Annotated in this window: 51 protein-coding genes and 8 pseudogenes (2 of these 59 running past the window's edge); 40 read left to right on the top strand and 19 right to left on the bottom strand. The window is 60.5% G+C overall.

Annotated features, from left to right (window positions below):
* A protein-coding gene (gene tpiA, locus ACVWYI_RS22250) for a triose-phosphate isomerase (protein ID WP_456663214.1) crosses the window boundary here: on the bottom strand, positions 1–362 show its beginning. It extends 397 nt beyond the left edge of the window; only the first 362 of its 759 coding nucleotides appear in the window; it begins with the start codon at positions 360–362; the stop codon falls past the left edge of the window.
* A gap of 223 nt (positions 363–585) precedes the next feature.
* Here tpiA and ACVWYI_RS22255 point away from each other — a divergent pair, with 223 nt between their 5' ends.
* Genes ACVWYI_RS22255 through moaC form a run of 4 tightly spaced genes read left to right on the top strand, consistent with a single transcriptional unit; the run spans position 586 to position 4,854 of the window.
* Complete coding sequence (locus tag ACVWYI_RS22255) at positions 586–2,484, top strand: SurA N-terminal domain-containing protein (RefSeq protein WP_456649896.1); 1,899 nt, start codon at positions 586–588, stop codon at positions 2,482–2,484.
* A gap of 18 nt (positions 2,485–2,502) precedes the next feature.
* The gene (trpD, locus tag ACVWYI_RS22260) at positions 2,503–3,516 is read left to right on the top strand and encodes an anthranilate phosphoribosyltransferase (RefSeq protein WP_456663215.1); all 1,014 of its coding nucleotides are present in this window, start codon (positions 2,503–2,505) and stop codon (positions 3,514–3,516) included.
* Between the two features lie 7 nt (positions 3,517–3,523).
* Positions 3,524–4,342 carry an indole-3-glycerol phosphate synthase TrpC gene (trpC, locus tag ACVWYI_RS22265; RefSeq protein WP_456663216.1) on the top strand — a complete coding sequence of 273 codons (819 nt, stop codon included), beginning with the start codon at positions 3,524–3,526 and terminating at the stop codon, positions 4,340–4,342.
* Positions 4,342–4,854: a cyclic pyranopterin monophosphate synthase MoaC gene (gene moaC / locus ACVWYI_RS22270; RefSeq protein ID WP_456663217.1), complete on the top strand. Its 513-nt coding sequence runs from the start codon at positions 4,342–4,344 to the stop codon at positions 4,852–4,854. The genes trpC and moaC overlap by 1 nt, the downstream gene beginning before the upstream one ends.
* 11 nt (positions 4,855–4,865) lie before the next feature.
* Here moaC and ACVWYI_RS22275 read toward each other — a convergent pair whose 3' ends face one another.
* Positions 4,866–5,453 (bottom strand): CGNR zinc finger domain-containing protein, encoded by a 588-nt coding sequence (locus tag ACVWYI_RS22275; RefSeq protein WP_456663218.1) that lies wholly within the window; start codon positions 5,451–5,453, stop codon positions 4,866–4,868.
* 138 nt (positions 5,454–5,591) lie between these two features.
* Here ACVWYI_RS22275 and ACVWYI_RS22280 point away from each other — a divergent pair, with 138 nt between their 5' ends.
* The 5 genes and pseudogenes from ACVWYI_RS22280 (at position 5,592) to ACVWYI_RS22300 (ending at position 12,770) form a co-directional block, all read left to right on the top strand.
* Entirely contained in the window at positions 5,592–7,007 is a 1,416-nt protein-coding gene (locus tag ACVWYI_RS22280; protein WP_456663219.1) for an amidase, read from the top strand.
* Positions 7,004–8,260, top strand: coding sequence for an MFS transporter (locus tag ACVWYI_RS22285; RefSeq protein WP_456663220.1), 1,257 nt, complete (start codon positions 7,004–7,006; stop codon positions 8,258–8,260). The genes ACVWYI_RS22280 and ACVWYI_RS22285 overlap by 4 nt, the downstream gene beginning before the upstream one ends.
* A 179-nt stretch (positions 8,261–8,439) precedes the next feature.
* Positions 8,440–11,160, top strand: coding sequence for a bifunctional diguanylate cyclase/phosphodiesterase (locus tag ACVWYI_RS22290; RefSeq protein ID WP_456663221.1), 2,721 nt, complete (start codon positions 8,440–8,442; stop codon positions 11,158–11,160).
* A gap of 150 nt (positions 11,161–11,310) precedes the next feature.
* Positions 11,311–11,847, top strand: a complete 537-nt coding sequence (locus ACVWYI_RS22295; RefSeq protein WP_456649890.1) for a TetR/AcrR family transcriptional regulator — start codon at positions 11,311–11,313, stop codon at positions 11,845–11,847.
* 70 nt (positions 11,848–11,917) lie between these two features.
* Positions 11,918–12,770 (top strand): annotated as a pseudogene (locus tag ACVWYI_RS22300) (DMT family transporter).
* A gap of 100 nt (positions 12,771–12,870) precedes the next feature.
* Here ACVWYI_RS22300 and ACVWYI_RS22305 read toward each other — a convergent pair.
* Entirely contained in the window at positions 12,871–14,208 is a 1,338-nt protein-coding gene (locus tag ACVWYI_RS22305; protein WP_247349224.1) for a S41 family peptidase, read from the bottom strand.
* Positions 14,209–14,504: 296 nt separating this feature from the next.
* On the opposite strand from ACVWYI_RS22305, the gene ACVWYI_RS22310 reads away from it, so the two are divergent.
* The 6 genes from ACVWYI_RS22310 (at position 14,505) to ACVWYI_RS22335 (ending at position 19,780) form a co-directional block, all read left to right on the top strand.
* Positions 14,505–15,638 (top strand): alpha-hydroxy acid oxidase, encoded by a 1,134-nt coding sequence (locus tag ACVWYI_RS22310; RefSeq protein WP_354106529.1) that lies wholly within the window; start codon positions 14,505–14,507, stop codon positions 15,636–15,638.
* Positions 15,639–15,651: 13 nt separating this feature from the next.
* Positions 15,652–16,278: an HAD family hydrolase gene (locus ACVWYI_RS22315; protein WP_354106530.1), complete on the top strand. Its 627-nt coding sequence runs from the start codon at positions 15,652–15,654 to the stop codon at positions 16,276–16,278.
* Between the two features lie 171 nt (positions 16,279–16,449).
* Positions 16,450–16,641 carry a hypothetical protein gene (locus ACVWYI_RS22320; protein WP_247349227.1) on the top strand — a complete coding sequence of 64 codons (192 nt, stop codon included), beginning with the start codon at positions 16,450–16,452 and terminating at the stop codon, positions 16,639–16,641.
* A gap of 225 nt (positions 16,642–16,866) precedes the next feature.
* A complete protein-coding gene (locus tag ACVWYI_RS22325) occupies positions 16,867–18,078 on the top strand; it encodes a molybdopterin molybdotransferase MoeA (RefSeq protein WP_247349228.1) in 1,212 nt (403 codons plus the stop codon).
* Between the two features lie 176 nt (positions 18,079–18,254).
* Positions 18,255–18,956 (top strand): transcriptional repressor LexA, encoded by a 702-nt coding sequence (lexA, locus tag ACVWYI_RS22330; RefSeq protein WP_247349229.1) that lies wholly within the window; start codon positions 18,255–18,257, stop codon positions 18,954–18,956.
* A 389-nt stretch (positions 18,957–19,345) separates the two neighbouring features.
* Positions 19,346–19,780: a hypothetical protein gene (locus ACVWYI_RS22335; RefSeq protein ID WP_354106531.1), complete on the top strand. Its 435-nt coding sequence runs from the start codon at positions 19,346–19,348 to the stop codon at positions 19,778–19,780.
* A 138-nt stretch (positions 19,781–19,918) separates the two neighbouring features.
* On the opposite strand, the pseudogene ACVWYI_RS22340 reads toward ACVWYI_RS22335, so the two are convergent.
* The 4 genes and pseudogenes from ACVWYI_RS22340 to ACVWYI_RS22355 form a co-directional block, all read right to left on the bottom strand.
* A pseudogene (locus ACVWYI_RS22340) lies at positions 19,919–20,992 on the bottom strand (ComEC/Rec2 family competence protein); the annotation flags it as partial.
* 103 nt (positions 20,993–21,095) lie between these two features.
* Complete coding sequence (locus ACVWYI_RS22345) at positions 21,096–21,287, bottom strand: hypothetical protein (protein ID WP_456663222.1); 192 nt, start codon at positions 21,285–21,287, stop codon at positions 21,096–21,098.
* 573 nt (positions 21,288–21,860) lie between these two features.
* Positions 21,861–22,994 carry a tyrosine-type recombinase/integrase gene (locus ACVWYI_RS22350; RefSeq protein WP_354048023.1) on the bottom strand — a complete coding sequence of 378 codons (1,134 nt, stop codon included), beginning with the start codon at positions 22,992–22,994 and terminating at the stop codon, positions 21,861–21,863.
* Positions 22,995–23,080: 86 nt separating this feature from the next.
* Positions 23,081–23,140 (bottom strand): annotated as a pseudogene (locus ACVWYI_RS22355) (hypothetical protein); the annotation flags it as partial.
* Between ACVWYI_RS22355 and ACVWYI_RS22360 the strand changes: the two are divergent.
* Positions 23,126–23,329 carry a hypothetical protein gene (locus ACVWYI_RS22360; RefSeq protein WP_456664632.1) on the top strand — a complete coding sequence of 68 codons (204 nt, stop codon included), beginning with the start codon at positions 23,126–23,128 and terminating at the stop codon, positions 23,327–23,329. The pseudogene ACVWYI_RS22355 and the gene ACVWYI_RS22360 sit on opposite strands and share 15 nt — an antisense overlap.
* 107 nt (positions 23,330–23,436) lie before the next feature.
* Here the strand turns inward: ACVWYI_RS22360 and ACVWYI_RS22365 are convergent, their stop codons facing one another.
* Positions 23,437–23,751 (bottom strand): hypothetical protein, encoded by a 315-nt coding sequence (locus tag ACVWYI_RS22365; protein WP_354048025.1) that lies wholly within the window; start codon positions 23,749–23,751, stop codon positions 23,437–23,439.
* Between the two features lie 88 nt (positions 23,752–23,839).
* On the opposite strand from ACVWYI_RS22365, the gene ACVWYI_RS22370 reads away from it, so the two are divergent.
* The 4 genes from ACVWYI_RS22370 to ACVWYI_RS22385 all read left to right on the top strand — a co-directional run bounded on the left by ACVWYI_RS22370 (position 23,840) and on the right by ACVWYI_RS22385 (position 26,195).
* Positions 23,840–24,232: a hypothetical protein gene (locus ACVWYI_RS22370; RefSeq protein ID WP_354106230.1), complete on the top strand. Its 393-nt coding sequence runs from the start codon at positions 23,840–23,842 to the stop codon at positions 24,230–24,232.
* Positions 24,229–24,519, top strand: a complete 291-nt coding sequence (locus tag ACVWYI_RS22375) for a hypothetical protein (RefSeq protein ID WP_247353480.1) — start codon at positions 24,229–24,231, stop codon at positions 24,517–24,519. Before ACVWYI_RS22370 ends, ACVWYI_RS22375 begins: the two co-directional genes overlap by 4 nt.
* A gap of 9 nt (positions 24,520–24,528) precedes the next feature.
* Positions 24,529–24,777 (top strand): hypothetical protein, encoded by a 249-nt coding sequence (locus ACVWYI_RS22380; protein ID WP_456663223.1) that lies wholly within the window; start codon positions 24,529–24,531, stop codon positions 24,775–24,777.
* A gap of 332 nt (positions 24,778–25,109) precedes the next feature.
* On the top strand, positions 25,110–26,195 hold the full coding sequence (locus tag ACVWYI_RS22385) for an IS5 family transposase (protein WP_456661595.1): 1,086 nt from the start codon (positions 25,110–25,112) through the stop codon (positions 26,193–26,195).
* A gap of 225 nt (positions 26,196–26,420) precedes the next feature.
* Here the strand turns inward: ACVWYI_RS22385 and istB are convergent, their stop codons facing one another.
* Both istB and istA read right to left on the bottom strand, forming a co-directional pair.
* Entirely contained in the window at positions 26,421–27,290 is an 870-nt protein-coding gene (gene istB / locus ACVWYI_RS22390; RefSeq protein ID WP_456663224.1) for an IS21-like element helper ATPase IstB, read from the bottom strand.
* An 8-nt stretch (positions 27,291–27,298) separates the two neighbouring features.
* A pseudogene (istA, locus tag ACVWYI_RS22395) lies at positions 27,299–28,789 on the bottom strand (IS21 family transposase); the annotation flags it as partial.
* A 475-nt stretch (positions 28,790–29,264) separates the two neighbouring features.
* Here istA and ACVWYI_RS22400 point away from each other — a divergent pair.
* On the top strand, positions 29,265–29,477 hold the full coding sequence (locus ACVWYI_RS22400) for a hypothetical protein (protein ID WP_456663225.1): 213 nt from the start codon (positions 29,265–29,267) through the stop codon (positions 29,475–29,477).
* Between the two features lie 1,148 nt (positions 29,478–30,625).
* Here ACVWYI_RS22400 and ACVWYI_RS22405 read toward each other — a convergent pair.
* The 3 genes and pseudogenes from ACVWYI_RS22405 to ACVWYI_RS22415 all read right to left on the bottom strand — a co-directional run.
* Positions 30,626–31,102, bottom strand: coding sequence for a RipA family octameric membrane protein (locus ACVWYI_RS22405; protein WP_456663226.1), 477 nt, complete (start codon positions 31,100–31,102; stop codon positions 30,626–30,628).
* A complete protein-coding gene (locus ACVWYI_RS22410) occupies positions 31,099–32,166 on the bottom strand; it encodes an IS3 family transposase (RefSeq protein ID WP_456661132.1) in 1,068 nt (355 codons plus the stop codon). The genes ACVWYI_RS22405 and ACVWYI_RS22410 overlap by 4 nt, the downstream gene beginning before the upstream one ends.
* Positions 32,133–32,285, bottom strand: a pseudogene (locus tag ACVWYI_RS22415) (transposase); the annotation flags it as partial. The gene ACVWYI_RS22410 and the pseudogene ACVWYI_RS22415, both read right to left, overlap by 34 nt.
* A gap of 245 nt (positions 32,286–32,530) precedes the next feature.
* On the opposite strand from ACVWYI_RS22415, the gene ACVWYI_RS22420 reads away from it, so the two are divergent.
* The 5 genes from ACVWYI_RS22420 (at position 32,531) to ACVWYI_RS22440 (ending at position 36,352) form a co-directional block, all read left to right on the top strand.
* The gene (locus ACVWYI_RS22420; RefSeq protein WP_456663227.1) at positions 32,531–32,995 is read left to right on the top strand and encodes a hypothetical protein; all 465 of its coding nucleotides are present in this window, start codon (positions 32,531–32,533) and stop codon (positions 32,993–32,995) included.
* Complete coding sequence (locus ACVWYI_RS22425) at positions 32,992–33,750, top strand: HNH endonuclease (protein ID WP_456663228.1); 759 nt, start codon at positions 32,992–32,994, stop codon at positions 33,748–33,750. Before ACVWYI_RS22420 ends, ACVWYI_RS22425 begins: the two co-directional genes overlap by 4 nt.
* Positions 33,751–34,890: 1,140 nt before the next feature.
* The gene (locus ACVWYI_RS22430) at positions 34,891–35,436 is read left to right on the top strand and encodes a VanZ family protein (protein ID WP_354053356.1); all 546 of its coding nucleotides are present in this window, start codon (positions 34,891–34,893) and stop codon (positions 35,434–35,436) included.
* An 80-nt stretch (positions 35,437–35,516) separates the two neighbouring features.
* The gene (locus ACVWYI_RS22435) at positions 35,517–35,822 is read left to right on the top strand and encodes a hypothetical protein (protein ID WP_354053359.1); all 306 of its coding nucleotides are present in this window, start codon (positions 35,517–35,519) and stop codon (positions 35,820–35,822) included.
* A gap of 329 nt (positions 35,823–36,151) precedes the next feature.
* Positions 36,152–36,352 (top strand): hypothetical protein, encoded by a 201-nt coding sequence (locus ACVWYI_RS22440; RefSeq protein ID WP_354053355.1) that lies wholly within the window; start codon positions 36,152–36,154, stop codon positions 36,350–36,352.
* Positions 36,353–36,387: 35 nt separating this feature from the next.
* Here ACVWYI_RS22440 and ACVWYI_RS22445 read toward each other — a convergent pair whose 3' ends face one another.
* Both ACVWYI_RS22445 and ACVWYI_RS22450 read right to left on the bottom strand, forming a co-directional pair.
* Positions 36,388–36,606: a cold-shock protein gene (locus ACVWYI_RS22445; RefSeq protein ID WP_354053354.1), complete on the bottom strand. Its 219-nt coding sequence runs from the start codon at positions 36,604–36,606 to the stop codon at positions 36,388–36,390.
* A gap of 558 nt (positions 36,607–37,164) precedes the next feature.
* Positions 37,165–37,410: a PilZ domain-containing protein gene (locus tag ACVWYI_RS22450; RefSeq protein ID WP_354053353.1), complete on the bottom strand. Its 246-nt coding sequence runs from the start codon at positions 37,408–37,410 to the stop codon at positions 37,165–37,167.
* A gap of 538 nt (positions 37,411–37,948) precedes the next feature.
* Between ACVWYI_RS22450 and ACVWYI_RS22455 the strand changes: the two genes are divergently transcribed.
* The 4 genes from ACVWYI_RS22455 to ACVWYI_RS22470 all read left to right on the top strand — a co-directional run bounded on the left by ACVWYI_RS22455 (position 37,949) and on the right by ACVWYI_RS22470 (position 40,284).
* On the top strand, positions 37,949–38,161 hold the full coding sequence (locus tag ACVWYI_RS22455; protein WP_354053352.1) for a helix-turn-helix domain-containing protein: 213 nt from the start codon (positions 37,949–37,951) through the stop codon (positions 38,159–38,161).
* 204 nt (positions 38,162–38,365) lie between these two features.
* Positions 38,366–38,515: a hypothetical protein gene (locus tag ACVWYI_RS22460; RefSeq protein ID WP_456663229.1), complete on the top strand. Its 150-nt coding sequence runs from the start codon at positions 38,366–38,368 to the stop codon at positions 38,513–38,515.
* 66 nt (positions 38,516–38,581) lie between these two features.
* Entirely contained in the window at positions 38,582–38,866 is a 285-nt protein-coding gene (locus tag ACVWYI_RS22465) for a hypothetical protein (RefSeq protein WP_354053351.1), read from the top strand.
* 806 nt (positions 38,867–39,672) lie between these two features.
* Complete coding sequence (locus ACVWYI_RS22470; protein WP_456663230.1) at positions 39,673–40,284, top strand: LabA-like NYN domain-containing protein; 612 nt, start codon at positions 39,673–39,675, stop codon at positions 40,282–40,284.
* A 940-nt stretch (positions 40,285–41,224) separates the two neighbouring features.
* On the opposite strand, the gene ACVWYI_RS22475 is transcribed toward ACVWYI_RS22470, so the two are convergent.
* Positions 41,225–43,261: an acyltransferase family protein gene (locus ACVWYI_RS22475; protein ID WP_456663231.1), complete on the bottom strand. Its 2,037-nt coding sequence runs from the start codon at positions 43,259–43,261 to the stop codon at positions 41,225–41,227.
* Between ACVWYI_RS22475 and ACVWYI_RS22480 the strand changes: the two are divergent.
* From ACVWYI_RS22480 to ACVWYI_RS22490, 3 genes and pseudogenes are all read left to right on the top strand, one after another.
* A pseudogene (locus tag ACVWYI_RS22480) lies at positions 43,261–43,562 on the top strand (hypothetical protein); the annotation flags it as partial. The gene ACVWYI_RS22475 and the pseudogene ACVWYI_RS22480 overlap by 1 nt on opposite strands.
* A gap of 10 nt (positions 43,563–43,572) precedes the next feature.
* Positions 43,573–43,842 carry a hypothetical protein gene (locus tag ACVWYI_RS22485; protein ID WP_354053349.1) on the top strand — a complete coding sequence of 90 codons (270 nt, stop codon included), beginning with the start codon at positions 43,573–43,575 and terminating at the stop codon, positions 43,840–43,842.
* Positions 43,843–44,853: 1,011 nt separating this feature from the next.
* Positions 44,854–45,033, top strand: a complete 180-nt coding sequence (locus ACVWYI_RS22490) for a hypothetical protein (protein ID WP_456663232.1) — start codon at positions 44,854–44,856, stop codon at positions 45,031–45,033.
* Positions 45,034–46,362: 1,329 nt separating this feature from the next.
* On the opposite strand, the gene ACVWYI_RS22495 is transcribed toward ACVWYI_RS22490, so the two are convergent.
* Positions 46,363–46,989, bottom strand: coding sequence for a hypothetical protein (locus tag ACVWYI_RS22495; protein ID WP_456663233.1), 627 nt, complete (start codon positions 46,987–46,989; stop codon positions 46,363–46,365).
* A gap of 484 nt (positions 46,990–47,473) precedes the next feature.
* On the opposite strand from ACVWYI_RS22495, the gene ACVWYI_RS22500 reads away from it, so the two are divergent.
* On the top strand, positions 47,474–47,779 hold the full coding sequence (locus ACVWYI_RS22500; protein WP_354053167.1) for a PilZ domain-containing protein: 306 nt from the start codon (positions 47,474–47,476) through the stop codon (positions 47,777–47,779).
* Between the two features lie 920 nt (positions 47,780–48,699).
* Positions 48,700–49,485 (top strand): annotated as a pseudogene (locus tag ACVWYI_RS22505) (outer membrane protein).
* A gap of 1,040 nt (positions 49,486–50,525) precedes the next feature.
* On the opposite strand, the pseudogene ACVWYI_RS22510 reads toward ACVWYI_RS22505, so the two are convergent.
* Positions 50,526–51,294: pseudogene (locus ACVWYI_RS22510) on the bottom strand (substrate-binding periplasmic protein).
* A gap of 64 nt (positions 51,295–51,358) precedes the next feature.
* Here ACVWYI_RS22510 and ACVWYI_RS22515 point away from each other — a divergent pair.
* Positions 51,359–52,195, top strand: a complete 837-nt coding sequence (locus ACVWYI_RS22515) for a sugar phosphate isomerase/epimerase family protein (protein ID WP_354053168.1) — start codon at positions 51,359–51,361, stop codon at positions 52,193–52,195.
* 762 nt (positions 52,196–52,957) lie between these two features.
* On the opposite strand, the gene ACVWYI_RS22520 is transcribed toward ACVWYI_RS22515, so the two are convergent.
* Positions 52,958–53,956, bottom strand: coding sequence for an AraC family transcriptional regulator (locus ACVWYI_RS22520; RefSeq protein WP_354053169.1), 999 nt, complete (start codon positions 53,954–53,956; stop codon positions 52,958–52,960).
* A gap of 105 nt (positions 53,957–54,061) precedes the next feature.
* Between ACVWYI_RS22520 and ACVWYI_RS22525 the strand changes: the two genes are divergently transcribed.
* From ACVWYI_RS22525 to ACVWYI_RS22540, 4 genes are all read left to right on the top strand, one after another.
* On the top strand, positions 54,062–54,997 hold the full coding sequence (locus ACVWYI_RS22525) for a hypothetical protein (RefSeq protein WP_354053170.1): 936 nt from the start codon (positions 54,062–54,064) through the stop codon (positions 54,995–54,997).
* Between the two features lie 43 nt (positions 54,998–55,040).
* Positions 55,041–55,613: an OsmC family protein gene (locus ACVWYI_RS22530; protein WP_354053171.1), complete on the top strand. Its 573-nt coding sequence runs from the start codon at positions 55,041–55,043 to the stop codon at positions 55,611–55,613.
* Positions 55,614–55,755: 142 nt separating this feature from the next.
* A complete protein-coding gene (mddA, locus tag ACVWYI_RS22535; protein ID WP_456663234.1) occupies positions 55,756–56,487 on the top strand; it encodes a methanethiol S-methyltransferase in 732 nt (243 codons plus the stop codon).
* 22 nt (positions 56,488–56,509) lie between these two features.
* A protein-coding gene (locus tag ACVWYI_RS22540) for a hypothetical protein (protein ID WP_354053173.1) crosses the window boundary here: on the top strand, positions 56,510–56,552 show its beginning. The gene runs 173 nt beyond the window's last position; 43 of the gene's 216 nt are visible here — the first part of the coding sequence; its start codon is at positions 56,510–56,512; its stop codon lies beyond the right edge, outside the window.

The raw sequence follows: 56,552 nt of genomic DNA on the forward strand, positions 1-56,552 counted from the left end.
CGCCAGGCAGCCTCGGCCTTCTGCCGGATCAGGGCATCGCCCTCACCGTGGTCGGCGCGGCGCTCGGAATGGCCGACAATGATGGCGGTCGCGCCCGCATCCACCAGCATTTCGGCGGCGATATCGCCGGTATGGGCGCCGGAGGCCTTGGGATGGCAATCCTGAGCCCCGACCGTGACCTTGCTGCCGCGCGCCTTCTCGGCAAAGGCTGCGATCAGGGTCGCCGGCGGGCAAACCAGCAGATCAGCCTTACCCGCCACCTCTGCCGCACCATTAAGCATGGCGTCGAATTCGGCAGTCGAGCCCTTCAGCCCGTTCATTTTCCAGTTGCCGGCGATCAGCGGTCGAATGGCGTCGGTCATGTCAATTTCCAGCAAAATGAGGTTTGCGCATGCGCTAGCAGAGGTCCCGTGGCAGTTCCAGAGACCAGGGGCTTTTAACCGCAGGGATCGAAAGCATGCTGGACCTGAGGTTGCGGGGGGAAAGCCGCCACTTTATGATGATCTATCAATTTGGTGACGCGCTTTTGCGGAATCTGCATTAAGACGCGCTCCCGTTCCCCTCCTGCCAAACAAGTTGGACCAAATGCTTCGAGGAATGCGCAAGGCCTCATCAAACTGGCTCGGCAAGACCATTATGGCCATCGTGATGGGCGTGTTGATCATCAGTTTCGGCGTTTGGGGCATCGCCGACATCTTCAAGGGCTTCGGGCAATCCACCGTGGCCAAGGTCGGCGGCACCGAGATTTCGCTGAACGAGTTCCGCCAGACCTATACCGACCGCCTGCAACAGATCAGCCGCCAGTTCGGCCGTCCGCTGTCGCCTGAGCAGGCGCGCGCCTTCGGCCTCGACCGTCAGGTGCTCCAGCAGACGATCGCGGAAGCCGCCCTCGACGAAGAGGCGCGTCGGCTCGGGCTCGGCCAGTCCGACGACCAGATCCGCCAGGTCATCATGAACGACCCGAACTTCAAGGGCGTCGGCGGCAGCTTCGATCCGAATCGCTTCCAGGCCGTGATCCGCAATGTCGGCTATACCGAGCAGCGCTACGTCTCCGAGCAGCGCAAGGTCTCGCTGCGCCGGCAGATCACCGGTACGATCGGTGCCGGCCTCGAGCCGCCAAAGACGATGCTCGACGTGCTGACGCGCTTCCAGAACGAGCAGCGCGCCATTGAATTCGTCAGGCTCGACGCAGCCCAGGCAGGCACCATCGACGCGCCCTCGCCCGAGGCGCTCGCCGCCTATTTCGAGGATCACAAGGTCCAGTTCCGCGCGCCCGAATATCGCAAGATCGCGTTCGTCGTGGTCTCGCCGGAGGAGATCGGCAAGTGGAGCGAGGTGTCGGACGAGGACGCCAAGAAAGTGTTCGACCAGCGCAAGGACCGGCTCGGCACGCCTGAGAAGCGCCAGATCCAACAGATCGTATTCCCCAATGCCGCCGAGGCGCAGGCCGCACGCGAGCGGCTCACCAGCGGGACGTCGTTCGAGGACCTCGGCAAGGAGCGCGGACTGAGCGCGTCCGATGTCAATCTCGGGCTCGTGACCAAATCCTCGCTCGATCCCGCGGTTGGAGACGCCGTCTTCGCGCTTCCCGCCGGTGAAATCAGCCAGCCGATCCAGGGCCGTCTCGGCACGTCGATCGTCAAGGTCGACAAGATCGAGCCGGGCAATGAGGCGAACTATGCGAGCGTCGCCGCCGACATCAAGCGCGAGATCGCCACCGAACGTGCGCGCGTCAAGGTCGCCGATCTCCGCGACAAGATGGAAGACGAGCGCGGCGGAGGTGCCAGCGTGATCGACGCGGCGCAGAAGCTCGGCCTCACCGCCGTGACCATCGACGCCGTCGACCGTTCCGGCCGCACCCCGAACGGCCAGCCGGTCTCCAACATCCCGCAGGGCCTCGACGTGGTGTCGCAGGCCTTCAACACCGATGTCGGTGTCGACAATGACTCGATCTCGTTCAAGGGCGGCTATGTCTGGTACGACGTGGTTGCCATCACGCCCTCGCGCGACCGCAATCTCGACGAGGTTCGCGACCAGGTCGAGGCGCGCTGGCGGCAGGACCAGATCGCGACCAAGCTGAAGGCCAAGGCGACCGAGATGGTGCAGAAGCTCGAATCCGGCGGCAAGCTCGCCGACGAAGCAGCCGCGATCGGCGCCAAGGTCGAGACCGCCACCGGCTTCAAGCGCGATGACTCGCCCGCCAGCGTGCCCGCAGCCGTCGTGGCGGCCGCCTTCCGCGCCGCCAAGGACGGCGTCGGGCAGACGCCGGTGACCGGCGGCACCGAAGTGATCGTGTTCCGCGTCACCGACATCATCGATCCCACGGTCGACGCCGCCTCCGACGCGGTCAAGAAGCTGAAGGACAGCCTCGACCGCGCGCAGACCGAGGAGCAGATCGCTTCCTACGTCAACAGGCTCGAAACCGAAATCGGCACCACCATTAATCAGGCCGCCTTCGCGCAGGTGACGGGCGCGAACCAATAGAGCAGTTGAAAGCACGCGATGGACGACCTGAAATCGATCATTGGAAAAGTGGCGACCGGCGCCAGCCTGTCGCGTGACGAAGCGGCTTCCGCCTTCGACGCCATGATGTCCGGCGAGGCTACGCCCTCGCAAATGGGCGGCCTCCTGATGGCGCTGCGGGTGCGCGGCGAGACCGTGGACGAGATCACCGGCGCGGTCTCGGCGATGCGTTCCAAGATGCTCACGGTCGACGCGCCCGCGGACGCCGTCGACATCGTCGGCACCGGCGGCGACGGCTCCGGCTCGGTCAATGTCTCGACCTGCGCCTCCTTCGTCGTTTCGGGCACAGGTCTGCCGGTGGCCAAGCACGGCAACCGCGCGCTGTCGTCGCGCTCGGGCGCCGCCGACGTGCTGGCATCGCTCGGGGTGAAGATCGATCTGAGGCCGGATCAGGTCAGCCGCTGCGTGCGCGAATGCGGCATCGGCTTCATGTTCGCCCCCGCCCATCATCCTGCCATGAAGAACGTCGGCCCGACCCGGGTGGAGCTTGCGACACGCACGATCTTCAATCTGCTCGGCCCCCTGTCCAATCCGGCCGGCGTGAAGCGGCAGATGGTCGGCGTGTTCTCCAGGCAATGGGTGCAGCCGCTGGCGCAAGTGCTCAAGAACCTCGGCTCCGAATCCGCCTGGGTCGTGCACGGCTCCGATGGCCTCGACGAAATCACCCTCACCGGCCCGACCTTCGTCTCCGCGCTCCACAATGGCGAGATCCGGAATTTCGAGGTGACGCCGGAGGACGCCGGCCTGCCGCGCTGCGAGGCCGGCGCACTCAAAGGCGGCGACGCCGACGCCAATGCGATCGCGCTCCAAAGCGTGCTCGACGGCAAGCCGAGCCCCTACCGTGACGTCGCGCTGATCAACGCCGCTGCCGCATTGGTCGTGGCCGGGCGTGCCAGCGACCTCAAGGAAGGCGTCGCGATCGGCGCAAAATCGCTCGACAGCGGCGCAGCGAGCGCGCGGCTGAAACATTTGATCGCGGTCTCGAACGGCTGAGCCTGACATGTCGGACATCCTGACCAAGATCGAAGCCTACAAGCGCGAGGAAATCGCAGCCGCCAAGTGCGCGCAGCCGCTGTCGGCCGTGGAGGCGCAAGCCAAGGCGCAAGCAGCACCGCGCGGCTTCGTGCGAGCAATCAAAGCCAAGCACGCCAGCGGCGACTACGCGCTGATCGCGGAGGTCAAGAAGGCCTCGCCGTCAAAGGGCCTGATCCGCGCCGATTTCGATCCGCCGCTGCTCGCCAGGGCCTATGAGGCCGGCGGCGCCGCCTGCCTGTCGGTGCTGACGGACACGCCCTCGTTCCAGGGCCATCTCGACTTCATGGTGGCCGCGCGCGCGGCAACTTCACTGCCGGTGCTGCGCAAGGATTTCATGTTCGACACCTATCAGGTGGCGGAGGCCCGCGCGCACGGCGCCGACTGTATTCTGATCATCATGGCGGCGCTCGATGATGCCGCGGCAAAGGACATCGAGGACGCCACCCTCGCCTACGGCATGGACGTGCTGATCGAGATTCACGACCGCGCCGAGTTGGACCGCGCGCTAAAACTGCGTTCGCCGATGATCGGCGTCAACAACCGCAATCTGCGTACCTTCGAGACCACGTTAGCGACCAGCGAGACGCTGGCGCCGTTGATCCCCGGGGACCGGCTGATGGTCGGCGAGAGCGGCATCTTCACGCCCGCCGATCTCGCCCGGCTCGAGCGCGTCGGCATGTCGACCTTCCTGGTCGGCGAGAGCCTGATGCGCCAAGCCGACGTCACCGCTGCGACGCGCACGCTGCTCGCACGCGAGACCGCGCGCGCCACAGGCACGCGCTGATGGCGCGTAAGCCCGCAAAGGCCAAACCGACGAGGACCGGCCCCGCCCTCACCCATATCGGCGCCTCCGGCGAGGCGCGGATGGTTGACGTGTCCGACAAGCCCGCGAGCGAGCGGCTCGCGGTCGCGGAAGGACGCGTCGTCATGACCAAGGCGACGCTCGACCTGATCGTGTCCGGCAACGCCAAGAAGGGCGACGTGCTCGGCACCGCCCGCATCGCCGGCATCATGGCTGCCAAGCGCACTTCGGAGCTGATCCCGCTCTGCCATCCGCTCGCGCTGTCAAAGGTGACGGTCGACATCGAGCCCGACGCAAAGCTGCCGGGCTGCCTCGTCCGCGCCAGCGTGAAGGTCACGGGCCCGACCGGCGTCGAGATGGAGGCGCTCACCGCCGTGTCGGTCGCCTGCCTCACCATCTACGACATGATCAAGGCGGTCGAGCGCGGCGTGCGCATCGAGGGCATCCACCTGGTCGAGAAGCTCGGCGGCAAGTCCGGCCACTACCGCGCCTGATTGCCGCTGATCTATTTCGCCTCGCGCTGCCGCTCGCGATAGGCGCGCGTCTTCATCCGATTGCCGCACAGCGTCGACATGCACCACCGCCGCGTCGATGGTTTCGACCGGTCGAAGAACACCCGGCGGCATTCCTCCGAGGCGCACATCTTCAGCCGGTCCAGCGTTCCCACAAGCGTTGCGTTGTGCAGCTCGATAGCGATGGTCGACAGGCCGGCGAGCGCATCCGCGCGCATCGCCGATAATACTGCGCCGCAGCCAACCCGCGCCTCCACCCGCAACGGAAACGCCGCGAGCGCGTCACCGAGCGCGCCGAGAACCTCCTTGTTCCGTCGCCGCTCGGCTGGGTCGCATTGCAGATAGGCGCGTAGCGCTTCGCGCAGCCGCAGCGCGGTAGCGAACATCGCGGGCGTGATGCGCCCGCCGCCGAGGCCGCGCTCCTGCATCCAGTCCGCGATCTGCTTCATCCCGGCAATTTCGTCGCTCTGCGGGTGCTCCACACCGAAATGCGTGAAGTGGCGAACATCGAGCGTGTTGGCGAAATCGTAGACGTTCGCCAGCGCGTCGGGAACCTGGAATTTGCGTGACTCTTTCGACATCAGAATACCGGAGGAATTGGAACACCAGTAAAACATGTTTACCTGTTGACAGCAATAGACACCTGTATTCTATTTATACTGGTGTCGATTACTCGTTGAGACCGAGCGTCATTGCGATGACAAAAAATGGAGAACGCCGTGGCCGAAGCCCTGCACTATCTCGAACTCACCGAGCTTGCTGCACGCATCAAGGCGCGCGAAATCTCCGCGCTGGATGTGACGCGCGCGCAACTCGACCGTATCGACGCCCTGGACCGTGAACTCGGCAGCTACGTTCACGTGATGGCGGAAACGGCTATCGACGAGGCGAAAGCCGCGGATGCCGAAATCGCAAATGGCCAGTATCGGGGCCCGCTGCATGGCGTACCGATTGCGCTGAAGGATCTGTTTTGGACCAAGGGCATTCCGACGGCGACCGGCACTACGCTTCATCGCGATTTTCGTCCCGGTGAAGATGCGACCGTCGCGCGCAGGCTCAGGGATGCAGGCGCCGTGGTGCTCGGCAAGTTGCAGCTCACCGAGGGCGCCTATTCCGATCACCATCCGTTGGTGACGCCACCGCGAAATCCATGGAATCCGGATTACTGGCCGGGTATTTCATCCAGCGGCTCGGCGGTTGCGACGGCCGCCGGACTTTGCTTCGGCTCGCTCGGCTCCGACACCGGCGGCTCGATCCGCTGGCCCTCCGCCGCCAACGGCCTGACCGGGCTGAAACCGAGCTGGGGCCGCGTCAGCCGCCACGGCACGTTCGAGCTGGCCGCGACGCTCGACCATATCGGACCAATCGGCCGCAGCGCTGTCGATGCCGGCGTGCTGCTTGGGGTCATCGCCGGACACGACCCGAACGACCCGATGTCGCTGCTCAATCCGGTGCCGGACTATCTTGCCGCGGCCGCACAGGACGTGCGGGGCTTGCGGATCGGCGTCGACGCTGCCTGGAACAGCGAGGACGTGGACGTTGCGACACAACACGTGTTGGCGGATGCCATTGATGCTTTCCGCGCGCTTGGCGCCCACACCGTCAACGTCAGATTTCCCGACGTAAGACAGGCGATCACCGACTGGACCCCTAATTGCGCGGTGGAAGCTGCGGTCGCGCACGAGGCGACCTATCCTGCCCGCAAGAACGAGTATGGTCCGATCCTCGCCTCGCTGCTCGAGGCTGGTCGCGCGCTCTCCGGTCTCGATTATCAGAAGATCCTGCTGCGGCGGCTGGCACTGCGCGGCCAGGTGACTGCGCTGTTCGAGACCATCGACCTGCTGCTGATCCCGGTACACCCTTTCGCGCCGTTGACGCTGACCATGATCCGGACGCTCGGCGAGCAGCCGGATCTGATTGCGAAGCTGCAGCGCTACACCTGCGCGTTCGACATGACCGGTCATCCCACGATCACGCTACCAGGTGGTGCATCGACGGACGGACTGCCGATCGCGTTCCAGCTTGTTGCCGCCCATCTCGACGAGGCCACGCTGGTTCGCGCTGGCGCAACGTTCCAGCGTGTCACGTCCTGGCATCGTCGCCATCCTTCCCCCACCTCGCGGAGGCAGCATTGACCACTCCATTCATGCCCGCTGGGCGAAGCATCTTCCACGGCTGGTTCGTCGTCGCGGGGGCATTTGCCGTCATGTTCGTCGGCTTTGGTTCTGTCTACACATTCAGCGCATTTCTAGAGCCGCTCCAGCGCGATTTCGGCGCCTCCCGCGGTTCAATCTCGCTGGTGTTCTCGATTGCGGGCTTTCTGTACTTCGCCCTCGGACTCGTCAGCGGCCCTCTCGCCGACCGGCTCGGTTCGCGTCCACTGGCCGTCGCGGGCATGATCCTGATGGCGGTTGGACTAGCGGCCGCGAGCGCTGCACGTTCCCTCGTGGAGGTCTATCTCGCCTACGGGCTCGGCGTCGGCCTCGGCGTCGGCTGCGCCTATGTTCCAGCAATCGGCGCGGTCCAACGCTGGTTCGTCAAGCGCCGCGGCTTTGCCTCTGGGCTCGCGGTGAGCGGCATCGGGCTCGGTACGCTGGCGATGCCGCCGCTCGCCTCATTGCTGATCGCATCGACGGGCTGGCGCGGCGCTTATCTGGTGCTGGGCGCGATCGCGCTGGTGCTAGGCGGCGGGATGTCGCTGCTCATCGAGAACGATCCGAAGGACCGCGGCCTCCGACCCGACGGCGATCCGCCCTGCGATGCGGCGGACGCAAACAACGCCGGCGGCGCCTCGGTGCGCGAGGCCGTCCGGTCGACGCGGTTCATCGCCCTTTATGTATCGTGTCTGGTCTGCTCGTTCGGCGCCTTCGTTCCATTCGTTCATCTCGTGCCTTACGCGCGCGACCACGGGGTCGCGGCGTCCTCTGCCGTGCTGCTGCTCGGCGTGATCGGGGCCGGCAGCACCGCGGGCCGCTTCGTTCTCGGCGCGGTCGCCGACCGGATGGGCCGCGACCGCTCGCTGATCATGGTCCTGACCGGAATGGCGTTCGCGATGGCGATCTGGGCCATTGCCGCTGACGTCTGGGCCCTCGCCGCCTTCGCCTTCATCTACGGCGTGTTCTACGGCGGCTGGGTCGCGGTGCTACCAGCGGTCGTGATGGACTATTTCGGCGGACGCAACGTCAGCGGCATCATCGGCATCCTCTACACCAGCGTGGCGTTCGGCACGCTGGTTGGTCCGAGTGCGGCCGGCTTCGCCTACGACGTCAATCACAGCTATACTTTGCCGATCCTGATCAGCGCCGCCGCGAACATCGTCGCGGCGCTGATCGTTGTGGCGATCCTGGGGCGCCGCAGCACGCGGACGATCAACGCAATGAAGAGCTGATCGATCCGAACTTGATGTTCTGCACGCCTCCCGGCTTCGCGCATCGATCGTATTTGTGCGTGTCCATTCACGGCGCATTAACCCAGCTTCCTAACTTCGCCTCCACCCCGTTCCCGTAAACCAACGGATGTTTCCGGGGCCGCGAATTGACCCTGGCGTGTGCATGACAACGATCGATCATGATGACGAGATTCGGCAGCCGCCTTTTTGACCATGCCTTCGTCCGCAGCGGACCGATCCGCTGGCTGGTGGTGGGCGGCATGTTGCTGATCGCGGCGATCGCTGTCGGCGCCACGCTGATGGCGCAGAATTTCCGCGAACGTGCGCTTCGCAATTCCGGCCGCGAGCTGGAAAACACCGTGCTGATGCTCGCCCATCATTTCGACCAGCAATTGCAGGATTTCGCCGTCATCCAGCAGGATTTCGTCGACCACGTTCGCGCCACCGGCATCACCAGTGCAGCAGACTATCGCAAACGCCTCTCCGGCCAGGACATCCACCGGATGCTGCGCTCGAAGATCGAGGCACTGCCCTACATGGGCGGCGTCAACATCATCGATGCCGAAGGCAATTTGATCAATTCGTCGACGGCATGGCCAGTCCCGAAATTGAACGTCGCCGATCGCGCCTATTTCCGGACCTTTCGATATGATCCCAATGCTCCCGACGTCCTGATCGAGCCACTGCACAGTCGCATCTCCGGCGCATGGACCATCCTCATCGCGCGCAAGATCGTCGGACCGGACGGCGAATTCATGGGCGTGATCGGGCGCGGCATCGAGCCGGCAGGCTTCGAAAAATTCTTCGAGACCGTCGTGCTCGGCGAAGGCGCGACGATCTCGATGCTACATCGGGACGGCACGCTGCTGGCCCGATATCCCCATTCCGGCGAATTGATGGGACGAAATTTCAAGAACGGTCCGTTCGAGCACCAGAGGGTCTTCGGGCTCGATCATTTCGCCGGCCGCTTCATGAGCCCCGTCGATGGCGAGGACCGGCTGATCTCCTCGCATGCCCTGCCCCACTTCCCGATCCTGATGATGGCTACCACGACGCGCGCGTCGGCACTGATGGACTGGCGCGAGCAGATCGGCATCCTGATCTCGGTCGCCGCCTCTTCCGCGCTCGCCATCGCGGGCGTGCTGATCGCGATCGTGCGCAAGCTCCTGGAGCAGCACCGCCTTTCGCGGGAACGGCTGACGCTGGAAAAGCAGCGTCTCGACCGCGCCGTCAACAACATGACCCAGGACCTGCTGCTGTTCGACGCCTCGCAGCAGCTCGTGATCTGCAATCAGCGCTACATCGAGATGTACGGGCTGTCTGCCGAAATCGTGAGACCCGGCTGTAGCTTCCGCGACATCATTGCACACCGCAGCGCCACCGGCTCTTTCACCGGCGATGTGGACCCGTATGTCGCACGGGTCCTGCGCGACATCCATATGCGCAATTCGATGGTGGTCGACACCTCCGACGGTCGCTCGATCCAGATCGTCAACGAACCGCTCACGGACGGCGGCTGGGTGGCGACACACGAGGACATCACGGAGCGCCGACGCATCGAGGAGCGCATCACCCATCTCGCTCATTACGACGCGCTGACCGACCTGCCCAACCGCACCCTGTTCCACGAGCATCTGCGCGAGGAACTGGCTCTCGTCGCCGCGGGCGAACAACTCGCGGTGCACTATATCGACATCGACGAATTCAAGGGCGTCAATGACGCGCTCGGGCATCTCGTCGGCGACGAACTCCTGAAGTCGGTCGCGCAGAGCCTCCGCCGGTGCGCAGGCCCGGCGGATTTCGTGGCGCGGCTTGGCGGCGACGAATTCGCCATCGTACAGAGCGCGGTGACATCGCTGGATCAGGTCAACGAACTCGTCGCGCGGCTGTTCGAGGCCATCCGCGCGCCGTTTGACTGCATGGGCCATCATCTTGCCACCGACGCCAGCATCGGCATCGCACTGGCACCCGACCACGGAACGGCGCTCGACCAGATCCTGAAGAACGCGGACATGGCGATGTACGCCGCCAAAGCCGCCGGACGCCGCACCTATCGCTTTTTCGAGCCGGAGATGGACGCCAAGGTCCACGAGCGGCGGCAGCTCGAGATCGATCTGCGCCACGCCATCGCCCATGGCGGCCTCGATGTCTATTACCAGCCCTGCCTCAGCCTGAAGGACGACCGCATCACTGGCTGCGAGGCGCTGGTGCGCTGGTGTCATCCCGAGCGCGGCATGGTCTCGCCGGCCGAGTTCATCCCGATCGCCGAGGACACCGGCCTGATCAACGAGATCGGGGAATGGGTGCTGGCGACCGCCTGCCGGGACGCCGCCAACTGGCCCGACGACATCCGCCTCGCCGTCAACGTCTCACCGGTGCAGTTCAAGAGCGGCACGCTGGCGCTGAAGATCATGGCGGCGCTCGCTGCCTCCAATTTGCCGGCGAGCCGGCTCGAGCTCGAAATCACCGAGGCGGTGCTGATCCGCGACGACGACACCGCGCTCGCGATCCTGCATCAACTCCGCGCCATCGGTGTGCGCATCGCGCTCGACGATTTCGGCACCGGCTACTCCTCCCTGAGCTATCTGCACCGCTTCCCGTTCGACAAGATCAAGATCGACCGCTGCTTCGTCAACGACATCGCCGGCCCCGACGGCTCCGCCAGCATCGTGCAGGCCGTCGTCAATCTCGCGGCCGCTCGCCGCATGACCACCACGGCCGAGGGCGTCGAGACCGAGGAGCAGCAGCGGCTGCTCCGCGCCCTCGGCTGCTCCGAGATGCAAGGCTATCTGTTCAGCGCCGCGAAGCCTGCCGACAAGGTGCTGGAGCTGTTCGCGCTCCATCGCAGCCGGCTCGCCCAGCGCGGCGGCAACGAGAGCCGACGCCGCGAAGCGGGCTAGAAACATCGACGGACAGCCAATCGGCGCGAGCGACCGCTTTGAATTCAAGACCATTTGGTCTATATATCGGAGATGCGCCGCCAAAGCCCAGTGCAGTTGCCCCGTGGCCGTCCCCGAAGTTTCGACACGGAAGCCGCTGTCGAACAGGCGATGGGCGTGTTCTGGTCGCGCGGCTATCATGCCACGGCGCTACCGGACCTGCTTCGAGCGACGAAGCTATCGCGTGGCAGCCTCTACGCCGCTTTCGGGGACAAGCACTCGCTGTTCTTGCGTGCACTTGATCGCTACGTCGCCGATGCCGTGACGCGGATGGACGTCGAACTCGACCCCCGCAGAGAGCCGGTCGACGGCCTGCGGGCCTACCTTGCCGGCTACGTTGAGCGAACGAGCGGTGCCAATGGTCGGCGCGGATGCCTGCTGGTGGCCACGGCCATGGAACTGGCCGGCCGTGACGCTGAAGTTGATCGCCGCATCGGGAGCTTTTTCAAGGCCATGGAGGCCAAGCTGGCTGATGCCCTGTCCCGTGCGAAGGCGGCGGGCAAATTGGCCGATGGCGTCGAGCCTTCCAGTGCCGCCCGAATTCTCGTCTGTTTCCTTTGGGGGCTACGCGTGGTCGCCAAAACGGCACCGACACGGATCACGTCGCAAGCCGCCGTTGACGCTCTTCTCGACCGCTTCATTAGGTAAACAACCCATGGACGCCTCCGCTATTGGCGCGTCGATATCTAGACTGATCGGTCTTGAAAGGAAGAATGCCATGTCTGCCATCCAGATCGTCTGTGCGGTGGCCGTCCCCTTGCTCTGGGGTTATCAGTTCGTCGCCATCAAGGTAGGCGTTACGGAGTTTCCGCCTCTCTTCTTCCTCGCACTGCGCTTCCTGGCCATCGCGCTGTTGCTCGTTCCGTTCGTCAAACGGCCCACGCGTGCACAGTTCGGCCCCATCGTAGCTATTTCGATTTTCCTCGGTGGGCTGAACTTCGGGCTCTTCTATGTTGGCCTTGGGCTCGGCTCGGGAAGCATGTCGGCCGTCGCATATCAACTCGCGCCGCCCTTCACCGTCCTGTTGGCGTGGCCGCTGCTCGCGGAGAGGCCGTCTCTCACCACGTCCGCCGGAGTGGTGCTTGCATTTGTCGGCGTGGTCGTATTGGCGGCGGAGCCCGGCCTGTCGGCAAACGCGCTTCCCCTGCTGCTCGTGGTCGGGGCAGCCTTCGCATTCGCCGTGTCCAACGTCTTGACGAAGCGCTACGGCCCTATTGATCCCCTGATGTTGATGGGGTGGTCCTCGCTGCTCACGGTGCCGCCAGGTCATGTTGATGTCGTTGCTCCTTGAACAAGGACAACTCGCGAGCCTTGTCACCGCGGATGGACGTGGTTGGCTGGCACTCGCCTACACGATTTTCATCGGAGGAATTGTCGGGTTTGGACTCTGGTTCTGGCTGATCGGGCGTTGCTCGATGAGTCGCGTCGCCCCTTTCGGTCTGCTACTTCCGGTGTTCGCCCTGATGTCGAGCGTGTTGTTTCTTGGCGAACACATGACCTCAAAGTTGATCATCGGCGGGCTGCTCGCGATGTCCGGCGTTGCCATGACGCAGTTGAGACCGAGCGCTTGACCGATGTGAACCTGGAAGTCGCGTCGTTGCAGCGTCCCAAACGAATTCGCCCGGGAGCGGTCATCCACTCCCGGGCGATCGATGTCTGGAATCGCGAGACTTAGTTCGGCACCGCAGCCTTCGGCGCAGGCTTGGCCGCGACAGCATTCGCGGTTTGGCCGTGCAGGAAGTCATAGGCCGTATGCAGCGCCTTGTCGTCCTTCTCTTCCGGCGGAACATAGGACTGTGATCCGGTCTGCTCCGTGCCATCGGCCGCCTGAAGATGGCCGCGCATCTGGGACTCCGCCATGGTGTCCATCCGGCCCTTCAGCTCGGGCGGCACGTCCTGGAGGATCTCGATGTCGGGCGCGATGCCCTGGGCCTGGATCGAGCGGCCCGACGGCGTGTAGTAGCGCGCCGTGGTCAGCGCCAGCGCACCGTTGCGGGCACCGAGCGGAATGATGGTCTGCACCGAGCCTTTGCCGAACGAGCGCGTGCCGATGATGGTCGCGCGCTTGTGGTCATGCAGCGCGCCGGCCACGATCTCGGAGGCCGAAGCCGAGCCGCCGTTGACCAGAACCACGAGCGGCTTGCCCTTGGTGAGGTCACCGCCGTGCGCGGTAAAGCGCTGGGTCTCTTCCGCATTGCGGCCGCGGGTCGAGACGACCTCGCCGCGCTGCAGAAACGCGCTCGACACCGACACGGCCTGGTCGAGCAATCCGCCCGGATTGTTGCGCAGGTCCATCACGTAGCCCACGAGCTTCTCCTGCGGGATGTCCTTGGAGATCGACGCGATTGCCTTCTTCAGGCCGTCGGTGGTCTGCTCGTTGAATGAGGAGACGCGGATATAGCCGATATCGCCGTTCTCGACGTGGAAGCGGACGGGGCGCACATGGATGATCTCGCGCTTGATCGCGACGTCGAGCGGGGCGTCGGCCCCCTTGCGCACGATCGTGAGCTTGGTCTGGGTGTCGACGGGGCCCTTCATCTTGTTGACGGCCTGCTCGAGTGTCATGCCCTGCACGGCGTCGCCGTCGATCTTGCTGATGAGGTCGCCCGACATGATGCCGGCCTTGGACGCCGGAGTGTCGTCGATCGGCGAGACGACCTTGACGAGGCCATCCTCCATCGTGACCTCGATGCCGAGCCCGCCGAACTCGCCGGAGGTGGTCTCCTGCATCTCGGTCCAGGCCTTGTCGTTCATGTAGCGCGAGTGCGGATCGAGCGCGGTCACCATGCCGGTGATCGCACCTTCGATGAGCTTGGCATTGTCGGGTTTCTCGACATAGCTCGCCTTCACCCGCTCGAATACTTCGCCGAACAAATTGAGCTGGGAATAGGCGTCATCCGCGCTCGCTGCCGCCCGTGCTGCCCATACGCCGCCGTGCGGACTGGCTACCAAAAGGGTCAGACACGCGCCGGTGAGCGCGCCCAAGGGGAACAGCAGGGTTTTCCGCATGGATAGACAGGCCTTTTTGCTTTGGGCTTCGGCTGCGCCATGCAAATGGCGATCCAGCCCGCTGTTCACAATACCATTCTGGTTTCTTCAAGGCCGAGATACCACGCCGGCGGCTAGACCGTAAAAAATCCCTTCGCCCGAGCCTAAACTTTTGGCAACGTTCCGAAACCGTTTCGCGCAAGACGGGAATCGGTCCGCCGGCCCACGCCTCGCAGCTATGCGATTTTAGGATGGTTTTGGAGGGCCGGACACGATAGGCGATGACAATAAGAGTTCAAATTCTCGGGAGGACAACAATGAATGACGCGCCCCGCACCCGGCCGGAGAGGAACGTCGAACTCGGCGCCAGCGCCGAGCCGTTCCAGAACCTGCACGAATTCATCCGCAAGGCGCGTGCCAACCTGAACCAGAACGCCTGGGACTACATCGTCGGCGCCGCCGAGACCGAGACCACGATGCGTCGCAACCGCATGGCGCTGGACGAAATCGCCTTCCGCCCGCGCGTGCTGCGCGATGTCAGCAAGGTCGTCGGCTCGGTCGAGCAATTCGGCCGCAAGATGCGCCTGCCGGTGGTGCTCGCCCCCGTCGGCGCGCTCGAAATCTTCGATCCGGATGGCGCGGCGAGCGTGGCACGCGCCTGCGGCACTTTCGGTGCGGCGCACATGCTGAGTTCGGTGTCCGAGCCCGGCCTCGAGAAGACCGCCGAGGCGGCACCTGGCGCGCTGCGCCTCTACCAGCTCTATGTGCGCGGCGACGATGCCTTCGTCGCCGACGTTGTCAGCCGGGCCGAGAAGAACGCCTATGCCGCCTTCTGCCTGACCGTCGATACCGCCCATTACAGCCGTCGCGAGCGTGACATCGCCAAGCGGTACGTTCGCGAGAGCCGCCTGCGCGCCACCGGCGGCGATTTCCAGAAGGGCCTGGAGTGGCGGACGGTGAAGATGATCAAGGACAAGTTCAAGATCCCGCTGATCCTCAAGGGCATCGCGACGCCAGAGGACGCGCTGATCGCGATCGATCACGGCGTCGAGTGGATCTACGTTTCCAACCATGGCGGCCGTCAGCTCGATCACGGTCGCGGCGCCATGCACGTGCTGCCCGAGATCGTCGATGCAGTGAAGGGCCGCGCCAAAATCATGGTCGATGGCGGTGTCTGTCGCGGCACCGACATCGTCAAGGCGATCGCGGCGGGCGCCGACCTCGTCGGCATCGGCCGGCTGCAATGCTGGGCACTGGCGGCGGCCGGCGAAGCCGGCGTGGCGCGCATGCTGGAGCTGCTCGAGGACGAAGTGCTGCGTTGCCTCGGCTTGCTGGGTGCGACTTCGTTCGCCGAGGTCGACAAATCCTGCCTCCATGCAGCGACCGCAACCAACGCGCCGAGCGTGTTCAGCGCGTTTCCGCTGTTCGACCACGAGCCATATCGATACTGAGTGAAAGGACGCTATGACATCGCTCTCTCCCGGCAGCGCGGATGCGCTTCTGTTCGATCTCGGCCGCGTGGTGCTCGATATCGATTTCTCCAAGGCGATCGCCTGCTGGGCGGGACATGCTGGCTGCGAGCCCGATGCCATCGTCGCGCGCTACGTGCGGGACAGCGAAGCCTATCGGCTGCACGAGGTGGGCAAGCTCAGTGACGAGGACTATTTCGCCTCGTTGCGAGATTCGCTCGGAATCGGCATTTCGGACGCGCAGTTCCTGGAAGGCTGGAACGCGATCTTCACCGGCGAAATGCCTGATATCGCCGAGCTGTTGCCGCGGGCAGCGAAGCAGATGCCGCTCTACGTCTTCTCCAATACCAACCGGCCGCACGTGGACTATTTCTCGAAGGAATATGCCGACGTCCTCCGCCATTTCCGCGAGCTGTATTTGTCGTCCAGCATCGGCCTGCGCAAACCGAATGCGGAGGCCTTCGACCACGTCATTGCTGCGATCGGCGTGCCCGCCGAGCGTATCGTGTTCTTCGACGATCTTGCCGAGAACATCAAAGGCGCGCGGGCGCGCGGCATGACGGCGGTGCATGTGATCTCGCCGCGTGACGTCGGGATCGCCCTCAAGGCGCTGGGGATTTGACCGCCCGCCCCAGCACATTGCCAGGCAAGCCGACCTGCCGATCCGGAACAATTTCACCCCGGGGACGAGGAACCAAAACACTTTGTGCATTTTTAGACAGAGTTCCGGGAACGGAATGCCACCCTCCGGACTCTTGAGTCCGTTGGGACTTCTACGGACGGATGCATCATCGTGTTGGGCAAGACCTACCTCACCAAGCAGGCCTCTCTTCTTCTTGAATTCGCCAGGACAACCTCAGACTCGGCCCTTTCCGCCAAGCTCGTGAGCAAGGCCGCCGACCTGAAATCCCAGGCCGATCCGCTTCCCGACAAGGATCAGGGGCCGAAGGCGCCCGACGTAAGTCCCGAGCAGACAGCGACCTGATCGGTGCTGGCCGGGGCGGTCGTCATCTCGTCCCTGCCATGGTCACTCTCCTGCCGATCTGTCTCGTTCCTCGGATCATGCCGCGACGGGCTTGATCTTGCCTTCCAGAACAATGTGAAGCAGCGGGATGACTGTCCCCGCTCAGCTGTTTTTGCCTCTGCGCCCGCGCTCGGCTAGAAGACTTGCGGAACATTCGCCCGAACGTGCCGAGCAGGAGTTTTCGCCGTGGCCTTGATGCCGGTTTCTGACGCGCTTGCCGCGGTGCTGGCGGGTGCAGAGCCGCTGCCCGAAGAGATGGTTGCCATCGACGAAGCCTACCATCGCGTGCTCGCGCGCGACGCCGCGGCCCGGCGCACGCAGCCGCCACAGGCGATGTCGGCGATGGATGGCTACGCGGTGCGTGCGGCCGATGCCGCGACGATCGATTCGAAGCTCACCGTCATCGGCGAGGTCGCGGCAGGTCGGCCGTTCGCGGGAACAGTCGGCGCCGGCGAGGCCGTGCGGATCTTCACCGGCGGCGTCGTTCCCTACGGCGCCGACGCCGTCGTGATCCAGGAGGACACGGTCGCCGACGGCAAGCGCATCACGATCAAGGAAGCCGCGATCGCCGGACGGCACATCCGGCCCGCCGGTGTCGATTTCCGTGACGGCGACGTGCTCCTGCGCAAGGGAAGCCGTCTCACCGAGCGCGACCTCGCGCTTGCGGCCGGGATGAATCACCCGCACCTCTCCGTTTGCCGACGTCCGAAGGTCGCGATCCTCGCCACCGGCGACGAGCTGGTGATGCCGGGCACCACGCCCGGTCACGGCCAGATCGTCTATTCCAACGGCTACGCCCTGCACGCTCTCGCTCGCAGCGAGGGCGCCGAGACCATCGACCTCGGTATTGCCACCGACACGCTGGAGGCCACCACCGTCGGCATTCGACGCGCCCGCGAGAGCGGAGCCGACATCCTGATCACGACCGGCGGCGCATCGGTCGGCGACCACGATCTGGTCCAGCAGGCGCTGAGGGACGAAGGCATAACGATGGCGTTCTGGAAGATCGCGATGCGGCCGGGCAAGCCGATGATGCACGGGCGGCTCGGCGCGATGGAGGTGATCGGCCTGCCGGGCAATCCCGTGTCGTCCTACGTCTGCGCTTTCCTGTTCTTGGTGCCGCTGATTCGCGCTCTCTCGGGCCGTTCAGTGATTCACCATCGCCGCGAGCGCGCCGTGCTCGGCCGCGACGTCGGCGCCAACGACCAGCGGGAAGACTATCTGCGCGCGCATCTGGAGGAGCGCGACGACGGCACGCGCGTTGCCCTTCCCGTCAACCATCAGGACTCTTCGCTGCTTGCGAATCTCGCTGCGGCACAGGTACTTCTCGTGCGCGCACCGTTCGCGCCGAAAGCCGAAGCAGGCACACCTTGCGAGGTGTTGCGGCTCCCCGTGTGAGCGCCCCGACAACGCATGTTCCGCGAACTTCGCTCTGTTCACGGTAAATTAAGCAGTTGCGGAACACATATCGAACATATAGTGTCCGTTCATGATTTGTTTCGAGCGTGTAGCGGCTTATTGCTGAATTCAGCGTCTCGGAATCGAACGACATCAACCGGGAGACTTTGGTCGAGATGTTAACGCGCAAACAATACGAGCTTCTGCGGTTCATCAATGAACGTCTGAAGGAAAGCGGCGTGCCGCCCTCCTTCGACGAGATGAAGGATGCGCTCGACCTGCGCTCGAAGTCGGGCATCCATCGCCTGATCACGGCGCTCGAGGAGCGCGGCTTCATCCGACGCCTGCCCAACCGCGCCCGTGCGATCGAGGTCATCAAATTGCCCGAGCTCCAGGCCGCCGCCGGCAGCCGCCGCGGCTTCACGCCGAGCGTCATTGAGGGCAATCTCGGCAAGGTACGTGCGAGCTCCAGCCTGCCCGCGGACGATGGTGAACGTCCGGTCGCGGTGCCGGTGATGGGCCGGATTGCGGCCGGCACACCGATCGAGGCGTTGCAGACCCGCAGCCACACTATCAGCGTACCGCCTGACATGCTTGGCTCGGGCGAGCACTACGCGCTCGAAGTGCGCGGCGATTCCATGGTCGAGGCCGGCATCCTCGACGGCGACATGGCGCTGATCCAGCGCAACGAGAGCGCCGATACCGGCGACATCGTGGTGGCGCTGATCGACGACGAGGAAGCAACCCTCAAGCGCTTCCGCCGCCGCGGCGCATCGATCGCGCTCGAGCCCGCCAACGGCGCCTATGAGGTGCGCATCCTGCCGCCGAACCGGGTAAAAATTCAGGGCAAGCTGATCGGGCTGTACCGAAAGTACTGAGCCCGTACGGCAGTCACGCAATACCAATTGGAGTGGACGGATTGCCCGCTCCGGCTGGATAGTCATCCTGGTTCTGCACAGATTATCCGGCCGCTTCTCCGGCGGCCCATCCTCGACACGCCGCACCAAGCATCCCAGAGGCTTCGCGGCGTTCCGGTTTGAGGAGACGTCATGCGCAAGGGCATCTCCGGCCGCTGACGTGCGCGACCGAAATGCCCAGGAGCAGGCTTTGTTCCTCGCCGATTCGGGAAAGATAATGTGATCGCGGCGTGCGGAAACCAGCCGCAGATTTGCCCATAACCAAGCAGAGGCTTGTGTGTTTCCACTCTGATAGGGGCCTGCGCCTCGATAAGAGACGCCGGTTGCTATCCCAGCATGAGGAGCACCCGATGTGTGACTACAGCCTGCATGCCATCGCGTCGCGCCCCGCCGAAGTCGGCGAGACGGTCGTCACGACAACCTTCCGCGGCACCTCGACGCGTGGTTTTGCGTCCGCAGCCGATCCGACTGTGGCCGTCTGCCTGCTGCCGGGAACGGAGCTCGCCTTCGCCGACAACATCCGCTACGATAATCGCTGGATCTGGACACGCACGATCAATTCCCGTGTCGGCAAGTTCGGCAAGATCGATCCGCACATTCCCGACCGCCATCATGACGCGATCGAATTCCCCGACGGCAAATACGTGCTGGTGACCCAGCTTGTCGAAGGACAGCGCGCGACCGTGCTGCAACTGCCGGTGACGCTGCCGGCCGGCGAGCGCGAGCACAAGCCGCAGATCATGGCCGACAGGCAGCCGACCATCACGCGCCTGCCGATCGGCTGACACGGTCGCCCTCCGGCCACGGGATCGGAGGCCAGGATTGATTTGCAATCGCCGGCCGTGGCCGGCGAGGTGGTGTGGTTTGCGTCCAGCGAATCCGATCGGATGCACCAGCCCACTGCATCTCTCCGCACGATCCGATTAATCGTCGGCTTGCAAATCGATTTCCGCCGGCGTTGCGTCCTTGCTGCGTGGCGGGATCTTTTTCGGCGCAAGACTGCCGTCGAAATCACCTTCGCCTGCGCCGGCCGGCAACCAGGGACGGCTCGTGCCTCTTTCCCTCACCGCCTGAACTGCAAAGCCGTCACCACGCTGCGTCAGCGCCAGCGCGCTCTGGCTCGCGAGCCGCCGTCGATCGACCACCATCGCGGCGCAATCGGGCGGCGCGGGACGTGCCGTCACCACCAGCGCGGCGCGGTTGCAATCGTCCGCCAGCGCGTCGATGCGCAGTGCCAGCGCGACCAGCCGCCCATCGGCGAGCGGCGTCACGCAGCCGGATTCATCGCAAGACACGCCGGCCGCCAGCGAGGTGCTGGCGGCATCGCGCGGATCGGCGTCGGCAGCCAACCACTCCTTGAGCAAAAAGCTATCCTTGCTCGTCTTGATCAGGTGAAGATGTCCGTCCTTGCCCCGCACCGCGACGCTCTGGCCATCCCCGGCAATCAGGATGTCGGGCTGCCGCACCGACAGCCCCCAGAGAATCGCGACCAGCAGCACCAGTACGCCGGACCAGCGCAGCGGCGTGCGCAACAGGCCCAGCACGATGATCCCCAGGCTCGCCGCGATCAGCGGCGCGATGCCGAAAGCCGGGATGCGGCCGATCGCGCCCGGCAATGCCGCGACCCAGCGCGAGACCACGACCATCCAGTCGATGCCGATCCCCATCAGCCACCAGAACACGCTATCGAGCCCGAAGGGAGCCGCAAGCAGCCCGAGCAGCCCCGCCGGCATCACCAGCGCCGAGACCACCGGCATCGCACCGAGATTGGCGAGCACGCCGAACGGGGTGACGCGGTGGAAGTGGAAAGCGGCATAGGGCGTGGTCGCAAGTCCCGCGATCAGCGAAGCCATGAACAGCATCGCGATCTCGCGCCCGCCCCACATCGCAACGCGCGCTGTCGCCGAATGATCGGGCGATGCGAACAGGTTCGGCATGCCGATCTGCACCAGCGCCACCAGCCCGAGCGTCGCGGCGAACGACATCTGAAATGTGGGACGCGGATTCCTAATTCATTCGTAAAGTCAAACGTTTAACTTACTCTCTTGATCTTACTCCGGGATTTTTTCCGGGACTCCGCGAGCCGCTCAACGGCGCTGGCTAAGCTTTCGCCGCCCGTTTAACCAGCTCGGCGAAAAATGGCATAAAAACAAACCAAGCAACGACTTGTGACAATGCTCCACCAATCAACACTGCCAAAAGTGCTCTGATCCTACCGAACGAGTGGATAGCACTCACAAGCGGGACAATCTTTGCGACGATCCACACATACACGAAAAGCTGCATCACCATGGCGAAAGCTCCGAACACTGACGGAACCATCGCAGGGGAGCCCGAGAGAACTAGATTTCGAATCTCCGGATCAAGGTTCGGAACATAATCCGCGACCTGCAATCAACCCGGCGAAGTGGTAGCGCAATTGGCCCTTCCCTCTGAAGAGTGCTGCGCACCAAAACACCAATAAGGTGAAAACTAGGACACCGCAGATATCCGGGACGATGACCGAAAAAGCCGTGGCGGCGTCAAACATTGAGAGATTCCAGAACACCAAGCTGAGTGGAATTTCGACGATCCACCAGACCAATCATACGAATGCGAAGAACTTCGCAGCGGCTGGTATGGGGTCGCTCTGCGTCTCAACCTGATCCCGGTAATATTGGGCAGGACTATTGAGTACCCGAACAAACGTCTGTGCTTGTTCGCCCGCCCAACCAAACAGCTTTTGAAGAGTGGAGAAGTCAGGAATTGGGAGCTCTGCCATTTCAGCCTCCCTTACAATCCTAATGGCGTTTAAACATACCATATCGGTTGCATATGTGAAACAATTCGACGGAAGGTACGTGCCTGTTGCGGCCGATCAACGAATTAGATCACATTCCTGCCCTTTCTCTCCGGCCCCTTTCGGGACTCGGCGAGCCGCTCGACCGCTGCGGCGACATCCTCATCCAGCACATGCGCGTATCGCAGCGTGCTCTTGATGTCTCGGTGGTTGAGCGCCTTCTGCACCAGCTTGAGGTTGCCGCTGTCACGCAGCAACTTAGTTCCGAAGTCGTGGCGGAAGTCATGAAAACGAAAATCGGCAATGCCTGAGTTCGCGCGGAGGCGCTGCCAGGCGGTCTTGGCTCCCGTGTAGGTCAGACGGTAGCGCTGTCCCCTAATCCGGCCCAGCCGCCTGTTGCCGTAGACCGCAACGTAGGTGAAGCAGAACTCGGGGTGCTGCCCTTGCAACGGGAATAGGATATCCCGCACCCCTGGCGTGATCGGAAACACCACGCGCCGGCCGCCCTTGCCAAGCCGCACGATTTGTCTGGTGCCAAAATCGACCTCAGACCACCGCAACGTTACGCACTCCTTTAAGCGCATGCCGCTGGCCCGGACGAAGTCGAAGAACGGGGCATAGTCGTCGCGCATAGATGAATCGAGTGCGTCAGCCTCCTCGCTCTTCAGTTCTCGTACGCGCTCCTCGGGCTCACGCAGACTCAGTTCGGCCCACTTCGGCTCACTGTCGAATACCGCGCCCTCGGACCTGGCGAACGTGAATAGCCGCTGCAGCACTTTGGTCGCCGATCGGTTGACGGTGGCGTTCGAGACCAGCGGCAGGGCCAACTCTTCTTCTCTGGTCCGTTTGCCGCGGCGCGAGACGCGATGCCCTCGCCGCCATGCCACGAGGTCCTTGGCCGCCTTGTGGTCAATCTCTGTGAGCGGCTTCTCCTTACCGAAATATTCGATCAGCCGCGCCAGGTTGGTCTCAGTAGCTTTCGGCTCCGAGTCATATTGCGCGCTGTCATTCCAGAGCCGGTCCGCGACATCATCAATCGCCAGCGAAGCCTTGGTGCGCCGCGTCGCCTTCACCAGAGCCTTGGCTTTTTCGCGCTCTAAGGCCTCGAACGCATTTGCCTCGCGTCGAGTCGTGCACTTCGTGCTGCCATGAAACCGATTACCGGCGTGCTGGAAATCGAAAGAGTAGTAGGGCGACCGTGGGTCTTTGTAGAGTGACATGGTGTTTCCCTTCCGCGCCGTAGATCGATGAAGTTGGCTAGATCGGCCTCGGTGAAGCGCCGCCGTGGCCGCTTCTTGCCAAGCCCTACATTGATGTATTCGATTGCGCCGTCGCTAACGAGGTCGCGGAGATGATCTTCGGTGATGTTAAGCCGAGCGGCCGCCTGCTCTGGCGTGAGCAAGCGGTTGTTGTCGTTGGCGGGATTGGGCAAGAGCGCGCCCCTGAAAAAAGTACTCCGCAAACCTCGCCGGCTGAGGCCGACGCACTTATGATTCTTATACACGGTCGCTTTAGAACAAATGCGGCACAAACCGACGCTGCAACCGATTTGTAAATCTTTGTTACTTGAGCTTGAGAAAGCGGATGGCCCGCCCCTTTCAGGAGCGGGCTTGGCGTGGGCTTGATGGGGTGGCGCTGAGCTGCTGGGCCGCCGATTGGTATCTATTCCGCCGCCTCGGCCAACTCGCTCTCCGCCCATGCCGAGCGCACCGGCAGCGCCAGCAAGTCAGCAGCGAAGCTGTCCCGCACGCGCTCCAGCCAGCCGGACGTCGGATCGTGCGGCAGCCCGCCGACTAAGCAGGCCACCTTGTCCGAGAATTCGAGCCAAGTCGTCGCCTCGGCTTCGGCAAGCTGGCCGAGCACGTCATTGGCGGTGTCGTCCAGCATCTCAACGACGCGCTGTGGCAGTGCGCCGTGCATGAGTGTAACGATGCGGCGGTGTTGGCGGGTCAGTTTGGATATAGTGGTGTCAGCCATGGCGCAGAAGATCCTTTCGCGCTGGGGTCAGGGCCGAAAGCGAGGCAGCCACCTTGCTCCGGCCTGTCTTTTCTGATATCAGGTAAGAATGGCAAAGTCAACAGTTTCTAATATCAGAAAAAAACGCCCCCTAGGAAGGCCGCGCGTCGACGCTGTACCTGTGATGGTGCGGATGCCGCCAAACGAGATGCAGGGGGTCGACCGCTGGATTGAAGGGCGGCCTGCACCAAAGCCATCACGTCCCGAGGCAATCCGCCGGCTGGTTGAGATCGGCCTAGGTAAGTCCCTATCAAACCCTGCGATGGCGTCGACCGGAAAAGTCTCCGCCGAGCGCGCCAAAGAGCTTGCTGGAAAGACGATTGACCGAATCGGCGATCCTGCCGCTTCGGCCGAGGAAAACGCCACTCGGAAGCGGCGGTTGATCAAGGGGCCTTCGGAGTTCCGGGAGCAACGTGTCGACCGCGGCAAGGGAAAGGCATGATCGAGGACAAGATTTCATTGTCCGTATTTACAATCGAGGTCGATCGAAAGCCGGTCATTGCTTTCTCAGCTCGAAAATATTCGGATGCTGAGACGATCTGTGCCGACCGAAGAATCCGCGACAAGCTCAGTTCGACTTGGTCGGCCGGCAAACCTCTTTGTGACGAACTCGCAACCTTGGGCGTGCGACTGTCCAATGCCGACGAAAAGAAGCTTTACCGAGAGCAGACCGCGGCGAGATCGGCAGATGCTGGCCTACCGGTATATTTGGTCGAGATAGATGGATAGCCAAAACTGATGTCTGACCAAGAAACCCGCGCAGCTACGATGCCAAAGCCCGAAGCAACCCTCAAACAGCTGTTGCGTCGCGCAGCCAAGCGCACCCGACCAAGCCAGGTCTTTTCTGTAGTTCCTCATACCCGCGAGACAGATGCGAACCGGGAGTTTGCGCCAGATCGCGACGGAGACGCCATCGTATGGTTCCTGATCGCCCTCCCGATATTCGTTATCGTCTACGCAATCTCCGTGAAGATCGGCGCAATCTAGGTAGCTATCGAGGGGGCGAAACGCGCATCTGTGGCGACTAGCGAAGCAGGAAAGTCCCGATCGCCAGCGCCAAACAACCGATCATGGCCGGGCCTCGCTAGCCGGGAAGTCGCCGAAGCCGACCCGGAAGCAAGTAGAACAACCTATAGGCGACAATCCTAGCCGCGCTGCGGAAGCGCAAGGGCGTGACGGTCGATGCGGAAGGCGTGCCGCAGCGTTGCAACTAAGAGGCCGTCAACTGAGGCGGTCTGTCTAGCAGTCTGCTGAAAAACCCCTCGCCAGGAAGGGGACTTGATGATTCACTTTATCATCTCGAATCGGCGGAGACGATCATGCGCGGCAGGTTTACGGATCAGGGCGGCCTGTTTTCGTACATCGCGCCGGATAAACGTGTGCCAGCGAACCATCCGCTGCGGAAGGTCCGGGAACTTGTCCGGGATGTTTTGAATGATTTGAACCGCAGCCTTGGAAAGCTATACGCCAGCGAGGGACGTCCTTCGATCCCTCCGGAGCAATTGCTGAGCGCCTTGCTGCTGCAGGTGTTCTACGGCATCCGCTCGGAACGCCAGCTGATGGAGCAGCTGGACTACAATCTTTTGTATCGCTGGTTCGTGGGACTGTCGCCGGACGATCCGGTCTGGGACCCGACCACCTTTACCAAGAACCGGGAGCGGCTGCAGAACGGCGATGTGTTCACGAAGTTCATGACCAGGCTTCTGAACCATTCTCAGGTCAAGCCGCTATTGTCGGACGAGCATTTTTCGGTGGACGGAACGCTGATCGAAGCCTGGGCTTCGCAGAAGAGTTTTCGCCCCAAGGACGGCAGCGGCGACGATGATGACGGCGCCAACTTCCATGGCCAGAAACGCAAGAACGACACCCATGCGAGCACCAGTGACCCGGACAGCAGGCTTTATCGCAAGGCGGCCGGACGGGAGGCCAAGCTTTGCTATATGGGCCACGCCACCATGGAGAACCGGCATGGGCTGGCGGTGGCCGGCAGGGTCACGCATGCCAATGGCACCGCCGAACGCCGGGCTGCGGAGGTCATGCTGAAGGCGAGACGCAAAGCCGCAGGTCGCCGCATCACGGCTGGTGAGGACAAGGCATACGATACGGCCGATCATGTCGCCAACCTTCGCGCCATCGGCGTGACGCCGCATGTGACACAGAACCAGGCCATCACCAAAACCGGCAAGAACCGTAACAGCGCGATCGACGAACGAACCACGCGGCATCCGGGATACGGCATGTCGCAATCGCGCCGGGCGATGGTCGAGTGCATTTTCGGATGGGGCAAGCAGCATGGCACCATGCGCAAGACCAAACATCGGGGCATCGCTCGCGTCGCCGCCGACTTCCTGCTTAATCTGATCGCCTATAACCTGATCCGAATTCCCAAACTGCTCGCCGCATAGCCACCCCGCGCCGGGGCACACTCAATAACAAGCTCGAAATTACATCCAACTCTACCGCGCCGCTCCAAAAACGACCGGCGGAAAAATGAAAATTCTCCATTTCAAGGTTTTTCAGCAGACTGCTAGGGCGCTTTGGGGTCATTCGGGGCTGGCTATCCGCCGCCTGCGCTTCATTTAAGCGGGCGGCGTTTTTGCTTCTGAAGCCCAAACGCAAAGACCCCAGTGTCAATCGGCTTGCAACTTTGACCCCTCATCGGCGTCCAATTTTGACCCCTTTGCGCGGCGATGTTTGCTGGTAGCGCTCGTCTCGTCGGAGCTGGCCGGGATAGCGGAGGCGAGACGAGCGCGGGTGGCGTGATCGTCGTCTCGGCTTTTGAACCGCCAGCTGTCGTTGCCGGTCTCGACGATGTCACAGTGATGGGTCAACCGGTCGAGCAGCGCGGTGGTCATCTTGGCGTCGCCGAACACGCTCGGCCATTCGCCGAAGGCGAGATTTGTCGTCACGATGACGGAGGCGCGCTCATAGAGCCGGCTGACGAGGTGGAACAGAAGCTGGCCACCCGACTGGGCGAAGGGCAAATAGCCGAGTTCATCCAGCACGATGAAGTCCATCCGGGTCAGATGCTCGGCGAGCCGTCCTTGCCGTCCGTTGCGGGTCTCGGTCTCGAGCCGGTTGACGAGGTCGACGACGTTGTAGAAGCGTCCTCTAGCGCCATCGCGGATGCAGCTTCTGGCGATGGCAATGGCCAGGTGGGTTTTGCCTGTGCCGGTGCCGGTGCCGCCAACCAGTACGACGTTGCGTTGCTGGGCGATGAAGCCGCCGCCGGCGAGGTCATTGACGAGAGTCTGATTGATTGGCGTGCCATCGAACTGGAAGTCGGCGATGTCCTTGGCAAGTGGCAGCTTGGCAATGGTGAGCTGGTATTTGATCGACCTGGCTTGCTTCTCATTGATCTCGGCGTTGAGCAGGTCGCCGACAATGCGCTGAGGTTCGTGCTGGCGTTTGACAGCGATCGCCATGATCTCGTCGAAGGCCGCCTTCATGCCATAGAGCTTGAGTTCGCCCATGAGGTCGAAGATTTGGGTTCGTTCCATCAGATGGTCCTCCGGAGGTTGTCGTAGCGGGCACAATCGGCGATCGGTGCATGACGGAGCGTCAGTGCGGCCGGCGTCATGATGTTGGCCGGTGGGGCGAGTTCACGTTGCCGGGCCAGGATATTGAGAACGACATCTGCGGAATGGACGCTGTGACTGAGCGCTTCGGCACAGGCCGCTTCCACCGCGGGGAGACCGTCAGTCAGCACCGCGTTGAGGATGTCGACCATCTGCCGATTGCCATCGTCGGTGCTGGCAAGCTTGCGCCGGATCCGCTCGATCGCGGCCGGCAGCACCCAGTCCTTGAAGGGAGCACCGTTGCGCAGGGCGCCGGGTTTGCGGACGAGCACCGGCACATAATGCCAGGGGTCGTAGACGGTATCGCCGCGACTAAAGGATCGCGGGTGCTCGGCAACGATGCGTCCATCCTGACGGATCACGATGCGATCGGCATAGGCTTGAACCTCGACCGGTCGTCCGACTGCGCTGGCTGCGACCGAGTACTTGTTGTTGTCGAAGCGCACCAGGCAGGTCTTCGAGACCGACGCCGTCACGGCATGGAAGCCGTCGAAGCGGCCGGCATAGGGAACGAGCTTGGGGCGTTCGGCTTCGAACACGTCCCAGATCGTCTGATCAACCAACTCCGGATGGCGATGAGCCTTGGCGTAGGCGATGCATTTGTCGAGCAGCCAGGCGTTTAACTCGTCGAGGTTTTTGAACCGCAGCCGCGGCGTGAAGAAGCGTTCCCTGACCAGCCCGACCTGGTTCTCGACCTGCCCCTTCTCCCAGCCCGACGCTGGCGTGCAGGCGACCGGATCGACCAGATAGTGGCTGCACATCTGCAAGAAGCGGCGGTTGTAGAGACGCCCTTTACCGACGAAGATCGTCTCTACCGCGGTCTTCATGTTGTCGTAGATGCCGCGAGTGCAGGTGCCTTTGAACAGGGCGAACGCCCGGTCGTGGGCGTCGAACACCATCTCCTGCGTCTCCCGCGGATAGGCTCGCACGAACAGCATGCGGCTGTGACAGAGCCGGACATGGGCGGCCTTCACCATCACCGTGGTGCCGCTCAGCAAGACCACCTCGTGGCTCCAGTCGAACTGGTAGGCTTCGCCTGGGGCAAAGCTCAGCGGAACATAAGCGGCTGCGGTCGATTGCCCGCGTTCTTTGCTCCAGCGCCTGGCGTAACGCCGCACCGCATCGTAACCGCCGTCATAGCCGCGGCCGCGCAGCTCTTCGAAGATCCGGATCAACGTCAACTGTTCACGAGCGGATTTAGTCACGTTCGACGCAAGCAGCCCGTCAAGTTCGACTGCCCATTGTCCGAGCTTTGGCCGCGGCTGCACCTGCCGCTCGTACTCGAATGAGGTCTCTCCCGACCTCAGCACCTTCCGGACCGTGTTCCGCGACACCTTCAGGTCACGGGCGATCTCCTTGATCGTCTTGCCCTTGATGAAGTGCTCGCGCCGGATCCGGGCAATCGTCTCCACGATCAGCATCCCCCACCACCTGCTTTGTTACGAAGCAGGCAGCGCAACAGACCAACCTGTAGGGGGTCAATTTTGGACGCCGATCCCCCGGCTTAGGGGGTCAATATTGCAGGCCGAATGACAGACCCCAGCTCCGGGTTGAGATCGGAGCTGGGGTCCAAGCGTACCAGAAAGGTCGCTCGGGTGTGCGAGGTCCGAACAGGGACAGCCTGAGCTTCAGCTCCTAATTTATTGTTACCATAGTACGCAGCGCACCACGACCCGCAGTGGTTCGTACAGGTCGAGAGAGGATCGATTATTTGCGAGTCGCTTACGTTACGGCTTTGATGGGGCGCCTCCCGCAGGATCAGCCGTGGTCGCGCGTCGGCTTGCGCCTGGTCTGCTCGGCCTGCGGCGCCGCAGGATCTGTGCATATCGTCCCGAACTGGCATGACAGTCGCGGGCAAGTCAGGCCAAGCATGGGATTGAGGTTTTGATTCCAGCGATGAAACACGTCACCGAACGCCCTTTTGCCGATCCGCACGCTGCCGCCCGCCAGCTCGTCCAGCTGGCTTCGGGCATCGAGGCGCTACAGGATGGCAGGATCCATATCGAGAAGATCAACTATCCATTCCTCTACACGCTCAAGGGAAGCGGCACCGAGTTCGGCGCCGGCATCAAGTGCGCCATCGAGAAAGGCTGGCTGAGAGCTACATGAGAGCGCCACGTATGTGCGGGTGCTGACACCCGGCCGGGATCTGCTGGCGCTGTTAGAAACCGACCGGGCCAATTCTGCTTGAATCCGCGCTGGCTCGGCGGCCTGAGCTGGCGGAGCGGCCCCGGCCTATAATGCTCCAGCCCCCAAGCCGGGGCCGTCTCTCATACGATTGGAGGGGGCGTCTAGCTTTGCTCGATGTTTCTTGCGGCTAATTCGCGGTCCAACTCCTTCAAGCGCCCGAGGAGGTTTTCAACGATCTCCATGCAAGCGGAATGCCCCAATGATTCAACGCCACGCGCCGCCAGCTCGCGCTCCAATATAGTAGCCACTATGCTTTGGATGCCCACAAATCGTCCCCCAGAAAACATTGCCGCCTCAGGTGCACTCAAGCGAAAAGCCGCAGCGCGGTTCCAGCCCCCACTGCGGCATTCCCGGAAACTTTGAAATCGGTTTTGGTACTTAAATCTCGCCGGTGTTCTCACAGTAGAACACCCCGTTCCGAAAATGGAGTCGGTATAACTACCGGAGTCCGCCGATCTACCCATTGTCGTTAAAGGGCCAACATGACACGGCTCGCTTTCCAGCCCCAATGCTCCCGGCTGCCGATCCAATTGCGGATCAGAGCGCCGGGAGTGCTAGGCCCCCTCAGCGTGACCCGGCGGGCCTTTTGCTGCCAGATGCAAGACATCGTCCTGCCGGAGGTGGCGAGACACTTCCTGGCTATAGCTCTGGTCCGGGTTGTGAAGCCCACGGACGCCTTGCCCTGCTCGGTAAGATCTAAACCCCTTTCCTTTCGCGGCGCTTCGGCGCGTTTTGGCTTGCCGCGGTGCCCCTGTCTGGGCTTCAATTGGCGGTCGGGCGCCGCTCGTGCGGAACGGTAGCCAGCAAGGGCCGTAGGCGCTGTAACCGGCGTCCTGCGGCCTTCGCTGCTACGCCCAAAGTCGGTCCGCATCCGTCTTCGTGTCGAGCCACGTCATGCCGCTATCGTCCCGCAGCGGATTATCTAGACTGAACCAAGCGTCGGCATAGACGCGAGGCCGCCGGCGATGATCCGCGAGAAATGCCCCGACGCGGGAGCGGACCTCAACCGGCCCTCGCCTCTCGCGACGAACATCCTGGACATGGGTAGTGTCTCAGTTTGAAAACTTTCAATTCTGTCTGGTTCGGGTCAGTGCGGTAAAACAGGCAAGGATGCAGGAAATTGTAATTAGAACGATCAATGCAGCCCAGTTTGCAACAGGACCGCCCCACTGGGGGAGCGCCTTGATCAATAAGATAATCCAAATCAGGACTGAGAAATCACTGATAGCTATAGCAAGGCTAGAAACAGAAAACATTGCAGCGCCCCAAGGGCCCTTTTTGAGAAGCGGTTCCCAATTTGAAAACAAGTTAGTGCCGAGTACATCCACTTCCACAGCTTTTACTTTCTGCTCCCACGCCTCCTGCCAATATTTGCTTCCTCGGTTCTGCAGGGTCCAAGCAACGCTGCTGAAAAGTCCAAAACAGGAGATAAGCAACGGTATCAGGTCTCTTTTATGAGAGTAGGAGGCTGCATACCCGACAAAGGAAGCTCCAATAATCCCCCAAAAGAAAACCGACCTTTTGACCTGCCCCTGAAGTTTCACCCAGTAGCGGTTAGAGTCTCGGGGGATGTTACGCCGTTTGGCGCGGTGTGAGCAACGTGCGATCGGCGGAGCTGGTCGGGGTTGCGCAGCCGATCGCACGTTGCGGTGAGGTAGGCGGCATAGGCCGCAGGAGTCAGATAGCCGAGCGAGGAATGCGGGCGTTGGCCGTTGTAGTCGCCGACCCAATCCGCAATCTTGGCGCGGGCGTGATCGAGGCCGAAGAACAAGGTTTCGTTGAGAAGCTCGTCCCGCATCCGGCCGTTGAAGCTTTCACAGAAGCCGTTCTGCATCGGCTTGCCCGGCGCAATGAAGTGCCAGTCGATCTTGTTCTCCTCCGACCAGGCCAGCATGGCATTGCAGGTGAACTCGGTGCCGTTGTCGGAGACGATCATGCCCGGCTTGCCGCGCTGATTGATCAGCGCCGTCAGTTCGCGTGCCACCCGCCGCCCCGGGATCGAGGTGTCGGGGATGGCCGCCAGACATTCCCGGGTCACGTCATCGACGATATTCAGGACCCGGAAGCGACGGCCGCTGGCGAACTGGTCGTGGACAAAATCCAGCGACCACCGGGCGTTCGGCCGAGCCTCGACCAGTATCGGCGCTCGGGTGCCCACGGCGCGGCGGCGGGCTCGGCGCTTGCGCACGCTGAGGCCTTCCTCTCGATACAGACGGTAGATCCGGTTCCGCCCGGACGGCTCGCCCTGCTGGCGAAGCAGCACGAACAGCCGGCGGTAGCCGAACCGCCGACGGGCATTAGCAAGCTCGCGCAAGTGGCCGCGTAGTTCGGTGTCCGGCGGTCGGCACGATCGGTACCGAACCATCTTGCGGTCAGCGCCGACGATGCCGCAGGCCCGCCGCTCCGACAGACCCATGACGGCCTGCAGGTGCGCGACGGCTTCGCGCTTGGCGACGGGCCCTACCATTTTTTTGACAAAAGCTCGCGTAGCGCTGCAGCATCCAGCATCTGCTCGGCCAGCAGCTTCTTCAGCTTGGCGTTCTCGTCCTCGAGTTGCCGCAACCGCTTGGCATCGGAGACGTCCAGACCGCCGAACTTCGCCTTCCAATTGTACAGCGTCGCTTCAGAGACGCCATGCTTCCGCGCCAAATCGGCAGCCTTCGCACCTGCCTCATGCTCACGCAGCACGCCAATAATCTGCTCTTCCGTAAACCTGGCTCGCTTCATCTGTCCGTCCTTCAGAAGGCCGGACTCTAACTTCAACTGGAGGAAATCGGCAGGGGCAGGTCAGTGCCAACACAAGATTGCAAGGCCGCAAGATCCTGACGAACTCATGTCGATAACCTTAGACTTTCATCGGAAATTTAAGGTCGGCCAAGTAGCAAGCGAAGGTCAAATGCGAACCATCATAAGCAAGTGCAGCGAAAGCGCGCTCGCGTACCTTGAACGGTTAGCTGAAGGAAACATGTTTGATGAGCACATTATCGGGCGCAAGGCAGGTTGAATTCGACTTCCAACTTGGCGACATGGGCGCCGACAACTCGGCGTCAATGCAAACGAGTGGGCCGAGCCGGCCTAGGCGCACTGCAGGTGCAGACGTCTTCGATATGCCGCGCTTTCCAAGTTTCACCTATGCGGCCGCTTCTCGGCAGGCCGGTCGGGTTAATGCGGCCTCGATAGACCCTATCGAGCACCGAGCGCTCCTTGCGGAGCGTCAGACCCTTGTCGATAAGGAACTAGCAGGCGCACTGAGTCCAGAAGAAACAAATCGGCTCGAATATGTTCGATGGTCGCTCGATCGCGTTGACGATGCGAAGTATGGATCTGACTTCGAACAACTTGCCGACATGGTCTCACAAGCCGAGCGCTTCCACGCCGACATCAACGAATTTCGAGGCGAGCTTGAGAAATTTAGGAGGTCTGGGGGCCGGAAATGAATGAAATTGCCCGGAAAGACCCGAGAGTTGTAGCGAGATCCACGGTGGAGCCCGGGAAACGATATCCTGAATATCGGCAGCCCCTACGAAAGGACTTTTTCTATTCCTGTGCGTACTGCACAATCACCGAATTCGAAGCCCAGTCCATTCGAATGACAATCGATCACTACGAACCGCGCACTGAGCGGGCCGACCTTGAGAATGACTATTCCAATCTCATGTATGCTTGCGACATATGCAATGAGCGCAAAGGCAACAGATATCCGCCACCGCAAGCAAGGACCGATGGATACCGCTTCTTCCGTGCCGACCAAGAGGCTCGACAGGAGCATTTTCGCCACTCTGGTGAGGCAAACAGAGTCGAAGGAGCGACAACGGTAGGCGAGTTCACCATCAAGACACTCGACCTAAACCGCGAGGCACTGTTGGGGTTGCGCGACATAAGGGAGCGCATGTCCAAGTGCCTCCCATTGATCGCTCAAGGCGTCATGGCATTGCGCGCCTATCCAATCGACCAATTGCCTCCCTATCTGCGAACTCGCGCGCTTAAGACGGTCAACAGCATGACAAGCGTCGCCACATCGATGCAGGAGCAGATCGACGATGTGCTGTACGGATTCGCTAAGTCTGAGCTTATCGACCCGGATGAAGCGTCCGAAGAACGCAAAGCCGCAAGAGAGGAATACATTCGCGGGCTTGAGGCTCTTTATCCGAGCAAAGGCTTCCGATCATCACGGAAGCCACGCCGTAAATAAGTGGAGAGCGAGTGAGTGCAGTCTGTGCGCGCTATGAGATCGCTCCCCCACAGACACTCTCGAAGGTTAGCCCCTCACAGCACCCTACTGGTCTTAGCATCCCTGACGGCGACAACGCTGACGCCCTCCCGCTAGACAACACCTCCCACCACATGCCGCGCGACCTCAGCACCGGAGGCGTCGACCACGATTACGACCGTGCCCGCACCGCGGTCCGTAATCGGGATCACTGGCGATATCCCGAGCGACACGGGCGCCGTATTGGTCCGCCATCTCAGCAAAGCCAAATAGCTCCCCCACATCGTCCGCCTGAGTCTCTCCCTTGTGGAAAATCGGGAAGAAGTAACGTCGCATCGCCGCCCTCGTCCTTTTTGCGCGGCGACAATGCCCACATCTTGGAGGGCCGGCACCTGTCGGAAAAGACAGGGTTGGTCAAACGGCGCCATTCACGGGGGATGGCCCTGTAGGTCCGCAATAGAGCCGACGGGAAGTCATCCCCAACTAAAGCCATACGCGCTTTGTTGCGCTGCGCTTCCTCGAAGGGAGTGCACTTGCGCTCTTCCTGAAGCAGCACCAAACATCCAGGTCAGCGGGCACCATCAGCGCCCGACGGTTGAGTTTCAAAACGGTGTAGCTGGGAACTTCCCCTTCAGATGCGCATTTCAACCACACTCAACGGTTGAAAGTCGAAATGGGCATTCTGCTAATCAAAGCTCTAGAGAAGGTTGCAATCTTCCTTGGTACGCTTGCTCTTCGCTTAATCTACACCCCGCCCCGTGAGTCGTCGAAGAGATGGCGGCGAAAGGAATCCCTGAGAAGATGTTCTTCTCACCCGAGGCAAATCGAGCAGAAAGACAGCGGAGGACAGCCCCTCTACGCCGATTATCGTCATGACGGCAACGCTAACATCTGCGAGTAAAACATGCTCAGGAACCGGTCTCGGCGCTGGAGCAAAGAAGACAAACGTTTTCTCGAGCTCGCTTCAAACAACGAAATACCGAAGCGAATATCTATCATGCTCGAAAGAAGCGAACGCGCTGTCGCTCGACGGCTCAGGAAATTGAGATCAACGCCGACAAGGTGTCAGCAGGCCCCCCGAGAGACTGGACGAACTCTGGGGGCTTCGGTATTCAGCTGACCATGGCGCATAAACTGATCGCAGTTTTGGCTTGGGTCGCCCTTGGGCTAATCGTCGTTGTGACACTCTCGCGAATTGGGCTGCGCCCAGAGACGGGCTCTGTCAGACTGGAACGTTTTGTGGCTTATGGGCTATTGGGCGCCTTGTTCGTGGCTGCCTATCCACGCCACTTTGCGCTGGTTATGTCCTTCATTTTGGCCGTCGCCATATCCCTTGAGCTGCTGCAGCATCTTACTCCCGATCGTCACGGCCACATCACCGACGCCATGCAGAAGATCGGTGGTGGCGTCGCCGGCTGCAGCATTGTGCGCCTGGTTCAGGTTTGGCGCGAGCGCACCACTGAGAAAGTCCTGATGACCGTCCGCATCATAAGGCACTCGATCGTCTCTGACTGCGGCAGTTTCGAGGTGCGGTTTTCTGACGGAAGACCTAGCGTCTTATTCTACTGGGACGATATCCTGTCCCGCCGGCTGGGTCCCGAGCAGGTCGATCAGGAGACCGCCAAGAAGCAGGCGCAGGAGTTCGCGAGGAGCGTTTCCGAGCCCTGAGCAAGCGCGGTCGCATCCAGCGCCGATGATGGTTCGACGTAATCCGTCGGAACGATCTCACCGGAAGCCCGTTGTTTGCGATGGTCAAAACGCCCGATAAATTTCGCGAAAATGCCGAGAACTGTCTGCAACTCGCCGAGGGGGCGACCAATGCGCAGGCGGCACTCCGTTACAAGCGGATGGCGCAGGCGTGGTCCGCCTTAGCGACCGAACAGGATTGGCTCGACGGTCATCCGACACAAAGTGATCGGGCCGGCGAGTTGGCGGCAGACGCGATCGATGGTTTGCGCGATAAAGATGCTAGCACTGCTGACGTCAACGCTCGTAAGAGCCGACTCATAGAGGGCGCAGTTGAGTTTCGGAAATCGCGCGTGGACAACGATTGACGTCAGACGCGCGCCTCTCGTTGGTCCTCCCGACGCGACCGAACTGCGCCGATTCCATCGCGGTCCGCCGCATCGCAGTTTTCGTTAAGCATTTCCCGCTAAGCGGGTACCATGTTGGGAGCGTTAGGGCAGTTGCTGTTACGAGGTGCGATGAGCGTTGGAGGCTCCGCGTTGACGGCCCTCTGCATCGCCGGAGTCCTATGGCTGGTAGCGACCCACTTTCCGACCAAAACACAAGCAGTCGTCGAAACCATCGCCTTCAAAAGCGGTTGCATACCCAGCCGCTGCGGCACGAGGTGAGCGCTGAGCACTAGGTAGCGGGAACAGCGATGCTTTCCAGGATCGAATATCCCCACTGGTTGATGCTCGCCGGGGCCGTCCTCGTGCTGGCGGGCTTGCTCGGATGGGCGTTCCAAAGAAACGTGCAAACGGCCGAAGAAGTGCGAGAACCCGCGGCCCCCAAAGCCGATCGACTGGCCGTCGAACCGAAGGCGAGTGCCAAACAAACAATGACCAGCGAGCGCTCGTAGCGACGGACTTCCCGCCCCCGACTGGCCGTGGTTGGTCAACCCATCCGTAGATTTTCCGCCGAGTCTTTACCGCGATTGTTCACGACGTCGAAGCTGACTTTTGCGCCCTCGGCGAGTGAGGTGAAACCAGCTTTCTCAACGGCGGAGATATGAACAAACACATCCTTGCTGCCGTTATCAGGCTGAATAAATCCGTAACCCTTGGTCGAGTTGAACCACTTCACAGTTCCCATAGCCACTTTTAACTTCTCCATTCTTCAAAAACCAAAAGTAGGTCTCGAATTTTGACTAAAGAAAGGCTTGTCGGGGACGCACGTCCGGGCGATCGATCGAACCAGTAGGCTTTCCCATCAGCTCGACCGCCGCCAAGCTCGTAATCGGGATCGCTTGCGATGTCCCGAGCGATCCGCGCACCGTATCGGACGCGTAGTTGAGCAGAGCTAAATAGCTTTCCTGGCCGCGATCATGGTGATGGCGCGCACTGTCGGAAACGACAGGGGTTTGTCGAACAGCGCCATTCGCCAGGGATGCCGCGATAGGCCGGCATTAGAGCCGACAACAAGCAATCCTCAGTTGAAGGGGTTCGATCTTTCTTGCGCCTCGGCTTGCGGTCGCGCGCTTCAGTTGCGGCTGGATGCAACATCGCAAAGTAAATGCCTTGCACCATGCATCGATACCCCCAGTGACGGCCGCTGACGCCGCTCCAGCAGCCGCAGCGCGTGATGCAGTCGACACCGAATACCGGATGCCGCACCGGAGATTTGGAGAGCCGCGCGGCTCTCGGCTGGGACCAACAACCTAGCAGAGCCGACTCAATCGACTTTGAACACGACCCCGATGCGAGTATCACTGGACCAAACGAGACGACAATCTCTGATGATACGGTCTCTTTCCAACATCATCTTGAATGTGGGACGCATGTGCAGCTTCGTCGGTAACTCGATCCCAGCCCCGTCCTCCGAGATGTTGAACACGCGGCAACGTTGGCTGCCGCCATCTCCAAAAATGTATGCGACTAAGTCGACGTCCGAACGATCAATCTTTCGGCGATCCGGCATGATTACCCTTGAGCTGACGCGGCTGTCTCGTGTCCTTCACTGGCCGATGCTATTTCAAGCAGCCTAAACAGCCTCGCGATCCGTGCTGCCAAATCCGACTCATGGTCGGAGACGTCGTGTCCGTCTCGCTCAAGGACCTCGATCAGGATTGCTTGGTTCTGAACATAGGTTGCCTTGTCAGCGATCTCTCGCGTCAAAACAACCAGTTGGTCAGCATTATCTGAGGTCACGGCAATCTCTTTGGTCGGACTGATCACGCGCAGAAGGGTGCTATTTTGCAGGCTTAAATACTTACAGATCGTTACGCGAGCACCCTGGACCGCCCTTCCTCGGTCTGCCTTGCACGTTCCTCCCCAACACCCTCCTCGTATTAGCGTCTTTGACTGCGGCCCTAGCGCCGTGGCAGTTCGGCCTTGGCTGAGCAACCTGGGTCTGCAAGCGCCAATCCGGCGACTGTTCAGACCTCCTTACCCTGAACTCATCATTCACGATTCTGACGTACGATGATGGTCCGCAGCGCTTTTGATGGCATGAATCGATGTCCAACGATCGACAAGAGATACGTCCGTGGTCGCCTGAAGAAGAAGCGCAACTACTTGCGTTATTCGACAAGGGCATGACTGCAACCGAGCTAGGCGAGCGGTTGGGTCGCAGTCGCCAGGCCGTCTACGGTCGGTTACAACGTTTCCGCAAGCAGCGAGGCCGAGTGAGCCGCACCAGCGGACGCACCTTCGCGCAATGGGTTGGTTAGCCGGGGGTCCTCCCCCGGCACAACAGCCGCCGGCTTTGCATCGTTCACCGCGGCAACAACCTTCCTCAGCAGTGCGGCGCCGTGCTGCGCGCGCGCCAGCTGGACGATTCGCAACCGTCGAGGCGACGTACCCTTAAAGGGTGTGGATTTGCGCTGCCCCTAAGGGAATGGACGGAATAGCGGAGAATTGCCTAAACTGACGCGATGCACCGCGAAATCAAAGAGATGCTGATCGGTTCAGGCATCATAATCCTACTCGGCATCGGCATCATCGCATGGCCGCCCCTCGGCCTATTCGTTTATCGCTATTTTTTCTCGTACCTGAGACTGGCGCTGCAGTGGCTCATCTCTTGAACCAGGTCGGCACCCACCCTGACACTTTCGGACTCCCCTCGACGCAGCGTCCAAGGTTAGCAATCAATGTCCGGTAATCCATTGAGTAATGAAAACGTAGCCGAAAGGCTTAAACTCGTGCGCAAAGCCGTTGCCGGGACGCAAACGGCGTTTTGTAAGCGGATTGGGATTGAAATCCCCCGTTGGAACAATTTCGAACGTGGCTTTCCGTTGTCAAAAAGCATCGGCATTCTGCTAGTGCAAAAGATTCCTGGCCTTACACTGGATTGGTTGTTCTTGGGAAAAGCGGATGGATTGCCACTCCAACTTCGCAATGAGTTAGAGTCCGCCAAGCCGCAGCGAACAGCCTGATCATACCCGTCACTCCTGTCGGTGAAGGCGCGTTTAAGTTTCGTCACGCGTAGTGGGTGAGTGCGCGGCTTGCGAACTGCGCGCTATGTTAGTCGTTGCTTCACGATAGACATTGACGGCGGCAAGATGCCGATCCCGCACTCAGACGTTCGGAAAACGAGCGTGCAGCGGCCGCGGCACCCGCCTGATCTAGATTGTAACTCAGGCCAATTTGCCCTGCTCAATCAGCCTCAGCGCCATCTCGGTTCTTTCTACAAAGACGCGTCGTGTTACGAGGCCATCCTTCGCTGTGACTGATTAGGCGAGTGTTTTGCTCGTTGAGCCGGGCCACCGTTGGATAGTTTCGATCTCGCCGCCCGGTAGTGAGCCGAGAGCAATATCAGGAAAAGCGCGCTGGTCGCTTTGTATTGGCGGCGGCGCGGCTGGTCTCCCGCCCGGACATCACGGTCGCCTCTTCGCAGGTGCACCACGCGCCAAGCCCACCCTCGGCCCCGCCGCTGTAAGGCAAAATCAAATATTTCGAATTGGTCAGGCATTGCGCTGCACAGCAATTCCGGGCAGTCGAGAATAGTCGAAAGCGCGGATCCAATCCACAAGTCGCGGACATGCCCCTCAATGCCGCCAGTTGGAATTTTCCTCGCCTTGCCGAGTTACGAATTAATTTCGGTCGGAGCAAAACTGTTTGAAGGTTAAAGGACCCCAGTATACGATCGGAGGCTCCGGCTTTGATGAAAGCTTTGGAAGTGCCGCCTCATTGGCGGGTTCATATTCCCCGCAGCATGGCACTTCGTGCTTCCGAGATTACAATGTCGTCTCCCAACAGGATTGCGCTCTTCATCGACGGAGCCAATCTCTATGCGACCACCAAGACGCTCGGCTTCGATATAGATTACAAACGCCTGCTGAGCGAATTTCAGAGCCGCGGTACGCTTCTGCGCGCGTTCTACTACACTGCGACTATCCAGGACCAAGAGTTCTCCTCGATCCGTCCGCTGATCGACTGGCTTGACTATAACGGCTTCACCGTCGTCACCAAGCCGACCAAGGAGTACGTTGACACCGGCGGCCGGCGCAAGGTCAAGGGCAACATGGATATTGAGCTCGCGGTCAATGCCATGGAGCTCGCCGATCACATCGACCAAATGGTGCTGTTCTCCGGTGACGGCGACTTCCGGTCCCTGGTGGAGGCGGTACAGCGCCGCGGCGTTCAAGTCACCGTCATCTCCACGATCGCGAGCCAGCCGCCGATGATCGCCGACGAGCTGCGCCGCCAGGCCGACGTGTTCACCGATCTCATCGAGCTCCAAGCCAAGATCGGCCGCGACCCGTCCGAGCGCCCCGCTCCACGCGGTCGTGAAGCGCGTGGACACATGTCGAAATTCTTGCAGGAGCCGAAGGGAAACGACCCTCCCGGCTAGACAGTCAAGGATCGCCCGCATCGACGGACGGACTTCAATAGAACAGCATCACCGACATCCAAGCGGCGAGCGACGCACAGAGACCAATTCCCAAATACGGCAATCCAAGGCGCATCGGGTTTCTCCTCCGAGACGCGAAATATGCCTTAGGTTTGCATGTCTGCAGGCCGACGACTACGAATCTACGGTTGTGCTGCTGCCAGCCCCAGGCGACGACTTGGTGGAGCACTCGACCGATCCCTCGGCTTGCTGTGATCTTCGACGTACAAGAGCACCGTGCGCCGTGTGCCGTGGTCGGTTAGCTTTTGAAATGCCCTAATCAAGCGCAGCATCTGTAGATCTTCGACACTGTTCGACATGGCGAAAACCTCATGGAAAAAGTTGGCAAGCAATGGGGAAACTATGCAGCGCTTCGCCTCGCAGTGGAACGCGGCGCGCACGCTACGCTCGGTGAGACCTGCCGCTTGTGAACCACTTCACATAATGCGCATCACACCCGCGTGCAGTAGTCCGCCAGCGTGAACCGGCGGGCCCGAGTCTCTTAGTGACTCTGATTGCTGCGCGCTCAGTACTTGGGTTTAAGACCAAAGACCGACGCTAACCCTCTCTACTAGGGTATCTCGCCGCCGCGAAATGCAGGCGCATCCAGTGACGGTGGTGCGTACTTTGCGGGGAACATGCGATTGGTAGCTCTGAGGAACTCCCGGTATCGGCGAGGAGCGTCCTCGATAGTTAGTCTCTGCTCCAGGATCGCAAGGATCATGTCGCCCATGGCTTCCTGACGGGCTTCGATATCGAGAATGCGTGGAAGGGCTCGCTCGACCGCGGTGAATATTTCATGTGGCTGCCCCCGCAATGATGCCGGTGAGCGTGGGTGTGCGGAGGTTGCTGCGAACGTTGACAGAAAAAGACGGTGTTCGGGTGATCCGCCGCAAATGATCTAGGGCCCGCGAAGTTGCAGCGCCGTGAAGAGGTCAACTTCTATCGACCGGATTAGGTAGCGTGATCCAGGTGCAGAAAGATGCGTGCCGTCTATTGCGGTCGGGCCCTGATGACTAATTCGGGTAAGACAGCCCGACGCTTCGCAGAACACTTCCCAGGCGGAGAGGTATTTAGCTCCGTGCTCCGCAAAGAACGTGCGCGCGCTTTCCTCATCCCACAGATTGCTCACGAACTGGGACGACCTCTCCGGCAACAATTTGCGGTGAGTGATGTAATAAGCGATTTGTTGCTCAGGCAAGCCGCGCTTCCATGAAGGAACGGGCCCGAGCACTATTACCGCGGCCCCCGCCGACTTAAGTGCAGCGATTGTATTGGACCACCCTGTCCTCTCAAATTGGTTTAGCGGACCATTTGCGTGCAACAGCACAGCGTCTGGCCTGATGCTGGCAATAGTCCTGATAACCTCCTCATTATGACGAGTGCAGACCGAAGGCGATCCGTCCAATAGCGGCATGCAGCTGCTAGCAGTGAGCTGCGCAATTCCGAAGGGATACTCCGCTTGCATCGACCGCAAGCCCGGCATGAGAGCGCCGGCAGTCGAGTCTCCCCATACCGCAAGTGTGGGACGTACGGCCTCCAAGCACTCAGGAAGAATCTCCGCGCTAGTGCCAAGGTCGAGAAGGCAGACCCCAGTTCGCCACGCTTCAGGGCGTTCGGAGTTGGCCGTTTGCAGATCGGCGGGAAATCGCGACGTGAAACCATTGAAGTTGGCGAAGACGGCCCCCGCCAAAGCAACCGCAATCATCGCAGAGGGCAAGGCATATTGCATCCGGCCGCGTGCGGCGCGTCCAAACCTAAATGGCCTCTCGACGAACACGAAGGTTGTCCAAGCCAGACCGTAAGAGAAAATGACGGCGGCGCCTCGTTCCAACAAAGTAAGTGGCAAGAACTTCACAGCGACCGCGAGAACAAGAACCGGCCAATGCCAAAGGTAAAGCGGGTAACTGATCTTGCCAGTAAAAACGGCCAGTCGATTAGAGAGCAGATGAGAGGCAAGGCGGCTACGTGCTCCCGCGACGAGAACAAGCACCGCGCCAGCAACCGGCGCCGCGGCTCGCCAACTCGGATAAGCCATGCTCTGGTTTAAAAACACGAATGTGCCGACTATCAGGAACAGACCAAAGGCGACGAGCAACTCGGGCCGGTCAATCCTGGCGCCGGGGCGCTGTTTGAACTGCCAAGCGACCAGGGCGCCGGCCATCAATTCCCACGCTCGGGTGAACGGCAAATAGAAATCAGCGTCTCGGCGCGAGGCCAGCGCAACCGAGAGAATAAATGACGGAACGGCGACGACCCAGATAGCCGCACGCCATCGCGTGGGGCTTGCGAGCAGCACGACGGCCACAGGCCAGAAAATATAAAACTGCTCCTCGACGCCGAGCGACCAAAGATGGAGCAGCGGGAGAGTATGGGCGTCGGGGCTGAAGTAGCCAGATTGAAGCCAGAAATAGAAGTTTGCGAGGAACGCTGAACCGGCGACGATTTGCTGCCCAAGCATATCGAGAGATGCCGGCAGCAGGACAAACCAGGAGCACGCAGCTGCGCTCGCGAGCACAATTATCAACGCGGGGAAAAGGCGCCGCACGCGGCGCGAATAGAAGCTCGCGAGGGAGAACGACCCTCGGGCGACTTCATCGAAGATGATGCCCGATATCAGATAGCCGGATATGACGAAGAACACGTCGACGCCGGCAAACCCGCCGGGCAAGAGTTCCGGGAAAGCATGGAAGGCGACAACGCCAACCACGGCTAGCGCCCGCAGCCCGTCGATGTCAGCCCGATATTCTGGATGTGCCCCCATGACGGCGCAAGCTAACCGCGAATTGTTTCTGGTCAAGCCGAATGCGGGCTCTCCAAAGTCTTGCTTGACGAACAGGTGGCATTCCCGTCCGTCGAAGCTACAAAACCTAGCGGCTTGCGATTTAGCGCGCGCGGAGGAATCCTCCGGCATGAGCACCAAGTCGCGAGAGGTCATCTGGGTCGGTGCGAATGGAAGGATACGGGGGCCGGCGCAACCGTCTCCGACGATTGCTCAATGCTTGAACGGCGGGATGGGCTGGCTGGAAGTTGAGTGCAACAGATGTAAGACGCGTGCGAGCCTGCCACTTAATGCAATCCGGCGGCCTCCAGAAACACCGATTTGGAAGCTGGAGGCTTCACTCAAATGCCGATCGTGCCGCAAGGGTCGCAACGCGCCCGCAGTCCACATGATAAAGCTGACCAAAAGCCAGAGCATTACGCCGTATAAGTGGGTCCATCCGAACGAGGAACGGTGACAATCAGTCGATGATAAAATTCGCCGAACAGCGCCCTTTTGCCAATCCGGAAGCTGCCGCCCGCCAGCTGGTTCAGCTCGCTTCAGGCATCGAGGCGGTACAGGACGGCCGAATCCACATCGAGAAGATCAACTATCCCTTCCTCTACACGCTCAAGGGAAGCGGCGCGGAGTTCGGCGCCGGCATCAGGTGCGCTGTCGAAAAGGGTTGGCTCGAGCTGCACGAGAGCGGGACCTACGTGCGGCTACTGACACCAAGCGAGAATCTATTGACGCGCTGAGGAACCGGTCGGGCATGTTTTGCTTGAATCGGCGCCAGCTCGCCACTGAAGCTGGCGGAGCGGCCCCGGCCTACCCCAAAGCCCCCCTGAAGCCGGGCCGTCTCTCATCCGTCAGGTGACCTGCTAGCAGTCCGCGGCGCCGGACCAATGTTCCCGCCTACGCTGGATTCCGAAAGCGTCGATACCTTTGGGTGGTAGATTCAACGTTCGACAAGTCGCCCTCACCGAGAATCGCAGGAACGAGTTCGTCGCTCACAACCTTCTCCATGAGAAATCGTGCAAGCTTGGAGCGGGAGATTCCGCGTTCCCTTGCTGCCTTTTGTAGATACTCATCTTCCAAAGGAATGACGATGTTCTTAATAGCCACAATGTGCCCCCGTGATGCTACTTGTTTCATATTTGCCCTCGTTTGCTGACCGGCAAATTTGGTGAGAATTGGAAAGTACTGTGGCGATAAACCAACGTATACACGCCGAGTCCTGCAGATGTGCGTTCCTCCATCGAGGACGCTGCCCTTTCATATGAAAGGATAGGCCCGCCAGCGTGAACCGGCGGATGTTGTGGGCAATTGAAAGCCATCAAATGCGCCCGCCTGCTACTTGCTGAGCACCGCAGGGCGAGCGCGCATCACAGATCAACAGGTGGCGTACCAGCCATCAGGAAACGGTAGCAGAGGCCAGGCGCCCGCGTTGTCGTTCGCGACCTCTGGCATGACGTTGATGGTTCCCGTCCCGCTCAGAGCTCTCTCAGTAGGAGTTGAAGAAGGGCAGGCAGGAGGCGCACGCCCGCGATCAGGGGAGCGTTGTTCGGAAGGCTCTGTGCTGGAGCGCGTAGACTCTATGGAGGGCATAAAGTGCACCTCGCGTGTTCTAGAATATAAATCCAAATATAAATAATTAAATACATTAAATCTTTTGCTAAATCAATCTAAATGGTTGAATGGTTTAGAAGGCAGCTGCGTAGCTTCGACGCGGGTGCGTTTTGACTTTTGCTCGTGCCGCGGACTCAACAATGGCATTGTTGGAATTAGCGCACTGGCTGATGATCGGAGGAGCCCTGCTGGTAGGTGCCGGCTCTTTTGGTCTCCTCGTCAGCCGAAGGAAGGCGGACCGGGTTGATCGAGCTCTAGACGAGCCGATCGATCTGCCGGCCTTTCCGCTCCTCAACTCCAGCCCAAAGAACAACGCATAGTCACCTACCACAAGCGATAGCTGGCGCCGCTGCGCTGAGCTTCAGGAACGTATCGCCTCTATCGCGTGAGCAATCAGGATTGCAGCGCTGACCGCGACGAGGATGACTAGCAACCAAGTGATCACGTTCGTCTCCAGACATGGAGTTGAACGCGCTCAACCGCGCACAGTCAAAAACAACCCGCCGGCAACCTAATTCGGCGCGGGGGCGAGGTTTCAACGCAACTGTTGCGTCCGCTATGGCCCTATAGGCCGAACGCGAGCATGAGAAGAACACCAACAACGCACGCCGCAAGCAAGAGTAAGAAAATACCCACGGCGCCCCCGACTCATTAGGGATTTGCACGGAAACTTACATCATCATCCGGGGGGCGAGCCCAAGCTGCCCAGGCGCCTCAACAATCAAAGGAAGCGCTGGCGGACCACGTCCGTATGTGGCGGCGCCCCATTGGCTCAGATCATGCCCACAACAATGAAGAGTGCCATCTCGACCAGCATAATTGCTCCCGTCAGCGCAGAGATCAGAAAGAAGTCACCCAGGGACAGGAACTTCATCGTTCACTCCCCATATGCCGACGAAACGGCCCCTGCATCCGAGGGTAACCAGGGGGCGGGATGCTGGAGCCGTTTCTCGGAGAGCTTGACGCGTTCGTCCGGCGCCAAGATATGCCATAATTAATCCTTATTTAAATGTTGTCTACATTTAATTTTGATTTAATTCTGGATTTTTTGTCCTCACGACACGTGAGTAGCGCTCGATTTGCGCCTCTCGTTGAAGCTAAACATTAATTTTTGAATGATGGTCGTTAGCGAGTGCTCAAAAGCTTCACGAGGATTGATCCCTTCAAGATTTATACGAACGCAGGGCGCTTCCGAATCGCGGATTTATTGCTGCGCCAAACTCCGGACCCCCCAGATTGCCTTGCTATAGCCAACCCCCGCGCTGGTGCTGTCCGCATTGCATCCGAACTGTAATTGCCCCCTCCGGTTTTCTCGCCTTTTGGCCGAGACGGTTGGGATTTCAATGGACGTTCCGGCTCCGCAGCCACCAGAGCACAGGGCGCGGCATACTCACGTCTCTTTTCCGGCTTTGGGGCGTCGTCGGACTGTTGTTCAACGCCGGCACGCTGTTCGGTCTCACCGGCAGCATCGGCGTTGGGACGTCGGCGGTTCTTGCTGCCTCCGCATCGATTTGGATCGGCGGTATGATCTTGTTTGGTATAGCAGCCCTACTCGCTCACACAGAACTTGACGGTGAGCGGCCGAACAAAGAAGACTACGGCGACGTTCGGGTTACGAGGTAGAATGCGGTCATCGTGCTGGCAGCCTGTCAATTGAGCGACCTGCCGAGGTCAGAGTAGATCAGCCCCAGTTCGTCATCAGATAAAGGGCTGACCTTTTTGGCGGCGTGCGGAAATTTTGAAACGCAGTAGTAGACGAGAAGAATTCCCGACACCCTGTAGATCACTTGGTCTTTGCTGCGTCCTACTATTCTCTCTCGAACAAATTGTTTGCTGCTCCACCACTCGTCGATAGCTGTCTCAAAGTCCGTTCCAACAAGGTGTGCGTAGTGATCCACGATAAGAGACTGGATCGGACCGTGAGAAGCCTCTAGTCCAATCCAGGAACGATATTGACGGTCCAGAAACAGCGACATCTGCTCGCTGTTCGCGAGCGCTGCTTGAATTTCCTCATGAACCTTCGCGAAGTAATCTCCGGTCGCCTCGATAAGCGCCATGCTTTTCGCGGCCGACCTCTTTAACGAAGGAGTGGCTTGCACGTTTGGCTTGTAAATCGTGTCGTGAGTTAATTCGCTATAGGCGTGCTGAAGAAGCGTTCTCACTTGTATCTCGCACGGCGTATCGGCAGGAATTTCAATGGAATCGAAATTTAGCAGATTCTGGATCTGACAATGTAATGCAACGATTGATAGTACGAATTCATAGGGGCGGAGCATTTGCTCTTGAACGTAGTCCCTCGCCTTCTCTGCAAACGGCCGGAGCCTTGCTCTCCGTTGACGTCCCCCCTCACCTCACAACACCCGACGCGCCTTCGATGCCCCTCACCTCCACCACTTCCGCCTGCCCTTAAGCTCGCGGCGAAACGTCTTCCAATCGGTGTCGTGTTCTGGCTGGATCGCCGCGCCAGCGTGGTCATTCGCATATTGATGCACCATGCGCCGCGTAATGCCATTGGCGTCGATTGACGTGAGCAGAGTCTTGCCTCCAACCCAGTGCGTGCCCGAATTAACCACTAATTCCGATCAATTCTAATTGGACAACAACACTGCTTGTTAGCCTGGGCCCCACCGGCTCAACATGTGAGTATGGCCGTTTTTCGGGCTTCGGCGGGACCGGAAAACTGACTTCGTAAAGAGCGAATCGCAATCGCAGCGATCGCTTCGATTCGAAAGTTACCTCCTCATCTTGGAGCATCTCGCCATGATCGAACGTCGTGCAATGGAGCGCATAACGATTAACCGGGCGGCGCAGCTGTCATTTGGTGGAATTCGTGGGACACATCCATGTATGGTGCGCGATATCAACGCCCTTGGGGCCTGCATCTCCACACCCTACTACGTGTTTGCGAATGAATTTGTGCTGTCGTTCAACGGCCATTCCGCAATCTTTATCTGCCGCGTCGTGTGGAGAAAAGGAACTCTTTGCGGCGTCTCGTTCCTTCTGCGCCATCGCTCGCCGAAATCGGCGGACTATTCCAGCGAGCCCCCAAACGTGGCAGTTGAGTAACGAGCGACTAACGATTGCGCGCTGACGCTCCTCAGCCGGAATAACGACGAGGTCGTTGGACATTGGTATCCTTTTTGAAGGCGCGCGGTAGATCTGCGGTCGCGGGTTTGCGTACAGCCGGGCGGCCCTATCATTGGTCATAGTGCGCGCCTTTCGGCGCCAAATGTGCGCTAGTTCACAAAGCGTCTGTCGGGAATTGGACTAGAATTCCTCATAGGCGTCGGCCTTGGAATGGCAGCACGAACATTCACATTCTTTGATGCGAGTGCGCCCGCCGTTACTGGTTTACTTTGAGGCGTTTTTTTCAGTGGCTTTTGTGTTGGGGGTATTCATGCCGAATTCTCGCGCGACCCTTCTCGCCCAACGATTCAACGAACTCTCTTCCGAACTCTCAAAATTGGAAAACCTTCGACTTCAGGTCGAAAAAGCCGAGCGACGCATCCGCAGTGCTCCCGCATTCCGGCCGGCTCAGCGCAATTTCGTCATCGCGCGTACCGCGCCTCTGCTCCGACGACAGCGAGCGCCTTGACCCGATAGATAGCGGGGGCTGTGCCGCCTCCGCAGCCACCGCAGACCCGGCAGGCGAAAACGGCAGGCGTGTGATTTGGGACCGGCTCCGCGTCGAGGCACTACGCTCGGGAGCCGCCCGCAGGCAGCTTAGGCGGACGGCCCAGCTTCGGTCGCGATGTTCTTGGCTTATGTGGAAGTGCAACCACGACCAACCGTACTCTCAAAGCTGCGAAAAGTGCCAATATCCGGCTCAAGTAAGTATCCACCTTGCCTCCGAACGTCTTGTAAATCGTTCTCCGCTGGATGCCCGACGCTCGCGCCAGCGCTGAGACATTCTGACCCAACACGACTTCTTTCAACGCAAGGATGGCCTCCTCGGCATGGTTGCCAACGAAGGCCTTGGTCAGCCGATGAAAAAGACTTTGCTTGCTCTGACTGCATTAGCCGCGATGACCGGTTCGGCCTCGGCCGCTGACCTTGCTGCCCGTCCCTACGTGAAGGCCCCGATGCCGGCGCCCGTCGCCAACTGGACCGGCTTCTACATCTTCGGCGGCGGTGGCGGCCTCTCGAATGCCGACCAAGACATTAATGACACCGCCACGGGCACCCCGCTGACGATCGATCAGCGTCAAGGCGGTTCCGGCTGGTTCGGCACGGTCGGCGCGGGCTACGATTGGCAGTTCAACGGCACTTGGGTCGCCGGTGTGTTCGCTGACGGTTAGTTCGGTAGCATCCGTTCCACCATTCAGGACCCGATTTTCGACATCACCGGTAACCAGAAGCTGGAAACCTCCTGGGCCGCAGGTGTCCGTCTCGGTTGGCTCGCCGCTCGGAACGTCCTCACCTTCGTCAACGGCGGTTACTCGGGTGCTCACTTCGGCCGCACAAACTTTTATGGACCTCGCCGGTGTTGATGCTGGCGTCCATCTCAATGGCTACAACCGCAACGGCTGGTATGTCGGCGGCGGCGTCGAGAACAGCCTGAACTTCTTCGGCATCAACTCGCCCGGCTGGTTCATGAAGACCGAATACCGTTCGGCCTTCTACGAGCGCAAGACTCAGAGCGAGCTCGACAACTCACCAACGTCCCGTTCGTGGGCGGGCACGACATCCGCGCCAACAGCTGGAACCAGACGATCTCGACCTCGCTGGTCTATCGCTTCAACTGGAGCGGCCCGGGCATCGGCAGGTACTGATCTGGTCTAACCTTTCACTCGTCAAAGCCCCGGCATCGTCCGGGGCTTTTTCGTTGGTCTCCTAGCGAACGTCTCGCCTCGATCAAAGCAGCTCCTGTGACCGTGCCGCTCGCGACCGGAAGGCGAGCCAAGGCGCTGGTGGTTCTGAGAGGTGGGATATCGTTGGGTTGGATCATTTGTAACTTCGGTTTCTTTTCATCAGCCGCGCCCGAAGTCCGAGCGCGACCTCGATCGGTTCAGCCCGGCGATTGGCCGGCGGCAGACGAGGCGCCACGCGGTACCCCTCAACATTTGATTTGCAGACGCGCGTGAAACTGGGGGCGAGCGGTCGCTAAGAAACGATTGGTTCTGAAGCTGCGAACACCCCTCCCCACCCCCTTACAGCTGACACGCATTCCTTCACGCCTTCCCGCTGTGCGGCGTTTCGTTGCGGTGTCGTTGCCGAGCGCGATGCATGGCATCTACCTGGTAAGCATTGCCCTCTCTCACATCGCTCGCCACCGAGAAGGTTACTGCCTGCCATCCATTGGGAGAAGACCGACGTCTGGATGGCCGATAAGAGGATGCCGCTCCAAACGCCTTGCAGCGTAAAGGTGAAAGATCAACCAATGCACGCGTAATGGCCGACAAGAAAACCCGCGATGGCATCTTCATCGTCATGAGCCATCGACCGAAGCTGCGGACGATGTTGGCGTGGCTCATGGAAAGCACTGGCTTACATCTTTAGTAGATGTGTCGCCTATCAGGCCATATGGCGCAGATACGAGGCAAGCAAAGCTAAGTAGATGGCTCCCGTTCCTGGAACGCTGAAATCGTGATTGTCTAATCCAAGTTGGGGCGAGAATAATGCGACCGGGGCTGGCAATCCCTTTTCATTTCGGATTTTTAAGGAGACCCGGGGGCCGCGGTGGCTGCCGAAAGAAGCGCCGCAAAGGCTTGTCAATGCACACGCCGACCCAATCGAATTGAGTCTCATCATCGCGCCAGCCGCGACGCATCCTAAGACATGGCGTCTGCTGGGTTGTGCCGGCGTGACGGGGTTACCTTGGCGCTTGTAAGACGACACCGTAGCGCTCGTATATCCGATTGATCGTACCGTCGGTTCGCAGCCGGTCCGGATCTCTCTCGATTGCTTCGCGCAACTGGTCATCCGGGCGCACCATGCCAACGGCAACATTCCAGTTGAGATCCGCCTCGTTGTCGTCGAGTCCGAGAATGTGAACCGCCTTGTCCGGATGCGTCAGATTGAAGTAGCTCGCCGTCGTCGGGGTGACCGCTGCCGCATCAATTTCATTATTGGCAAGAGCGTCTAGGCTGTCGACCTCGAAACCAAAGGTCGACGTGGGCACGTGGCGCTCAGTCAGGGCCATAGCGGCCATCGATCCGACCAAGACGCCGACTTTCGAATGCTCGTCGAGGCTCTTGAATGAGGTGAGTCTGCTTCCAAGGGGAACGGCCAGCGCCACGCCCGTGCGGTAATACGGCTTCGATATCTTCAGATTGGTCGTGCCCTGCGCCTCGCGATCGGCGATGACGTCGAGCACGATGTCACAGCCCGCGCTCCGCATCTGGTATTAAGTGATGATCCAGTCCGGCCTGAGCGAGACGTCGAGCTCGCGCGCGAACGCGTTGCCCAACTCGATCTGAAATCCCGGAGGGTCGCCGGCCTTGTTGGCGAAAGGCAGCGAGTTGGGGTGGGCGCATAATCCGAGCACACCGGAGTTACGGGATCGCATCGAGAGAACGGGCCTGCGCCACATTGGTTAGTCCCAGCAGGGCGCTGACCACGAGGGGAAGATAGGTCTTCATGGAATCACGAGTGTAGATCAATGTGGCCTAGCCTTCATGTGGCTTCAGAGCGCGGATGAACTTAATGATCTCGTCGACCTGCGCATCGCTGAACGTCGCGCCGAAGGCCGCATTCGGACGAGAGCTGCGGAAGATTGGCCTGCAGCTCTACACGGTTCGTGACCTGCTGAAGGTCGACTTTGAGGGGACCCTGAGGAGGGTTGCCCTTCTCGGATACCGAGAGGTTGAGTTTGCCGGCATTCTCGGCTCAGACGTCAGCCGCACCCGCAAGGTCCTGCGCGGCCTGGGTCTCACTGCCCCATCACTGCATATCGACTACGCCAGCCTGCGGGACAATGCCCAACCATCGTTCGAGATCGCTCATTTGCTCGGCAGCCGTTTTGTCGTTTGTCCATGGTTGGATCCAGCGGTACGGAAGAGCACCGATGATTGGAAGCGGATCTGCGACGATCTGAACACGATCGGTCAACTGGCATCGCGTTCTGATTTGACGCTCGCCTATCATAATCATGACTTTGAGTTTGCGCAGTTGCCAGGTGGCATCCAGCCTTATGATGTTTTGCTCAACCGCACGGACAACAACTTCGTCAAGTTCGAGCTCGATGCTTATTGGGCAGCCAAAGGAAATCTCGATTCTGCGCGCGTCTTGAGGGCACATCCATCGCGGTTTCCCCTGGTTCATCTCAAGGACATGGCAGAAGATGGTTCGACCACCGAACTAGGTCACGGCACAATCGACTTCGCCCGCATACTCGAAGCTGCGTCCCAGAGCGGCGTGCGACATGTTCTCGTCGAACAGGATGTTTCAACCGATCCGCTGCGGAGCATCAAGACGAGCATCGCATTTCTTCGGAACCAGCCATATCTTTCGCACGGCTCCATTCCACCACGCACGCCCTGACATTTGTGATCAGCCACACCTGATCGTGACTCCCGTCGGGTCCCTGGAGGAACTAGCATTTCGGTTGCCGGCGGTCCCCTTGCCGGCCCGATGGAAAGCCTAGCCCCAGTTTCCTTGGTCAGGAGCTGGGGCTTTTCTTAAACCGATTGGCTCAGCTCTTCCGTACGCGATCGGGCGCGCACATCAAGAAGCACCATTCGTCAATGCCAACGCTCGTGTGGCGCTCGACTTCTTACGCCGTCTTTCTCGTGCTAGACTTCTTGATACTGAACCACGCTACCAAGTTTGTCTGCGGGCACCTCGGATGCTGATCAGCGTCTAACGAAACAGTCAGACAAAAAGAGGTAACGATGAACAGACGCGCATTTCTCACCACAACAGCAGCCGTAACAATGGCAGCAACCGTGAAGCTGGCTTCGGCTGCGAACGTGACGCCATTTGGCCAAGCGGGCGTTCCAACCAGATCGACCGAGCCATTGCCATTGGGGCCGCTCTCGGGAAGCCGCCAGAACGGCCGCTAATCGGCGTGGAAGGTTTTCGTCGGCCACGACGGCGCCTCGGACCAGTGCAGCACAAGCTATCAAAGCACGTCTGGCAATCTCAGGCCATAATCAATGTCCGAGTTGGGCCACTTCCGGACTCATGCACTGCAGCAACGAGCAACAATGTTCGATGCATTCGCGTGCCGGCGGAGAAAGTGTCCCCAGGACCAATCGCTGACGGGCTCGGTGGAGCTTTCGAATGTAACAGATTGGACGCAGCCTATCTGTTCGAACGTCGCCAAGTGGCTGGCGCAGTCCCGAACGCCTTCTTGAAGGCGCGGGAAAAAGCGGCCTCGGAACTGTAACCGATCAAGTCGGCAACTTGCGCAAGGGACGCGCTGGAATTGCGGAGTTTCTGGGTCGCGACCTGCATGCGCCAACTGGCGACGTAGTGCATCGGCGGCATGCCGATCAAACTAATGAAGCGGTCGGCCAGCGCTGAACGCGACAGGCCGACCTCGCGGCTAAGGTCATCCACGCTCCAGGGCCGCGCGATGTCTCGGTGCAGCAGTGCCAGCGCCCGCGCAACGTGTGGGTCGCGTAAACCGGCGAGCCAACCGGTTTGGCCCTGGGGCAGGCCTTCTGCGTAGCGCCGCACGGCTTCAACGAACAACAGTTCCGACAGCTTCGCCAGCACGGTCTCCGAACCTGGGCGGCCAGCGGCGACCTCATCGGCGGCATATTGGAAGGTCGAGCGGATCCATTCTGCTGCCCCGCCTTGCTCGGCATCGAGCTTTAGCAGCGACGGCAAGGTGGAGATCACCGGGTTGTCTTCGGCACTATCGCAGCCGAGGTACCCGCAGATCATCCGCGTGCGTTTTCCTTCGCCGCCGTGATGGATCGTGAACAGCCCGCCTTCTCTTGGCGGTTGGATAATATCACTACCAGCTACCGGCGGCAGGTTCAGGTCGCTACCCACCAGATGCAAGTCGTTGCGCGGCAGCAGAACCACGTCGCCGGCTTCAAGCACGAGGTCTTCTCCATCCTCGCCGTCAACCCGGATATGGAGTTCGCCCTCGACGACATAGTGATAAAGAATCATGTGCGACGTTGGCCCGAGTGCCGGTGCGCAGTGTTCCGGCGCGACGCGGGCAGCCATACACCATGGCGCGAAGAAATCGGCCTGCAAGAACACGCCGCCAGTCAAATGCGCCACTCTCAAAACGTCGGACAATGCATCCATACCGAGCGTTCTATCAGAAGCCGGTGTTTTGGTCATGTCTCAAGGTACGCCGGTCATAGACCCTGGCCCGTCTGGCGGCTTAAACATCGTTGCGACAGCCGATCGGCCTGTCTGCGCCATTGGTCGCGAAAGGAGATTGAAATGAACGTGATCAGCAATATCTCTGACAGCAGCGAACGGTACGCACGCTGTGTTCAAACGTCCAAGCGGGTTCGTTGGGACATCGACAAGGATGTGATCCGGGGCCGCAACTTCGATACCGCTCAGAAGTTTCTTCCAGACGGGCTTTCGCTGGCGGATGCGTTCACGACCCTGTCGGTCGATGAAAAGCGGTACGTTAGCCAGATCCAGGGCCGCACCTACGCCAACATCTTTGGTCTGGTCGAGCGCTTCATCAATGCCAAGGTCCTGGAGCTGAGCGAGGACCACTGGTTCGGCGACCAGATCGCGCTCGAGGCATTGGTACGGTTCAGCGACGAAGAGTTAAAACACCAGGCGCTGTTCCGTCTTGTCGACGCAATGGTCGGTGATGTCCTGCCCGGCGGTTATCGCTTCGACGTCGATCAGAACGCCGTCGCCCATGTCGTCCTAGGCAAAAGTACCTGGGCGGTGTTGGCACTGACGCTCGATATAGAGCTGTTCACCCAGCTTCACTATCGCCAGAGCATCGACGCCGATCCCCAACTCTCCGAGCTGTTCAGGGACGTGTTCCTGTTTCACTGGAAAGAAGAAAGCCAGCACGCGATCCTCGACGAACTCGAATGGGTGCGCCACGACGCCGGGTTAACGGTGGAGGAGCGCAATTTCGCGGTCGACGAATTCGTCGAGCTGGTTGTGGCGGTAGACGGCATCCTGCAGGCGCAGGCCAAGGCCGACGCCGGCTATTTCACGGCAACATGCGGCCGCGAGGTCCAGGACGCGGAGGCGCGAATGATCGAGGCCGCATTCCTCAAGGCCTATCGCTGGCAATACATCCACTCAGGCGCCCAGCACCCGCATTTCGGAAAGGTGCTCTCGAACCTGATCACCGAGGACCAGGGCAAGCGCATCCAGTCGGCGCTTGCCACGCTGCAATAATCCTAACGCAACTCATAACATCACTAATCACAGGAGACTTACCGTGCCCGCACAAACGAAGACTACCGAACCCACCGTTATCAACGGTATCAACGTCGACGACCTATTTGCGCTAATCGACGATGTCAAGCGCGACGCTTCAAAAGGCAGGACGAACTGGCGCGTCACCACGACCTGGCAGGGCCAGGCACGGAGCCGCGCCGAAATCGAGAGTTATGAGATCGGCGGGAAAAAGGTGCCACGCCGCTTCTCGATCGACATCGACGAGCCCGGCGAACTCGGCGGATCGAACCGTTTTGCCAATCCGCAGGACCATCTGATCGCGGCACTCAATGCCTGCATGACGGTTGGATATGTTGCGCAGTGCGCGGTACGCGGAATCACCCTCGAAAGTCTCGCGATCGAGACCGACGGCGCGATCGACCTCCGCGGCTTCCTTGGAATCGATCCTGCTGTCGCGCAGGGCTACGAGGACCTTAGCTACACCGTCCACATCAAAGGTGACGGCACAAAGGAGCAGTTCGCCGAAGTCCACAACGCGGTAATGGCGACCTCGCCCAATTTCTACAACTTAGCCCGAGCCGTGGTCCTTAAACCGGCCTTAGTCATCGATTGATCACTTATTTGGAGGCGGGAGGCCGCGGCTGCAGACAAGCAGATGCCTCCCTCCTCCGCTACTGGACCTAGGAAGGCACGGTTCGCCTACTTACGAAACTCGTCTATGCGGCGCCTAACACCTGGAATAGAGGAAGAATCCCATGGGCCGGTTCATCTCGTTTCTTTACGGTCTGACATGTTACATCGTTTTCCTTCTTACCATGCTTTACGCGGTCGGCTTCGTGTCTGGCGTTGCGGTGCCGAAAACCATCGACGCCGGAAAAATCGTGCCGACGGTGGAAGCATTTACTGTCAACCTGCTCCTGATTTGTGTCTTCGCGATTCAGCACAGCGTGATGGCGCGCAAGATGTTTAAGCAACGGTGGAAGCATTTCGTTCCGGCCGCGCTCGAGCGAAGCACCTATGTATTGTTCTCAAGCTTGGTACTTGCCTTCCTGTTCTGGCAATGGTGCCCAATACCCGCGCGGGTGTGGCAGATCGGCGATCCTCAGATCGCCATGGCAGTCACGAGCCTATCGGTTTTCGGATGGATGATCGCACGAAGCAGCACCTTCCTGATCAACCATTTCGAGTTGTTCGGATTGCATCAGGTCGTGGATAATCTCACCGGTCGCGAGCCGTCGGGGCAGCGCTTCCGCGCGCCCGTGCTCTACAAGCTGGTTCGACACCCGACCTATCTCGGCCTCATCATCGCCTTCTGGGTGGCGCCCACGATGACCATCGGGCATCTGCTGTTCGCGGCTGCAACCACGGCCTACATCTGTATTGGCATCTTCTTGGAAGAGCGAGATCTGGTCGATCTCTTCGGCGAAGATTATCGGAGTTATAGAGATCGTGTGTCGATGCTGGCGCCCTGGCGCAGATCGATCTAACCCAACACAAGGGAGCATTATCATGAAATGTTTCATCGACACTCACGACAGAAACAAAGGTGCTT

Source organism: Bradyrhizobium sp. LB13.1 (assembly GCF_054056815.1).

Coding starts and splice junctions, on each gene's coding strand:
- ACVWYI_RS22255 (WP_456649896.1), top strand. CDS start 586: ATGCTTCGAGGAATGCGCAAGGCCTCATCAAACTGGCTCGGCAAGACC.
- trpD (WP_456663215.1), top strand. CDS start 2,503: ATGGACGACCTGAAATCGATCATTGGAAAAGTGGCGACCGGCGCCAGC.
- trpC (WP_456663216.1), top strand. CDS start 3,524: ATGTCGGACATCCTGACCAAGATCGAAGCCTACAAGCGCGAGGAAATC.
- moaC (WP_456663217.1), top strand. CDS start 4,342: ATGGCGCGTAAGCCCGCAAAGGCCAAACCGACGAGGACCGGCCCCGCC.
- ACVWYI_RS22275 (WP_456663218.1), bottom strand. CDS start 5,453: ATGTCGAAAGAGTCACGCAAATTCCAGGTTCCCGACGCGCTGGCGAAC.
- ACVWYI_RS22290 (WP_456663221.1), top strand. CDS start 8,440: ATGATGACGAGATTCGGCAGCCGCCTTTTTGACCATGCCTTCGTCCGC.
- ACVWYI_RS22295 (WP_456649890.1), top strand. CDS start 11,311: ATGGGCGTGTTCTGGTCGCGCGGCTATCATGCCACGGCGCTACCGGAC.
- ACVWYI_RS22305 (WP_247349224.1), bottom strand. CDS start 14,208: ATGCGGAAAACCCTGCTGTTCCCCTTGGGCGCGCTCACCGGCGCGTGT.
- ACVWYI_RS22310 (WP_354106529.1), top strand. CDS start 14,505: ATGAATGACGCGCCCCGCACCCGGCCGGAGAGGAACGTCGAACTCGGC.
- ACVWYI_RS22315 (WP_354106530.1), top strand. CDS start 15,652: ATGACATCGCTCTCTCCCGGCAGCGCGGATGCGCTTCTGTTCGATCTC.
- lexA (WP_247349229.1), top strand. CDS start 18,255: ATGTTAACGCGCAAACAATACGAGCTTCTGCGGTTCATCAATGAACGT.
- ACVWYI_RS22335 (WP_354106531.1), top strand. CDS start 19,346: ATGTGTGACTACAGCCTGCATGCCATCGCGTCGCGCCCCGCCGAAGTC.
- ACVWYI_RS22345 (WP_456663222.1), bottom strand. CDS start 21,287: ATGGTGATGCAGCTTTTCGTGTATGTGTGGATCGTCGCAAAGATTGTC.
- ACVWYI_RS22350 (WP_354048023.1), bottom strand. CDS start 22,994: ATGTCACTCTACAAAGACCCACGGTCGCCCTACTACTCTTTCGATTTC.
- ACVWYI_RS22360 (WP_456664632.1), top strand. CDS start 23,126: ATGATCTTCGGTGATGTTAAGCCGAGCGGCCGCCTGCTCTGGCGTGAG.
- ACVWYI_RS22365 (WP_354048025.1), bottom strand. CDS start 23,751: ATGGCTGACACCACTATATCCAAACTGACCCGCCAACACCGCCGCATC.
- ACVWYI_RS22370 (WP_354106230.1), top strand. CDS start 23,840: ATGGCAAAGTCAACAGTTTCTAATATCAGAAAAAAACGCCCCCTAGGA.
- ACVWYI_RS22375 (WP_247353480.1), top strand. CDS start 24,229: ATGATCGAGGACAAGATTTCATTGTCCGTATTTACAATCGAGGTCGAT.
- ACVWYI_RS22380 (WP_456663223.1), top strand. CDS start 24,529: ATGTCTGACCAAGAAACCCGCGCAGCTACGATGCCAAAGCCCGAAGCA.
- ACVWYI_RS22385 (WP_456661595.1), top strand. CDS start 25,110: ATGCGCGGCAGGTTTACGGATCAGGGCGGCCTGTTTTCGTACATCGCG.
- istB (WP_456663224.1), bottom strand. CDS start 27,290: ATGGAACGAACCCAAATCTTCGACCTCATGGGCGAACTCAAGCTCTAT.
- ACVWYI_RS22400 (WP_456663225.1), top strand. CDS start 29,265: ATGAAACACGTCACCGAACGCCCTTTTGCCGATCCGCACGCTGCCGCC.
- ACVWYI_RS22420 (WP_456663227.1), top strand. CDS start 32,531: ATGAGCACATTATCGGGCGCAAGGCAGGTTGAATTCGACTTCCAACTT.
- ACVWYI_RS22425 (WP_456663228.1), top strand. CDS start 32,992: ATGAATGAAATTGCCCGGAAAGACCCGAGAGTTGTAGCGAGATCCACG.
- ACVWYI_RS22430 (WP_354053356.1), top strand. CDS start 34,891: ATGGCGCATAAACTGATCGCAGTTTTGGCTTGGGTCGCCCTTGGGCTA.
- ACVWYI_RS22435 (WP_354053359.1), top strand. CDS start 35,517: ATGGTCAAAACGCCCGATAAATTTCGCGAAAATGCCGAGAACTGTCTG.
- ACVWYI_RS22440 (WP_354053355.1), top strand. CDS start 36,152: ATGCTTTCCAGGATCGAATATCCCCACTGGTTGATGCTCGCCGGGGCC.
- ACVWYI_RS22445 (WP_354053354.1), bottom strand. CDS start 36,606: ATGGAGAAGTTAAAAGTGGCTATGGGAACTGTGAAGTGGTTCAACTCG.
- ACVWYI_RS22450 (WP_354053353.1), bottom strand. CDS start 37,410: ATGCCGGATCGCCGAAAGATTGATCGTTCGGACGTCGACTTAGTCGCA.
- ACVWYI_RS22455 (WP_354053352.1), top strand. CDS start 37,949: ATGTCCAACGATCGACAAGAGATACGTCCGTGGTCGCCTGAAGAAGAA.
- ACVWYI_RS22460 (WP_456663229.1), top strand. CDS start 38,366: ATGCACCGCGAAATCAAAGAGATGCTGATCGGTTCAGGCATCATAATC.
- ACVWYI_RS22465 (WP_354053351.1), top strand. CDS start 38,582: ATGTCCGGTAATCCATTGAGTAATGAAAACGTAGCCGAAAGGCTTAAA.
- ACVWYI_RS22470 (WP_456663230.1), top strand. CDS start 39,673: ATGTCGTCTCCCAACAGGATTGCGCTCTTCATCGACGGAGCCAATCTC.
- ACVWYI_RS22475 (WP_456663231.1), bottom strand. CDS start 43,261: ATGACCTCTCGCGACTTGGTGCTCATGCCGGAGGATTCCTCCGCGCGC.
- ACVWYI_RS22485 (WP_354053349.1), top strand. CDS start 43,573: ATGATAAAATTCGCCGAACAGCGCCCTTTTGCCAATCCGGAAGCTGCC.
- ACVWYI_RS22490 (WP_456663232.1), top strand. CDS start 44,854: ATGGCATTGTTGGAATTAGCGCACTGGCTGATGATCGGAGGAGCCCTG.
- ACVWYI_RS22495 (WP_456663233.1), bottom strand. CDS start 46,989: ATGCTCCGCCCCTATGAATTCGTACTATCAATCGTTGCATTACATTGT.
- ACVWYI_RS22500 (WP_354053167.1), top strand. CDS start 47,474: ATGATCGAACGTCGTGCAATGGAGCGCATAACGATTAACCGGGCGGCG.
- ACVWYI_RS22515 (WP_354053168.1), top strand. CDS start 51,359: ATGATCTCGTCGACCTGCGCATCGCTGAACGTCGCGCCGAAGGCCGCA.
- ACVWYI_RS22520 (WP_354053169.1), bottom strand. CDS start 53,956: ATGACCAAAACACCGGCTTCTGATAGAACGCTCGGTATGGATGCATTG.
- ACVWYI_RS22525 (WP_354053170.1), top strand. CDS start 54,062: ATGAACGTGATCAGCAATATCTCTGACAGCAGCGAACGGTACGCACGC.
- mddA (WP_456663234.1), top strand. CDS start 55,756: ATGGGCCGGTTCATCTCGTTTCTTTACGGTCTGACATGTTACATCGTT.